This is a genomic window from Mycobacterium sp. NGS50, assembly GCF_059812545.1.
Genome location: NZ_JCALCW010000034.1, coordinates 1 through 55998, shown reverse-complemented (window position 1 = coordinate 55998; position 55998 = coordinate 1). Strand labels below are relative to the sequence as shown.

Below are 55998 nucleotides of genomic sequence, written 5' to 3'. Positions count from 1 at the left end.
CGACACCTGCCCGCCGGAGGTGGTCACCACGAACTCCCCGGGACCCGCCGATGTCAGGCCGCGCACGAATCCGGGGTAGCCGGGGCTGAACAGCATCCCCTCGGTCTGCAGGGATCCATCCGGGCACAGCGCATAAAGGTAGGTCCCGTCCGCGATGCGCACGACGCCGTCGTGGCCCACCGCGAGGTCCAACGGCCAGTTCAGACCGCCGGCCAGCACCGTGCGGGTGGTGCCGCCACCCAGGATCTCGGTGATCTCACCGGTGAAGTGGGAGACGAACAACCGGTCACCGACGAAGGTGAGATTGTCCAGGCCGGGGTTCAGCTGGCCCAGCACGGTGCGCTCCCCGCTACGCGGATCGATGCGCAGCACCTGACCGCTGGCCACCTGGGTGGACACGATGCAGCCGTCGGCGTCGAACTTCACCGCGTCGGGCACGCCCAGGTCGGCAGCGACGCGCTGCGGCTCACCGCCGTCCGGATCGATGCGCCAGATCTCGTTGGCGCCCATCACCGGGAAGTACAGCAGCCCGTCAGGGCCCACTTCCATCGCGTTGGGCGAGGGAACGTTGTCCAGCAGCAGCCGCGGTTGCCCGCCGGTGGGATCGAGTTCGAAAAGCCGCCCGCCCTCGCGGCATTCCCCGACGAACAGCCGACCGTGATGCACGGTGATGCCGTTGGCGCACGGAAGATCGTCGCGCAGCACCCGGGCGCGGCCGCTGTTCTCGAGCACACTGACGCGGCCGTCCATCACCTCGGTGGCGTACAGGTTGCCATGCGGGTCGAAGGCGACGTCGTCGGGCGCGATGATCTCGCCTCCCTTGGCGCTGACGGTGCCGACCTCGCCGGTCGACACGTCGAGTGCGCTGATCTGGCTCCCGGTCACCTGGGCGATATAGATGCGGCCGTCCGGGCCGGTGCGCAGGCCGTTCGCGCCGAACAGCCGGCTCGGCGGTGTGCAACGTCGCAGGCTCCAACCTTCGGCCAGGTCGACGGTCCGCCCGGCGGCATACCGACCTGCCGGATGCGTCGCCGATCCGAGGGTCACCGCTGGCACGGTAGCAACCTTGACTGGTCCAGACAATATCGACAAATCGTCACCAACTACCCCTTGACGTTGCGTTCAGCTCTGGAGAATCATATTCTCATTCCACTGCACATGACTAGCTAGTCCGGACAATTAATTTGACTGAACAAGATCCCCTGAGCCTCACCGGCCGCGTCGTCGTGGTATCCGGTGCTGGTGGCGGCGGCATCGGCACCACGGTCACCCGCATGGTCGCCCAGGCCGGTGCCACCGTCATCGGGGTGGGCCGCACTCGGGAGAACCTCGACCAGCACGTCGCCCCGTTGGCCGACCGGGGCCTGGCGGTGGTCCCTGTGCTCGCCGACTCCGCCACCGACGCCGGTATCGCCACCGTCCTCGACGCCGCCCGAAGCGCCGACGGCACGCTGTACGGACTGGTCAATGTCGCCGGTGGCGCCGCGCCGTCGACGTGGATGCCCGCCACCCGGGTGACTCGCGTGGACTGGCGGACGCTGTTCACCGACAACCTGGAGACGATGTTCTTCATGAGCCAGGCGGTGGCGGCCGAGCTGCGGGCCCTCGACCGGCCCGGCTCGATCGTGTCGATCTCCTCGATCAGCGGCATGAACACCGCCCCGTTTCATATCGCCTACGGCACCGCCAAGGCGGCGGTGGTCGCCGCGACCCGCACCATGGCGGTCGAACTGGCGCCCTTCGGTATTCGGGTCAACGCAATCGCACCCGGCGTCACCGAGACAGCCGCGTCGCGCACCTATGTCGACGACGATCCCGACCGTGACCGACAGGCGATCGCGATGGGTCGGCGCGGGCGCCCGGAGGAGCAGGCCGGCGCGATTCTGTTCTTGCTGTCCGAGCTGTCCAGCTACGTCACCGGCCAGACCCTGTTGGTCGACGGCGGACTCAACTTGAAGTGGAGCCACCTGGGCGCGGACAACACGTCGCTGTTCCTCAAGGACGAGTCCTTCCGCGCGGCCATCACGAAGGAGGAACGGTGACTTTCCACCCGCGAGCAGACGTGAAAGTACCCGACACGCCGACGGAAAGGGGACGTTAGTGTCTGCTCGCGAGGAGGGCGAGGAACTCGACGCGCCGACGACCATCGGCGTCGAGGCCTACATCAGTCCCGACTATGCCCGCGCCGAGCGAGACATGCTGTGGCGCAAGGTGTGGCAGCAGGTCGGCCGGGTCGAAGAGCTTCCCGAGGTGGGCAGCTACCTCACCTACGACATCCTCGACGACTCGATCATCGTGGTGCGGACTGGAACGGACTCATGCTCGACCTCTTTCCGAGCACACCACAACGTGTGCATGCACCGCGGCCGGCGGCTGGTCGACACCCCGGCCGGGGCCAAGAACGCCTGCGACCGCACCCGCAAGGCGTTCGTCTGCGGCTTCCACGGCTGGACCTACGACCTGTCCGGGGCCTGCACCCACATCCGGGAGCAGCAGGACTGGCAGGGCGCGCTGACCGCGCAGAACACCCACCTGGCGCCGGTCCGCGTCGACACCTGGGGCGGCTGGATCTTCATCAACATGGACCCGGACTGCGAGTCGCTGCAGGACTTTCTGCATCCGGCGGCCAAGATCCTCGACCCGTTCGGACTGCACAACATGCGCTACAAGTGGCGCAAATGGCTGAATTTCGACTGCAATTGGAAGGTCGCGATGGAGGCCTTCAACGAGACCTACCACGTCTACACCACCCATCCGGAATTCAACAGGTTCGGTGAGTTCAAGGGCTGGGCCAAAGCCCAGGGCCGACACTCCAACATCGGCTACGACGCCCCCGACGACCTGGCGGAGACCAAATCCAAGATCCGGTTGGGCACCGGCGACCCCCGGATCTCCACCGCGGAGATGCAGGTCTACACGATGGAAGAGACCAACGCCACCACCACCCAGACGCTGGTGAACGCGGCACTGCGGCTGGTCGACGAGCTGCCCGAAGGCACCCCCGCGGACAAGGTGCTCGAGCACTGGCTGTCCTCGGCGCGCCGCGACGACGAGGCCCGGGGCGTGATCTGGCCGACCATCCCGTCCGACATCCTCGGCCAGAGCGGTACCGCCTGGCAGATCTTCCCGAACTTCCAGATCGGCCAGGGCCTGACCAGCGCGCTGTGCTACAGCGCCCGCCCGGACCCCGGCTACAACCCGGACAGGTGCATCTTCGAGGTGTCGGTCTTCGAGCTGTATCCGAACGGCGCTGAGCCGCAAACCGAATGGGAGTACACCCCGGCCGGAGACCCGAGGTGGCGGTCCGTCCTGCCGCAGGACTTCTCCAACATGGCGGCGGTCCAGCAGGGCATGAAGTCTTTGGCGTTCCCCGGCACCAAACCCAACCCGTACCGCGAACGCAGCACCGTCAACCTGCATCACCAATTGTCGAAATACATGGGTACCGGCGACCCGCAAGAACTTCCACGTGAGGAGAACCGATGAAAGTCAACCTCGGCACCGGAGCACAGAACTCGCAGGACTGGGATCGTGTGCTGGCCGGCGACTTCAGCACCCCGCCGGCGACCCCGGACGCCGACTGCGTGCAGGCGGCGCTGGCGCTCGGCGACCTGGCCGAGCCGCTGGGGTTCGACGGAATCTGGTTCCCGGAGCACTGCGGTACGCCGTACGGCATGACGCCCAACCCGATTCAGGCGCTGACATACTTCGCCGGACGTACCGAGCGGGTCAGTTTGGGCACGTTCGTGGTGGTCGCGCCGTGGTGGCATCCGGTGCGCCTGGCGCATCAGATCGCCTATCTCGACATCGTGTCCAACGGCCGCTACGACACCATCGGGATCGGCCGCGGGGTGTCCAAGGGTGAGTTCGAAGCCGTCGGCGTACCCCGCGAAGAGAGCCGGCAACGGTTCAACGAGACCCTCGACATCCTGGAGTTGGCGTTCTCCGGCGAACGGTTCTCCTACGATGGCGAGATCTTCTCGGTTCCGGAGATGTCGCTGCGGCCGGCACCGATCAGCGGCGACCTGTTCAGCCGGATCTACAGTTCGTCGTCGACGGCCGAATCGCTGGAGATTCTGTCCCGGCGCGGGATGGTGCCGCTGTTCGTCGGCAACAAGCCGATCTGGGACGCCGGGGCCGAAGTGCAGAAGGTCAACACGTTCCGCGCCGAAGAAGGCATGGGTCCGTGCCAGCCCAAGAACGTCATGTTCATGTACTGCGTGGGCAAGGAGCAAGACGCCGCCAAATCCGAGGAATGGATCTGGACCGCCAACCGCGACGTCACAGTGCACTACGGTTTCGCCGACGCGTCGAACTTCAAGGGCGTCAAGGGCTATGAGGCCTACGCGGCGCGGGAGGCCAGCGCGACCGCGGTGCTCGCCTCGGCGGTGTCCGGAGACGACGCCGCCAAGCCGGCGGCGCAGAAGACCCCCGGCTATCACGCATCGAATCTGCTGATCGGCACACCCGAGGAGATCCTCAAGCGGATCACGGCGGCCCAAGAGGCGTGCTCGTTCTCCGAGATGACCATCGTGCCGCAGTTCGGCAGCATGCCGTATGAGGAGGCGATGGCCAGCACCCGGCTGTTCGCCGAGGAGGTGCTGCCCGAGGTGCACAAGATGGAAGCGCCGCTGCACCCGGCGGCACTGCCGGAGAAGTCGCTGACGTGACGTGCGAACAACCGACACAGACCCCCGATGACGTCGACATCGACGCGCTGCGGGCCAAGTACGCCCGGGAGCGTGAGAAGCGACTGCGCGCCGACGGCTCCACTCAGTACGTCGAGTTGTGCGACGACTTCGCGGGATACTACGAAACCGACCCCTACACGCCGGTGTCGGCGCGCGACCCGATCTGTGAGGACATCGACGTCGCCGTCCTGGGCGGCGGCTTCGGTGGCTTGCTCGCGGCCGCCGAGCTGAAGAAGGCCGGAGTCGACGACGTCCGGATCATCGAGCTGGGCGGTGATTTCGGCGGGGTGTGGTATTGGAACCGCTACCCCGGCATCCAGTGCGACAACGAATCGTACTGCTACATCCCACTGCTCGAAGAACTCGACTTCATGCCGAGCAAGAAGTTCGCCGACGGCACCGAGATCTACCAGCACTGTCAGCGCATCGGCAAGCACTTCGGGCTGTATGACGGCGCGATCTTCTCCACCCAGGTGCGCGCGATGCGCTGGGACGAGGCGATCCACCGCTGGCGAATCAGCACCAACCGCGACGACGACATCCGCGCCCGATTCGTGGTGTTGGCGTCCGGCCCCTTCCACCGCCCGAAACTGCCGGGGATTCCCGGTATCCAGGACTTCGGTGGGCATTGCTTCCATTCGTCGCGCTGGGACTACGACTACACCGGCGGGGACGCCACCGGCGGGCTGGACAAACTGGCGGACAAGCGGGTGGCGGTCATCGGCACCGGTGCCACCGCCATCCAGATCGTGCCGTTTCTGGGCCGGTACGCACAGCACCTCTACGTGTTTCAGCGCACACCGTCATCGGTGGACGTGCGCGCGAACACGGCCACCGATCCCGCCTGGGTGCGCTCGCTGCAGCCGGGTTGGCAGAAGGAACGTCAGCGCAACTTCCACGCCTGGACCTTCGAGGGGATGGCCCTGGGGCAGCCGGATCTGGTGTGCGACTTCTGGACCGAGTTGGGCCGCAACACCGCGGCGCGGGTGCTAGCCCTCGAGGATCCCGCCGCGCTGACGCCCGAGCAGTTCATGACGATCCGGGAGGAAGAGGATTACAAGGTCATGGAGCGGCTGCGCCGCCGGGTGGACGAGATCGTCGAAGACCCGGACACCGCGGAGGCGCTCAAGCCGTACTACCGGTTCCTGTGCAAGAGACCGCTTTCCAACGACGATTATCTCCCGACGTTCAACCGGCCCAACGTCACGCTGGTCGACGTGGCGGCCACCAAAGGCGTCGAGCGGATCACTCGGGCCGGGATCGTCGCCGGCGGCGTCGAGTACGAGGTCGACTGCATCATCTACGCCAGCGGCTTTGAGATCACCACCGAGATCAGCCGGCGCTATTCCATCGACGCCATCGAGGGCCGCGACGGGGTATCGCTGTACGACCATTGGCGTGACGGCTACCAGACCCTGCACGGCATGACCAGCCGCGGGTTCCCCAACCAGTTCTTCACCGGCTTCACCCAGGTCGGGATCTCGGCCAACATCGCGGCGAACTACGAACTGCAGGGCCAACACATCGCCTACATCATCGCCGAGGCGCTGGCTCGCGGCGCAACCACCGTGGAACCCCGTCAACAAGCGCAGGACGCGTGGTGCCGGATCGTCCGGGAAACCGCGATCGACAACTCGGCGTTCGATCGGGCCTGCACCCCAGGCTATTACAACAACGAAGGCGGCGGCGCGGGCGAAGGTCTGCGGTCGCACCTGGGCGAGCCGTACGCGCCCGGATTCTACGCGTTCGACGAACTGCTGCAGCAATGGCGCGACAAGGGCGACCTCGATGGCCTCGACCTCAACTGAGCCCACGCTGGATTTCACCGACCGGGTCGCCGTCGTCACCGGCGCCGGTCGCGGGCTGGGCCGCGCCTACGCGGCCTTGTTGGCGTCGCGAGGCGCGAAGGTGGTGGTCAATGACTCCGGCGGAGATCTGACCGGTGACGGTGCTGACGGCGGGCCCGCCGACCGGGTGGCTGGTGAGATCATCGCTGCCGGAGGCGATGCGGTGGCCTGCACGGCGTCGGTGGCCACCGCGGCCGGCGGCCGGGAGATCGTCGATACTGCACTGCGGAGCTACGGCCGGATCGACATCCTGATCCACAACGCCGGCACGGTGCGGCGCAGTTCACTGACCGAGATGAGCTACGAGGATTTCGATGCGGTCGTCGACGTCCATCTGCGCGGTGCGTTTCACGTTGTGCGTCCCGCTTTCCCGCTCATGTGCGAGGCCGGGTACGGGCGCATCGTGTTGACCTCCTCGATCGGGGGGCTGTATGGAAACCATGGTGTCGCCAACTACGCGGTCGCCAAGTCCGGGGTGATCGGCCTGTCCAATGTGGCCGCGCTGGAAGGGGCCGCCAACGGCGTGGCTTGCAATGTCATCATTCCGGCCGCCGAGACCAGGATGGCCGAAGGCATCGACACCTCCGCCTATCCGCCGTGGGGCCCCGACCTCGTCGCCCCCGTGGTGGGTTGGCTTGCCCACGAATCCTGCTCGATAAACGGCGAGTTGCTGATCGCCATCGCGGGGCGGGTGGCGCGGGCCGTCATCGCCGAAACCCCCGGTGTGTACCGCCCGTCCTGGTCGATCGAGCAGGTCGGTGAAGAGATCGCCGCGATCAGGGACGCCGGTGCGCCGTTGGTATTTCCGGTCGTCCCCGACGGTCACGTCGACCACATCCGGTACAGCTTCGCCATGGCCCAACAGGGAGCTCGACATGGCTAGCCGCGACAACCGGACCGGGCCGCTGGCCGGCGTGCGGGTGGTCGACCTGACCGCGATGGTGATGGGCCCCTATTGCACCCAGATCATGGCCGACATGGGCGCCGACGTGATCAAGGTTGAGTCACCCGAGGGCGACACCACGCGCTACATCTCCGTCGGGCCGGCTCCCGGGATGAGCGGCGTGTTCGTCAACGTGAACCGCGGCAAACGCAGCGTCGTGCTGGACCTGCATACCCAGCCCGGCAGGGATGCGCTGCGCGCCTTGATCACAACCGCCGATGTCTTCATCCATTCGATGCGGGCCAAGGCGATCGCCAAGTTGGGTTTCGGCTACGACCAGGTTGCGGCGCTCAACCCGTCGATCGTCTACACCAACTGCTACGGGTACGGCCGCGGCGGCCCGAATCGCGACCTGCCCGCCTACGACGACACCATCCAGGCCGAATGCGGCCTGCCGGCCGTGCAGCAACAGCTCACCGGCGAAGCCAGCTATGTCGGCACCATCATGGCCGACAAGGTCGCCGGGCTGACCGTCCTCTACGCCACCATGATGGCGCTGTTCCACCGCGAGCGGACCGGGCAGGGCCAGGAGGTCGAGGCCGGCATGTTCGAGACGATGGCGTCGTTCATGCTCGTCGAACACGCCAACGGCGCCATCTTCGATCCGCCGCTGGGCCGGGCCGGCTATCCGCGGGCGTTGGCACCCAACCGCCGCCCGTATCAGACCAGCGACGGTCAGATCGCCGCGCTGATCTACAACGACAAGCACTGGAATGCCTTCATCGACGCGGTGCAACCGCCGTGGGCCAGCGATCTCTACGCCACCGTGGAACGCCGGTCCCGCCAGATCGACGCCGTCTACGCCCTGGTCGCCGAGACCCTGCGGGAGCGGACCACCGACGAGTGGTTGGCACTGTTCCAGGAACTGGAGATCCCCGCGGCGCCGCTGCACACCCCCGACGAGTTGTTCGACAACCCCCACCTCAACGCGGTCGGCTTCTTCCAGAGCGTGGACACACCGCACGGGCCGGTCCGGTTTCCCGGTGTGCCCACCTGGTTTTCCCGCACACCGGGCCGGGTGGCCGGCCCCGCGCCGGAGTTGGGCGCCGATACCGCCGCGGTGCTGACCGAGCTGGGGCTTTCCGATACCGAGGAGGCGTCGGCGCGTGATTCGGGATAGCGGCTATCCACAACATTTTTCCCGCTCCGTTTGACGGGGCAGTGCCCTGCTGCCACCATGGAGGGGCAAGCACCTCGTTAAGTGAGACGTCTGCACGGACACAGGCCACTGACCCCGAACGTCGAAAGACGCCCCGGGTCAGGACAGCTCCTCCCGGCTTAAGGGTTGAGCCCAAGTGGCTTCCGACCTGCTTTCCGCGAGCAGGTTCGGACACGCCGTGCAGTGCCAAAGCTCCGACGAGTGGGGTGCCCGTTCCGCGGTATCACCGCCGAACATCGACTCCCCGAGCTGCGCAGCGAATGCGGCGCCTTACCTGGTGGAACCAGGGGTGCCCCGGCGAGGAGGAGGTGAGGACCAGATGAGTCGCAGCGATTGTCCGCATCCGTGTACGGACCCCAGCACCTCAGTTTCACCTCGACCCGGTCCGGGTACTCCTTCTCTCACCTGAGCACGAGTCTTCAGACCGGATCGGTATCCGGACAGGAGAACATCATGGCCTTCATTCGTATCCAATACATTTCGAACATCCGCGCCGCCGGGCGGCGGGCCGCCCACCTGCTGCGGCCCCGGCGCGTGCTGACTCCGCAGGAGCGGGCGAACCTGTACGTGTCGCGCACGCCGGTGGCCGTTGTCACCGCGTCGCTGGGCGGACACTCCCGCTGATGTGCGTTGACTCTGCGTCCAGGACGCAAAACCTCGAGTAACCGCCGCCCTGGACGCAGAGTCAACGCAACGGATTTCAGGCCTGAACGATGATCGGGTCCCCGATGTGCACCAGGTCGAAGTACCACGCGGCGTTCGACGGGCTCAGGTTGATGCACCCGTGGCTGACATTGGAATAGCCTTGCGAATCCACCGACCACGGGGCCGAATGCACGTACACCCCACTCCAGGTGACTCGAACCGCGTACTCGCCGTCGAGCAGATAGCCCTCCGGGTCGTTGAGCGGGATTCCGATGGTGCGGGAGTCGAACTTGATCGTCCGCTCTTTGGACAACGCGGTGAACGAGCCAATCGGCGTGGGCCGCTTCGGCTTACCCATCGATGCCGGCATGACCCGCAGTACCTCTTCGTTCTGGCTGACCGTCAGGGTGTGCGACGAGATGCTGGCCACCGCCACGACCGCGTCCCCGGTCTGGAACCGGGTCGACATGCCGCGGGCTTTCACCGACACCGTGCTGTGTGCCGGAAAGAACCGGTCCGGAATCCACTGCACCTCATCGCTGCTGACCCAGTTGAACCGGCCGGTGATGGGTTCCGGCGACGAAACACGGATGGTTCGTTCGGCGGCGGCGCGATCGGTGACCGGCGCGGTGAACCGCACGATCACCGGATGTCCCACCCCCACCACCTGATCGGGGCCGGGCGTCACGGTCGCCACCGTGACGCTAGCGCTGGCGGGGGGAAGTGCGGCATTGCCCATCGCGGTGCCGGGTCCGGTCAGCATGATCGCCGGAATCGCCGTCGCGACGCCGAGATAGCGGACGGCCCCGCGAAGGGCGCGCATCAAAGGTTGCTTCATCAAGAAAATATTCTAATGGGAAATCCGTGCGACGCACTGTCAGCAACGGCGGGGCGTCGACTCAGCCGATGGGTGCGGCTGCGCTGAAATCGCCCCAGGCCGCCCGTGCACCCGACTCCCCGATGCGGTAGACCTGCACAGACACCGCGACCGATGCGGCGATCACCACGACCGCGACCAGTACCTGTATCACCGTCGGAACCGGGTGACCGCGTTCCTGGCGAACATGCAGCGCGAGCAAGAGCACGGCGATCACGACCAATGCCGCTGCGCCGTAGGCGGCGCCGCCGCCAAGATCCAGGTGCGTGCTCAGCGTCGGCGACAGCGGGGAATCCGAAGACGCCGTGACGCGGTCGGCCAGCCACCCGCCGGAGCTGACGGTCAGCGGCGTCACCACGGCGCAGACCACCGACAGGGTCAGCACCAGCCAGACCAGGCGTCGCCGGGCGGCCGGCCACAGGGCCGAAACGGTCGCCAGCAACGCGGTAAGCGGGGCGAGCACGATGACGAAGTGGTTCAGCAGAATGTGCGCGGGCAGCCCGTGGACTGTCGACATCACTCACCTTTCTCCAACGACCAGCGCCGACCGGTGGGGGAATTCGCTCGCAAACTAGACCGCGGCCCGGACCCGCGCGGCGGCAGCCTCCGGCATCGGGTCATACCGCGCGAAGGCCCGGGTGAACGAGCCGGCGCCATGCGACAGCGAACGCAGATCGATCGCATAGCGGCTCAGTTCGACCTGCGGTACCTCGGCCTTCACCAGGGTTCGGTCCTCACCGATCTTGTCGGTGCCCAGTACCCGCGCCCGGCGGCTGGACAAGTCGCCCATGATCGCACCGACCAGATCGTCGGGCACCAGCACCGTCACCTCGTCGATCGGTTCCAGCAGTGACACTTTCGCCGCTGCCGCCGCCTCCCGCAAGGCCAGCGACCCGGCCATCTGGAAGGCGAAGTCCGACGAGTCGACGCTGTGGGCCTTGCCGTCGAGCAGGGTGACCCGGATATCGACGACCGGATAGCCGGTGGCCACGCCCTTCTCCATCTGGGCCCGCACGCCTTTCTCCACACTGGGGATGAACTGGCGCGGAACGGCGCCTCCGACCACCTTGTCGAGGAACTCGAAACCGGAACCCTCGGGCAGCGGCGCCACCTCTACATCGCACACCGCGTACTGGCCGTGCCCGCCCGACTGCTTGACATGGCGGCCGTGCCCTTTTGCGTTGCTGCTGAAGGTCTCCCGCAGCGGGATGCGCAACTCCACGGTGTCCACCGCGACGCCGTACCGGTTGGCCAGTCCCTCGAGCACCACGTTCGCGTGGGCTTCGCCCATGCACCACAGCACGGTCTGATGGGTCTCCGGGTTCTGTTCGATGCGCAGCGTCGGGTCTTCAGCACCCAGTCGTGCCAGCCCGACGGACAGCTTGTCGTCGTCGGTTTTGGCGCGGGGTTGCACGGCGATCGGGAGCAGGGGGTCGGGCATCGTCCACGGCTTGAGCACCAGTGGCTCTGCCTTGTCCGACAGCGTGTCCCCGGTTTCGGCGCGGCTGAGCCGCCCGATCGCGCAAATGTCGCCGGCCACCACGGTCTGTGCCGGACGCTGCTGTTTCCCCAGCGGGAACGACAGCGTCCCGATGCGCTCGTCCTCGTCGTGGTCGGTGTGGCTGCTGTCGTCACCGAAGATCGCCGAAAAATGCCCCGACACGTGGACCGTTGCGTCGGGGCGGATGGTGCCGGAGAAAACCCGGACCAGGCTGATCCGGCCGACGTAGGGATCCGACGTCGTTTTGACCACCTCCGCCAGCAGCGGTTGGTCGCACGCGCAGCGCAGACTTTCATGCGACGCACCCTGCGGGGTGAAGACCTCGGGCAGCGGATGCTCCAGCGGGGAGGGGAATCCGCTGGTGGCGACCTCCAGCAGTTCCAGCATGCCGGCACCGGTGGCGCCGCACACCGGGATCACCGGGAAGAAGGAGCCGCGGGCGACCGCCTTCTCCAGGTCGTCGATCAGCACCGCGCGGTCGATCTCTTCGCCACCGAGGTAGCGCTCCATCAGCGACTCGTCCTCGGACTCCTCGATGATGCCCTCGATGAGCGCCCCGCGCTGTTCCTGGATCTGCTCGGCGTGCGCCGGGTCCGGCGACAGCAGGCCGACCAGTTCATCGCCGATCGGGACGTACAGCGGTAACACCTTGCCCCCGAAGGCCGTTTGCGCCGCCGCCAGCGCGTTCGGGTAGTTCGCGCGGGAGTGGTCCAGTTTGGTGATGACCACTGCTCGGGGCATACCGACCTGATCGCATTCCTGCCACAGCGACTTGGTCGGTTCGTCGATCCCCTCGTTGGCGGCGATGACGAACAGGGCGCAGTCCGCGGCACGCAACCCGGCCCGCAGTTCGCCGACGAAATCGGCGTACCCGGGTGTGTCGATCAGATTGACCTTGATGCCGTCATAGGGCAGCGAGGCCAACGCCAACCCCACCGAACGCTGCTGCCGGATCTCGGCGTCGTCATAGTCACAGACCGTGGTGCCGTCGGCCACCGACCCGGGCCGCGACAACACTCCGGCCGCGACGAGCAACGCATCGATCAGCGTTGTCTTCCCCGCGCCGGACGGGCCCACCACGACGACGTTTCGGATCGCGGCCGGGCCGTCTGCGGTTGGGGCTGCTCCGTTTCCCGGCGTGGTCGTCTTGTCTGCCATCTGCGCCGCTCCTGGTTTCCGGCAACCGTCTGATAGCCACCCTTCCCTCAGCGGCGGCCCAGCACAAGGAGTTCAGCCAAAACGACGGGCCAGTATCGCCGCGGTCTGTTCGTCGGCGGGCAGAAACGCCTCCAGTCGCAACTCGGCGAGCGTGATGTCGATCGCGGTCGCGAACGTCGAGATCGTGGCGATCAGCCGCACGTCACCGTCGGCGGTGCGCAATTGCAGCGGTGTGGCGAATCCCAGCGGTTGACCGGCCGCACCCGCGGGTCTCCCGTAGCCCTCGAGCTCCTCGATGAGCGCCTCGATCCGCGGATGCGGTGCCCGCTGGTGCAACCCGGAGAGGATGTGGCGTCGCCAATCGGCGATGTTGACGATCCGGGCGGCCAGCCCATCGGGGTGCAGCGCCACCCGCAGCACGTTCACCGGCGGCTCCAGCAGCCACGGCGCCACCCCCTCGGACAACAGCGGGAAGGCGCTGTTGAACGCGACCAGCTGCCCGAAGCCGTCCATCACCATGGCCGGATACGGTCGATGACCGTCGAGGACGTGCTGCAGCGCTGTCCGCACCGGTTCCAGGCCCGGGGCGTGCAGGTCCGATTCGGGGTAGGCGGCGACGAATCCGGCCGCGCCGAACAGTTCATTGCGCTGCCGCAGGGTGAGCTGCAGTGACTCGGCCAGGCGGCCGACGATCTCGCGGCCCGGCATCGATCGGCCCTGTTCGAGGAAGCTCAGGTGCCGCTGGGTGGTTTCGGCGTCGATAGCGAGGTCGATCTGGCTGAGCCGGCGCCGGGTCCGCCATGCCCGCAGCAGCGGCCCGAAGTCACCGGACGCAGTAACCGACATGGCGCCAGTCAACCGTGTCACCGCGCTGACCGCTATTCCCCGCCGGGAATTGCCGCACCACAGCTTCGGCCGCACGCTCAGGCCATGACGAGCGAACTTCGCATCGGTGTGATCCCACCGCTGGCCGCCGAGGGTGACGGCACCGACTTTCGCCGGCTCATCGACGTCGCTCCGGTGATCGAAGGGCTGGGCTTCGACTCGATCTGGGCCAACGACACACTGACACGGCCCCGCATCGAGGCGCTGACTTTTCTGACCGCGGCCGCCACGGTCACCGAACGGATCACGCTGGGCACCGCCGCGCTGCAGCCGGCGTTGCGCCGCCCGGTGCAGACCGCGCAGGTACTGGCTTCGATCGATCGCCTGTCGCACGGGCGGTTGACCGTCGCGGTCGGTGCGGGCTTCCCCGGTCTCGGTGAGGTCGAGTACCGGGCCTCCGAAGTCCCCTGGCCGCGGCGCAACGCCAGGCTCGACGACACCGTCGCCCTGTGGCGCCAGATCTGGCACGGCTCGGAATCCCGCGCCTTTCACGGCAAGGTTCTGCACGTCGACGACATCCCTTTGGGTACAACAGCGTTCACGCCGCAAGGCCCACCGGTGTGGCTGGCCGCCGACTCAGCGCGGGCCCGGGTCCGCGCCGGCGCACACTACGACGGCTGGCTGCCCTACCCACCGACTCCGGACGGTTTCGCGTCGGGCCTGGCCGAGGTGCGCCGGGCCGCGCAAGACGCCGAACGCCCACCCGCTTCCGTCACACCGGCATTGTTTGTCACCGTGCTGGTGACCGAGGACGCCGATGGCGGCCGTGGCGCACTCGATCACTTCACCGCCACGACATACGGTTTCCCACTGGCAGTGGTCGAACGGATTCAGGCGTTCGCCGCCGGGCCGCCGGACGTCGTGGCCAAAGCCCTGCGGGACTATGTCGACGCCGGCGCCCGGCATCTGGTCTGCCGCATCGCGGTGCTGACGCCCGAACCGTTCGTCGCGCAGCTCGAGAAGCTCCGCAGCGCGACCGAGGCGCTGGCATGACCGCCCGACCCGGGCCCGCCCGACATCGAACCGTCCGCGGCGTGCTGGACGAGTACCGCCGGTTCTCGGATCTGCTGGGCAGCATCGATGCCCGTGGGTGGACCCGGGCCACCCGCTGCACCGGTTGGCAGGTGCGAGATGTCGCCGGCCACGTCGTCGGCCAGGCGCTCGACATCCTCGCCGGTACGGCGGGCAGCCGAACCCCCGACGAACAGGCGGCCGCGATGCGCGGTCAGCCGCCGGCGGCCCTCGCCACGGCCCTTCTCCGTGCCGCCGACGCTCTCGAGGCACCATTGGCCGGCATCGATGACGCCGCGTGGACCGGGCCGGGCCCGGTCGCGGGCCTCACCCTGGGGCAAGCCGTGCAGGTCCTGCAATTCGACGCCTACGTGCACGCCGCCGACATCCGCGCGGCCATCGGTGAAGCGGAAGCCGGGCCGGGCCTGGCCGCCGCCCTGGATTACGTGCTGGGCGTGCTGCCGCTCAAACCGGATGCCGCCGCTGATCCCCGCATCGCCGCCCACCTGACCCGCCCGGCCGTCGGCTTCACCGGGGCGACGGGCATCGACGCCCACGATTTCGTCCTGGCCGCCACCGGCCGCCTCGATCCCTCGCGGCTGAATCTGCCGAACGCGGTCAACCTGTTCGGTTAGCCGCCGCGCGCCGCGCGGGCAAGTTCAACGGAAGCAGCCCGCAGTTCCCCGATCGAGTCGATCGGCTGCCGGTAGCCCACCCGGGTGTAGGCGATGCCGCGTTCGGTGATCACCTTGAGGTCCAGCCCGTAGCGGTCCGCGCCGGTACAGGTCGCCTCGGTGGTGTCCGGGTATCCGCCCAGCACCTGCGCCATCGCCAACAACGAGTCGGCGTGGTCGGCGTTGAGGTGAGCGATCGCGGCGGCGGCCTGCGGTGCGACCGGATCGGGCTGCGCCGTGCCGTAGTCCGCGCCGCTCGCCGAATCCATCCGGCCGTAGCCGCCCACCCAGCGCACACGCTGGACCTGCAGCACCCACAGCGAGAAGTCGCTGTAGTCGATGTAGTACCGGCCGGCCGGCACCTGCGCCAGGTAGGCGTCACGGGCGGCGGCGTAGTCGTCGCCGGTGGGCTGGTGGACCACACCGGCCAGCGTGACCCGCCCGCTGGCCAGCGGATCAGCGTGCGCACCGGGTTCCACCACGGCCAGGCTCGCCCGCGGGTCGCGGGCCAGGTTGCGGCCGTGTTCGGCCATGTGGGACACGCACAGCACCGGAGCACCGCCCAGCAGCCCGTAGGTGACCAGCGACGCCCACGGGTCACCGTCGGCGGTCAGGGTCGCCAAGGTGGCGGCATTGGTCGCGGCGGTGATCGTCCGGGCTTCTTCGGCCGCTGAGGGCCGGGTGTCGTTCGCGACGGGGGTCAACGCCGGGGGGACCGAGGGCGCGTCGCCCGGGTCGCCGTGATCACGGGAGGCCATGGCGGCACGATACCGGCACCGCTGGTCGGGGGCTTCGCCCGCTCATCCGTGCCAGCGGGTCCAACGCCGCACGGCGACGGTGATCACCGGACCGTCCAGCCCGACCGCCTGGTACTGCGGATATTTCTCCCGGAGCAGCTGGCGTCCGGCGCGGGCGGCGGTGTCGGTGCCGGGGTGAATCGCCGCGAGGCCGTCGGCGCGCACCCACCACAACCGGGACCAGTCATCGGCGTATTCGTCGACCAGGATGCTGACCTGCGGATTGTGCGCGATATTGGTCAGCCGCTGCAGCTGGCGGGTGGTCTTGGGTTTGCCGTCGACGGCGGTGTAGATCAGGTCGTCGGCCACCGCGAACACCACCGGCACCAGGTGCGGTCGACCGTCGGGCGTCACAGTGCCCAGCCGGGCTACACGGGCCTGGGTAAACCGCTGCCGAAAGTCGAGCACCTGCGCAAGCCCCACCGGTTGGGGCACCGCCGACTAGGCGCGGCGCCAGATCAGTAGTTGTTGCAGCTGCCGGCGATCTGCGTCACCACGCCGAAGTACTGATCGGCGCCGGGAAAGGTCTGAGCCTGCTGGGCCATCTGCTGCCGCTTGGCCGGCGGCGCGGCCAGGAAGCGCTGCAGCCAGCCCTGTGCCATCGGCGATGCGTTGAACCTCGCGGCGGCGTCGGGCGACTCCGCGTTCATGGCGGCGATGACCTGCGGGTAGCTACAGGTGGTGTTGATGGCCGGACCGAAGTCGGGGTCCGCCGATGCGACTCCCGCCCCAGCGGTCAGCAACATCGCCAGACCGCCGGCCGCAGCGGCCAGGCGGGGTGCGACACGGCGGCGAGACGGCGAGAAGTGGCCTTGGTTAGACATGCTCAAAACGGTACACGATCTTGGGTGCTTGCCGCCGGGTCAGCGAATGCCCTTGGTTTAAGCTGCACAAAATCGCGCGCGAACCTATTCAGGAGGTGACGGGATGGGCGTGACGCATCGCCAGCCCCGGCGGTATTGGCTGATGGCGGCGGCGGGACTGGCGCTGGCCACAGCTCCGGCGCAGGCCGCGCCCGCACCATTCCCACAGGTCCCCCAGGCGCCTGCGCCGGATCCGTCGGCGATGGTCGCCCAGGTGGCACCGGCCGTGGTCAACATCAACACCCAGATGGGCTATCAGAGCGCGGTCGGGGCCGGCACCGGCATCCTCATCGACCCCGGTGGCGTGGTGCTCACCAACAACCACGTGATCACCGGGGCCACCGGCATCAGCGCCGTGGCCATCGGCAACGGGCAAACCTACGACGTCGATGTCCTCGGATACGACCGCAGCCACGATGTCGCGGTGGTGCAACTGCGCGGGGCGGGCGGCCTGCCCTCGGCCAGCATCGGCAACTCGTCGTCGGTCGCGGTCGGTGACCCGGTGGTCGCGATGGGCAACGCCGGCGGCGAGGGCGGCACACCGAGCGCGGTGACCGGCAACGTCGTCGCCCTCAACCAGACGGTGGCGGCCTCCGACGAGCTGACCGGCAGCACCGAGACCCTGGACGGGATGATCCAGGCCAACGCGCCGATCCGGCAAGGTGACTCGGGCGGGCCGATGGTCAACGGCTCGGGCCAGGTGATCGGGATGAACACCGCCGCCTCCGAGAACTACAAGATTCCGGAGCAGGGCGGTCAGGGCTTCGCCATTCCGATCAACCAGGCGATGGCGATTGCCCGCCAGATCCGCGCCGGCGCCGCGTCGAGCACGGTTCACATCGGTGACACCGCATTCCTCGGAGTCGGCGTGTCCGACGGGAACGGCGGCGCCAAGGTGGTGCGGGTGCTGGAGAACACTCCCGCCGCCGAAGCCGGGCTGCAGGTGGACGACGTGCTGACCGCGGTAGACAACGTGTCGGTGACCTCGGCCACCGCGCTGACCGGCGTGCTCGATCAGCGCCACCCGGGTGACGTGGTCACGCTGACCTGGCGCAGTGCGTCCGGTGGCGTGCGCAACCAGCCGGTGACGTTGGCTCCCGGCCCGGTCGGCTGAAACGGTTAACGCCGCGGCGTTCCAGATTGGCGCAATCACGGTTAGTGCACGGAAGTGTTCCTTTGCGCACCGTTGTGAACTTCGCGCCCTCTCGACGGACCGAGAGACTTTATTCACACGCTATCAACAAGCATCCTTGGGAGAGTTTTCCCAGTTCTGGGACTAGCGTGGGGCCCAGCTGAGTGGATACTTAACGTTCGTCATGCCCCGATACCTGTGTGGTCGCAGCCGGCGGCGACTTCGGTGACGGCACGCCCGGCGCGCCCGGCACCGGCGGCAACGGCGGCCCGCCCCGAGCCTTGGCTTCCCGGCCAGCAACGGCACCGACGGCGGCGACGGCACCGATGGCGGCCCGAACGGCGTTGCCGGTTCCCCTGGAACCCCCGGCACGAACGGGTAATACGCGCGCCGCGCCGATATGCGGTAGGTGTGGAAGGGTGGAGGACCACACCGATCCCACCGAGGGCAGCTTCGTCGAGGGCGGCGTCGTCGAGCATCCCAGCGCCGATGATTTCGGGGATGCGCGGACCCTGCCGGCCGATCCGACCTGGTTCAAACGCGCGGTGTTCTACGAAGTGCTGGTCCGCGCCTTCTACGACTCCAACGCCGATGGCATCGGCGACCTGCGCGGGCTGATCGAGCGCCTGGACTACCTGCAGTGGCTCGGCGTGGACTGCCTGTGGCTGCCGCCGTTCTACGACTCACCACTGCGCGACGGCGGCTACGACATCCGCGATTTCTACAAGGTGCTGCCGGAGTTCGGCACCGTCGACGACTTCGTCGCGCTGCTGGACGCCGCACACTCCCGCGGCATCCGCATCATCACCGACCTGGTGATGAACCACACCTCCGATACCCACCCGTGGTTTCAGGAGTCCCGCCGCGACCCCGACGGCCCGCACGGCGACTACTACGTGTGGAGCGACACCAGCGAGCGCTACGGCGACGCCCGGATCATCTTCGTCGACACCGAAGAGTCCAACTGGACGTTCGACCCGGTCCGCCGCCAGTTCTACTGGCACCGGTTCTTCTCCCATCAACCGGATCTGAACTACGACAACCCCGCTGTGCAGGACGCCATGATCGACGTCCTGCGGTTCTGGCTGGACCTCGGTATCGACGGTTTCCGGTTGGACGCGGTGCCGTACTTGTTCGAGCGTGACGGCACCAACTGCGAGAACCTGCCCGAGACGCACGCCTTCCTCAAGCGGGTCCGCAAGGTGGTCGACGACGAGTTCCCGGGCCGGGTGCTGCTGGCCGAGGCCAACCAGTGGCCCTCCGACGTCGTCGAATACTTCGGCGATCCCGACACCGGCGGCGACGAATGCCACATGGCGTTCCACTTTCCCCTGATGCCACGCATTTTCATGGCGGTGCGCCGCGAATCCCGCTTCCCGATCTCGGAAATCCTCGCGCAGACACCGCCGATCCCGCAGCTGGCCCAATGGGGCATCTTCCTGCGCAACCACGACGAGCTGACGCTGGAGATGGTCACCGACGAGGAACGCGACTACATGTACGCCGAGTACGCCAAGGACCCCCAGATGAAAGCCAATGTGGGGATCCGCCGCCGGCTGGCGCCGCTGCTGGACAAGGACCGCAATCAGATCGAGTTGTTCACCGCGTTGCTGCTGTCATTGCCCGGCTCACCGATCCTGTATTACGGCGACGAGATCGGCATGGGCGACATCATCTGGCTGGGCGATCGCGATGCGGTGCGCACCCCGATGCAGTGGACACCGGACCGCAACGGCGGCTTCTCCGCCGCCAATCCGGGACGGATGTACTTGCCGCCCATTCAGGATCCGGTGTACGGCTACCAGGCGGTCAACGTCGAGGCCCAGCGGGACACGTCGACGTCGCTGCTGAACTGGACTCGCACCATGCTCGCGGTGCGCCGCCGCCACGACGCCTTCGCGACTGGCGCCTTTCGTGAGCTGGGCGGTTCGAATCCGTCGATCCTGGCCTACGTGCGGGAGATGGCGGACGGTGCTGGAAGTACCGTGCTGTGCGTCAACAACCTGTCCCGTTTCCCCCAGCCCATCGAGTTGAACCTGCAGCATTGGAGCGGCTACACACCGGTGGAACTCACCGGACGGGTGGAGTTTCCGCCGATCGGCCAGCTGCCGTACCTGCTGACGCTGCCCGGGCACGGTTTCTACTGGTTCCAGCTCTGCGATTCCGAGGAGCCGCGATGACTGCCCCCGCCCGACTGCCCTGGTCCGAGTGGCTGGTCCAACAACGCTGGTATGCCGGCCGAAACCGCGAACTAGATTCCGTTGCAGTAGCTTTGAATGTTTCCCTGGGCGACGGTCTGGATCTGGTTCTGCTGGACGCCGGCTATACCGACGGGTTCACGGAGCGATATCAGGTGATCGTGAACTGGGACACCGACCCGGTCTCGGAGTACAGCGCGACCGCGACGATCGGCAGCGACGGCGACCACACCGGCTATGACGCGCTGTATGACCCGAACGCACGGCGGACGTTGATGACGCTGATCGACGAATCCGCCACGCGCGGCGTGGTGACGTTCGCCCGAGAACCCGACGTCGATCTGCGGCCGGATGCCGCCTCCTGGGTGGTGGACGCCGAACAGTCCAACACCAGCGTGATCTTCGATCAGGAGGCCATCCTCAAGATCTTCCGCCGGGTGCAGCCCGGGGTGAGCCCCGACATCGAACTCAACCAGGTGTTGGGCCGCGCGAACAACCCGCATGTGGCCCGCCTGCTCGGCGTGTACCAGGCGGTGCTGCCCGACGGCGCCGCGTGGCCGCTGGGCATGGCGAGCGCCTACGCCGACAACGCCGCGGAGGGTTGGGCGATGGCCACCGCCAGCGTGCGCGACCTGTTCGCCGAAGCCGATCTGTACGCCCACGAGGTCGGCGGCGACTTCGCCGCCGAGTCCCACCGGCTCGGTGAGGCCGTCGCCTCCGTGCACGCCGCCCTAATCGCCAGCCTCGGCACCCGCCGAACCAGCTTCGGCGTCGACGCCATGCTGGCGCGACTGGACTCGACCGCGGCCGTCGTACCCGATCTGCAGCCGCACCGAGGCGAGATCGAGCAGCGCTTCCGCGCGCTGGCCGGCGAGACGATCACCGCTCAACGCGTGCACGGCGATCTGCACCTGGGGCAGGCGCTGCGCACCCCGGAAACCTGGCTGCTGATCGACTTCGAGGGCGAGCCGGGTCAGCCGCTGCAGGAACGGCGCGCGCCGGATTCGCCGTTGCGCGACGTTGCCGGAATGCTGCGCTCCTACGACTACGCCGCCTATGGACAGCTGGTCGACCGCCCCCACGACAAACAGCTCGCCGCCCGCGCCCGCGAGTGGGTCAACCGCAACCGCGCCGCCTTCTGCGACGGCTACGCCGCGGTTTCGGGTTTTGATCCCCGTGATTCTGAGACCCTGCTGGCGGCCTACGAATTGGACAAGGCAGTCTACGAAGCCGGATACGAGTCCCGGCACCGGCCCGGATGGCTGCCCATCCCGTTGCGGTCGATCACCCGCTTGGTCCACGGCGCGTGACGGCGGCCACTCGGCGAACCGCTCATCCTGCGAGTTCGGCGAAGTTCTGGAAAAATTGGGCTGCATGATCCGCTCGATACGCGAAACGTTCGACAGCGAGACGAAGCTTTCCTGGGTTCTGGGCGGGGTTGCCGGCCTGCTGGGTGCAACAGCGTTCACGCACTCCATCGGCTATTTCGTCACCTTCATGACCGGCAACGCCCAGCGCGCGGTCCTGGGCTTGTTCATCGGCGACCCGATCTTGGCCGTGTCCGCCGCCGGGCTGATGTTGATGTTCCTCGCCGGTGTGCTGACCGCATCGTGGGCCCGCCGACGCTTCTGGCCCACGCGGCCCTACGGTGCCATCGCACTGACCACGGTGGCGCTGGTGGCCGCGACGGTGCTGGACTGGACGGTGTGCGGTGGACCGACGCGTCCCCTGCCCTACCCGCCGATCGCACTGGTGACGTTCGGCGTGGGCTCGTTGAACACGACGTTCGTCAAGAACGGCGAAGTGTCGATTCCGCTCAGCTACGTGACGGGCACGCTGGTGAAGCTGGGCCAGGGCATCGAGCGCCACGTGAGCGGCGGCAAGCTCACCGATTGGTTCGGATACTTCCTGATGATGGTGGCCTTCATGTGCGGCGCCCTGCTCGGCGGGATCGTCAGCGCCTATACCGGAGGTACCCAGATGCTGGGGATCGCCTCGTTGGGTTGCGCCGCGGCCACCGCCTACAGCTATTCATACGCCGGTCGCCGCGAACTCTGGACGTAGCGCGATGTAGCGGGTCTAGCGCGAGCAGCTATCAAGGGGCTTCGCACCGTGGTGGAGGATGAAAATCTCACCGAGTGTGCGGTTTGGTACCCAACACGCGGCTCAATGCGTACCAAACCGCACGCTCGCCGGGCGTTGGGCCCGTTTTTTCGATAGAGACGCAAAGGTGCCCGACACACCGTTGAATCTGGGACTTTCACTGGGGGCACCTCCCGCTTGCGGGGGACTGCTCGCGGGGGCGTTAGGCCGCCAGCCAAAGTCTCGGCGCACCACGCAACACAAAAGCCCCCGATTCGTCATTGAACCGGGGGCTTTTGCGATCCTCGTGGCAGGGGGTCAGGCCGCGGGCGGGGTACCCAGCAGCACCCGTTGGATGTCGGGCTTCATCGCCACCAGCTGCTGGTTCCAGTACGGCCAGTCGTGCGTCCCGTCGGCCGGGAAGTTGAACACGCCGTTGGTGCCCCCGGCCGCGGCGTAGTTGCTCTGGAACGTCTGGTTGGTGCGCAGGGTGAAGCTCTCCAGGAACTTCGCCGGCAAGCTGTTGCCGCCCATCTCATTCGGGGTGCCGTTGCCGCAGTACACCCAGATGCGGGTGTTGTTGGCCACCAGCCGCGGAATCTGCACCATGGCGTCGTTGCGCTTCCACGCCGGGTCGCTGGAAGGGCCCCACATGTTGTTGGCGTTGTAACCACCCGAGTCGTTCATCGCCATCCCGATCAACGTCGGCCACCAACCCTCGGACGGGTTGAGGAAGCCGGAAAGCGATGCGGCATAGGGGAACTGCTGCGGATGATAAGCGGCCAGCACCAGTGCGGAACCGCCCGACATCGACAGACCGACCACGGCGTTACCTTCCGGTGAGACGCTCCGGTTGGCCTGCAGCCAGCTGGGCATCTCCTGGGTCAGGAAGGTCTCCCACTTGTAGGTGTAGTTCTGGCCGTTGCCCTGCGACGGCTGGTACCAGTCGGTGTAGAAGCTGGACTGCCCACCGACCGGCATGATCACCGACAGGCCGGACTGGTAGTACTCCTCGAACGCCGGGGTGTTGATGTCCCACCCGTTGTAGTCGTCCTGGGCGCGCAGACCGTCGAGCAGATACACCGCACGCGAGCCGCCGGGCTGGAACTGAACTTTGATGTCGCGGCCCATCGACGGCGACGGCACCTGCAGGTACTCGACCGGCAGGCCCGGCCGGGAGAACGCGGAAGCGGTCGCCGAGCCGCCGACCACGCCGACCAGACCGGGCAGCAGCGCTGCACCGATCGCGGCCATCGTCAGCCGCCGTGGCAAACCTGCCGCGCGCAACTTGTCAACGAACTTCATGGTGCTAGCCACCCCAACTTTCATCTGTCATCTGCCGATTCACACGGTTGATTAGCCGTTCTCGGGCAGTCAAACACGTTGCGCCAGAATCGCGGCCTGGCGTCGCCGGGGGGTCGTATCGCGGTTGGCTAACGATTACGCGACGCCGTCGTTACCGCGAGCGTTCTCCGTGGGTATGGTCCTGACAGACCGTTGACCACAGGAGGGCACCGTGACCGAATCGGCTCAACCACTGGCCGGGGTGCGTGTCGTCGAGATCGGCAGTTTCGTGGCGGTGCCATTGGCCGGTATGACGCTGGCGCAATTGGGTGCCGAAGTTATCCGGGTCGACCCGGTGGCCGGCGGCGCCGACTACCACCGGTGGCCGGTCACCGAGGACGGCAACAGCATCTACTGGACCGGATTGAACAAGGGTGTGCGCTCGGTGGCCGTCGACGTCCGCTCGTCCGAAGGCCAGCGACTGGTCCAGCGACTGATCACCGACGCCGGCGTCCTGATCACGAATGTCGCCGGTCGGCAATGGCATTCCTACGAGACGCTGGTGCAGGAGCGGCCCGACCTGATTCACGTCGAGGTGACCGGCCGCGCCGACGGTTCGACCGGCGTCGACTACACCGTGAACGCGGCCGTCGGATTTCCGCTGGTGACCGGGCCCGTCGAACACGGCGGACCGATCAACCACGTTCTTCCGGCCTGGGACATCGCCTGCGGGCTGTACGCCGCCATGGGCGTCACCGCCGCGCTGCGCCACCGCGACGCCACCGGTGCCGGAACCCGGATCGGCTTGGCCCTGGAGAACGTTGCCCTGGCCGCGGCCGGGTACCTGGGCTTGCTCACCGAACCGATGATCAACGGCACCCAGCGTGAGCGTGTCGGCAACGCCGTCTACGGCCAATACGGGCAGGCCTTCACCAGCAGCGACGGCGTGGCGTTCATGCTGGTGGCGCTGACCGGCCGGCACTTCCGCGACCTCACCGAAGTGACCGGGACCGCTAAAGCCGTTGCCGCGCTGGCGGACGCGCTCGAAGTCGACTTCACCGACGAGGGCCAGCGCTACCGGCACCGGGACACCCTCACCGGGCTGTTCAGCGTGTGGTTCGCCGAACACACAGCCGCCGAAATCGCTGCGGCCCTGGCGGACACCTCGCTGCTGTGGGACCGCTACCGCAGCTTCGCCGAAGTCGCCGGCAGCGAACGGGTTACCAACAACCCGCTGTTCACCAGGCTGCAGCAGCCACGCGTCGGCGAGTACCTGGCGGCGGGACTGCCGTTGTCGCTCGATCGGCAGCACCCACCCGCGGTGGCGGCGCCGGCACTGGGCGACGACACCGCGGCCGTGCTGCGGGACCGGCTCGGGATGACTCCACCGCAACTGGCCGCGCTCATCGACACCGGAACCGTCGCCGTCCGATGAGCCGCCTGCTGGAACTTCTTGACCTACAACAGGTCCGCCCGCGGGTCTGGGCCGGCCCTGCTGCCGGGCCAACCGGTAAGCGTGCCTTCGGTGGGCATTTGGCCGGTCAGGCGCTGTCGGCGGCGGGGCGCACCGTCACCGACATGGCGCCGACGAACATGCAGGTGCTGTTCCTGCGCGGCGGTGACGCCGACGCGCCCGTCGAATACACCGTCGAGCACGAGTACGACGGACGTACCGCGGCGAGTCGACGGGTACTGGCCCACCAGGACGAGCGGCTGCTGACCACTACCACCGTCATGTTCTCCGCACCGCTGGAGGGACCCGAACACGGCCGCGTGACCCAGCCCGGCGTCCATCCCGAGGAACTCGACCGCACCGGGCCCGCCGGCCCGGCGCCGTCGATGCCGCTCGACGAAATCGACATCCGGATCGTCGACACCGGTTCCGGTGAAGCGTTCACCCGTCGATTCTGGTGGCGCACAACGGTGTCGTTACCGGACGACCCGTTCCTGCACACGTGCGTCGCGGCCTACGTGACCGACGTCTACATGATCGATCCCGCACTTCAGGTGCACGGGCATTCGATGCGCGGCCGCACCCATCGCAGCGGCACCACCGCGTCGTCGATCTGGTTTCACCAACCGATACGCGCTGACCGGTGGAACCTGTTGGAATCGTCGTCGCCGGCCGCGGCGCGGGGGCGCGGTCTGGTCACCGGCGCGCTGGTCGACGCCGACGGCGCCATCCTGGCCACCCTGGTGCAGGAGGGCCTGATCGCCAACCGGTAACGGGGCGGTTGTTGTAATAGATCTACCTCGACGCGTCAAAGGAGCTGCACATGCGCACATTCTCATCGGTCGACGAACTGGCCGCGCTGACCGGGCAGGCCATCGGCTACAGCGACTGGGTGACCGTCACCCAGGAGGCGGTGAACCTGTTCGCCGACGCGACCGGGGATCACCAGTGGATCCACGTCGATCCCGAGAAGGCCGCCACCGGTCCGTTCGGCACCACGATCGCGCATGGCTTCATGACGCTGTCGCTGCTGCCGCAGTTCTTCAAGACCATGTACCGCGTGGACGGCGTGAAGATGGCCGTCAATTACGGTCTCAACAAGGTTCGTTTTCCCTCGCCGGTGCCGGTCGGTTCCACGGTCCGCGCGCACGGCTCCGTGGTGAATGTCGACGACCTCGGTGACGGCGCCTACCAGATCACCCTGTCGACGACGGTAGAAGTCGAGGGCGCCGCCAAACCGGCGTGCGTCGCCGAAAGCGTCGTCCGCTACATGACCTGATCGCCGGAAACCTAGGGCGCCTATGTGTCGCTGCGCATTTTCTGGTTGTTCGCGGGGTATTTTGCACTCGCAGGTCTCCAATGCGGCAGGTCGGATGGGCGATGAATGGCTTAGTCAAGGGCTTGGCGTTGCTGGCCGGCGTCACCGTGACGCTGATGCTGCCCCTGCCGGTGGCCCACGCGGCGGGCGTCACCTATACCGTCGAACCGTTCGACTACGACATGGTCCGTGGGACTTCGATGTCGGTGACGCCAAAGCAGCTGGGCGGCTTACTGTGTCCGTGCGTCAAGATTCCCTATCCCGCTGACGGTTTCCACAACGATCAGGGCGTGACGGCGATCGCGGCGACGGCACTGCGCGCCGGCGACACCGTGCTCGGATTCAGCCTGGGATCCCAGGTGATCTCGCTTTATCTGTCGAAGTACACGCCGCCGCCCGGGGTGCGGTTCGTGTTGTTGGGCGACACGTTCGCGCGCAACGATCAACTGAACTTCTTCAAGCAGGGTGTCCCGGCGAATATCGCGAACCAGGTGATCCTGGTCGCCCGCGAATACGACGGGTGGAGCGACTTTCCCACCAACTACCTGTCCCCCAACTATCAGCTGGCGCTGCAGAACGCACAGGCGGGTGGCGCCTACATCCACGACTACGTCACCGCTCGTCTGGACGATCCGGTCAACGTGGTGACCAATCGTGGCAACATCACCGCGATCCTGATCCCGACCCAGCAACTGCCGCTCAACCAGTGGCGACGGTTGTGGGGCCAGACCGCCCAGGCCGATCAGCTTGACGCCCAACAACGCCCGCTGATCGACAGCGCCTACACCCGTCCGGGGCCCACGTCTCAGCAGGTCGCCGCGTCGACGGCCGAGCAGCGCGCCAGCTTCTGGTGATCTACCGGTGCAGGGCGGCCACCAGATCGGCAAGGTCCGCGGCTGCGGGCCGGTAGCCGGGAAAGTAGCAGCACACCTCGGACGCGTGCGCGCCGTAGCGATGTCGGATCTGCGCGGCGCACTCCTCCGGAGTGCCGGCGACACCAAGGGTGCGCACCATCTGCTCGGTGATCAGCCCTCGCATGTCGGCGTAGCCGCCCTGCTTGGACAACGCGTTGAGCCGGGGCTGCAGCTCCGCCCATCCCTCCACAGCCAGCACCGGCTGATAATTGGGCGTCGAGCCGTAGAACGCGATCAGTGTGGCCACCCCGTCGACGGCCTTCGCCAGATCGGCCTCGCTGCGCCCGACCGCCACCATCGCCTGCGCCAGGATCTGAAACTCACCGGGCCGCCGGTCGGCGCGCCGTAGTCCCTCGGCGACCGCGGGCATGGTGCGTTCGGCGAAATGGCGAGTGCTGTTGAACGGCATGACAAGCAGCCCGTCGGCCACCTCCGCCGCGGTTCGGGTCATCACCGGCCCGAGCGCTCCCATCAGCACCGGCGGGCGACCGTACGGGTTGGGTCCGGGGTTGAAGTTCGGCGGCATCAACGTGTGCGTGTAGTACTCACCGCGAAACTTCAGCGGCGCCTCACCCTCCCAGGCGGCGAAGATCGCTTTGACCGCGGCCACCGACTCCGCCATCCGCTTTGCCGGCTGACCCCATTGGCTGCTGTAGCGCTTCTCGATGTGGGCGCGGATCTGCGATCCCAATCCCAGCCGGAATCTGCCCTGGCTGTAAACCTGTAGGTCGTACGCCGCGTGTGCCATATGCACCGGACTGCGCGGACCGGCGATCGCCACGTTCGTCATCAGATCCAGGTCGGATTCCCCGGCGGCGACCACCAACGGGAAGAACACATCGTGTTGACCCTCGAAGGTGAAGATGCCGTCGGCACCGATGCCGGCCAGCGCCCGCACACTGTCACGGACCTTCGCCGGCGCACCCTCGACCTGCAGATGTACCTTCACTTCCTTACCCGCACAGCGATTCCGAGAGTGACCACAGCCGTGCGGCACTGTCCGGATCGCCGGCGTAGGGCGCGACATCGGCGCGGATGCGGCAATCGGCGAGGTACACCGACCCGAGGTCGGCGAGTTCAGGCGCCACCGCGGCCCAGACCTGGGTGGCCGCACCGCGATCCACGGTCACGAACTCCCGGGTGACGTCAACCGGCTTCGTTCCCGGTTTACGCTGTGCCGCAGTACGGTTCGAGAGGCTGGTGAAATCGTCGCGGGTCATGTGACGGGCCAGCGCGGTGGCGACCACGCCGGGGTGCACGGCGTAGGCGCGTACCCCCTGATCACGCAGTCGTCGGTCCAGTTCCACGACGTGCAGGATATTTGCGGTCTTCGAGGCGCCGTAGGACAGGAACTTGTCGTACTCGCGCCGCTGCCAGTTGGGATCCTCGAAGTCGATGTCGCTGATGCGGTGTCCTTCCGACGACAGGGCCACCACCCGGGCGCCGCCGGCGGCGACGAGTTGCGGGATCAGCAGCCGGGTCAGCTCGAAGTGGCCGAGATGGTTTGTGCCGAACTGCATTTCGAAGCCATCGGCAGTGGTCCCCAACGGCGTGAACATCACGCCGGCGTTGTTCATCAACACGTCGATGCGGGGGGCCAGGTCGGCGATGGCCGCGGCCGCCGCGCGAATGCTGCTCAGCGAACACAGGTCCAGCTCGACCAGGGCGATGCGGGCATCGGGCTGTGTGTCACAGATCGATGCCTGCGTTTCGGCCAGCGCGTCGCGGTTGCGTGCGGCCAGCACCAGTTGCGCTCCGGTGGCCGCCAGCGCGCGGGCAGATTCGCGGCCGAGCCCCGAGGACGCACCCGTGATGATGCACGTCTTGCCGGTGAGGTCCACGCCGTCGACGACGTCCAGGGCGGTTGTTTGATCCACGGCTCAACCCTGGCTTAGTACAGCCAATGATTCAACAACGGTGCCGCGCGCCGCGCGCCGCCCGGTGGCAATCCGGAACGTCTCGACGGATCCGCCAGGGATGGTGCCCAGGCCCGCGGCGATCAGCGCTTGGGCCTTGAACGCGCGCGCCGCGGCGCCAGGCCGGTGACTCAGCGTGCGCGGCCCGCTGACCGGCACGTGGTCCCACACCAGCACTTCTGCGTGGGCGACCCGGATCAGGGTCTGCACCCGTGGATCCGGGTAGAGGTCCGCGGTGGTGACCACCATTCCCGGCAGATCGTCGGGTTCCCCGGCCGCCGCGTTCGGGTCGGCCACCTCGGCACCGAGGATCTGCAGCGGCCGCGGATCGCTGTCCCGCATCAGGATTGCCTGCACCTTCCAGCCGGCCGTTCCGTGGTCGAACAGCCAGCCGCCGGCGTGCGCGACCGCGTCCGCGCTGGTCGGCGCGATGACCTGCAGCCGGTAGTTCATCGCAGCACCCGCACCGGGACGTGCGACCAGCCCGCCACATTCTGCATGGTGACCCGCTTGCAGCCCGCCCAGCGGACCTCGTAGCGCGGCATCGCCTCGAGCATCTTCTCCAGTGCGATCGCGCACTCCATTCGGGCCAGCGCCGCGCCCAGGCAGCTGTGGATCCCGTAGCCGAAGCTGAGGTTCTGGGCCTGCGCGCGGTCACGATCGATGTCGAAGGTGTCCGGGTCGGTCCAGGCGTCGGGGTCGCGGTTGGCCGAACCGCCGACGAGAAACACCGGTTTGCCGGCCGGGATCGTCACGCCGTGCAGGTGCACGGCTTTCGTCGAGCGTCGCACGTTGTACTGGGACGGCGCCTCGTAGCGCAGCAGCTCCTCGATCGCAGCGGGGACCTTGCTGCGATCATCCAGCAACTTCTGCCATTGATCGGGATGCTGGGCGAACACCGTTGCCGCATTCCCGATCAGTTTGGTCACCGTCTCGGCGCCGGCCCCGCCCAGCAGGGTGGCGAAGCCCGCGATCTCCGAGCCGCGCAGCCGCGTCTTCTCCCCGTCGTCACGTTCGACTTCGGCGGCGATCAGATGGGTGATCATGTCGTCGCGCGGCTGTGCACGGCGCTGCTGGATCAACTCGTAGTACATCGCCCAGGCCTGCGCCATCGCCCGGACGCCGGCTTCGGACATCTCGATCTGTCCGGGCTCACGATGCAGGAGTTCGTCGATCCACAGTCGAACCTTCTGGCGGTACTCGGCGGGCACCCCGAGCATCCGGGTGATGACCTCGACCGGGAACAGCGCGGAAAAGTCCTGCACGACATCGAATTCATCGTCCCTGGCCAGGAAGCGTTCGATCTGCTCGGCCACCATCGGCTGCATCGCCGTGATCGCGCGCGGGGTGAACACCTTGTTCACCAGGCTGCGCATGTGCCGGTGCTCGGGGGGATCCAGCGAGATGATCATCTTGGCCGGCACCGGCTGACCGGTGCGCACCATCGCCAGGTCCACCCCATACGCCGATGAGTACGTCTCGAAGTCCTTGAACGCGGCGGCGACGTCCTCATGCCGGGTCAGCGCGTAGAAGTCGTACTCGGGGTTGTAGTACACCGGGGCGTCCTCGCGCATCCGGCGATACGTCTCATAGGGGCCGTTGAAGAAGTCCTCGGAGAACGGATCGAAAACCAGCTGCGACGTTCGCACCACACCTCCTGCAGCGGTAGACAGAACCGGACGACAAACAGTAAACCTTACAGTAATCTGTTTCGGCAACGGCTGGTTAGACTGGCGCAGCGTGGCACGCAGTGACGACGACAGCTGGGATCTGGCCACCAGCGTGGGGGCTACCGCGACGTTGGTCGCCGCCGCCCGCGCCATCGCCAGCAATGCCGAGAACCCGCTGATCAGCGACCCGTTCGCTGAGCCGTTGGTCCGGGCGGTCGGTGTCGATTTCTTTCACCGGGTGGGTGGCCGGCGATATCGATGTCGCCGACCTCGACGAAAGCGGATCGGGCTGGAAGCTGGCCTATATGTCCGACGCCATGGCGGTGCGCACCCGTTTCTTCGACGCGTTCTTGACCGACGCGATCGCGGCCGGCATCCGCCAGGCGGTGATCTTGGCCTCGGGGCTGGATGCGCGGGCCTACCGGCTGACCTGGCCGGCCGATATGACCCTGTTCGAGATCGACCAGCCTCAGGTCATCGACTTCAAGACCCGCACGATGACCGAACTGGGGGCCGCGCCGGCGACCGAGCTGCGAACGGTGCCCATCGATTTACGCAACGACTGGCCGACGGCGTTGCGCGGTGCGGGCCTGGATCCGTCCCGACCCACCGCATGGGTCGCCGAGGGCCTGCTCGGATATCTGACCCCGGACGCCCAGGATCGGCTGCTCGACCACGTCACCGCGCTCAGCGCCGCGGGCAGCCGGTTGGCCGTCGAAGCCGTCCCGGAGATGGCGCCGGCCGACGTCGACCGGGCCCGCGACACCATGCGCGCGGCGACATCCCGGTGGCGTGACCACGGTATCGAGGTGGAGTTCAGCGATTTGGGCTACGACGGCGAACGGCACAACATCGCCGACTACCTGCGGCTGCGTGGCTGGCGATCGGTGATGACGACCACCCGTCAGTTGTTCGCCGAGCACGACATTCCCGCCATTGCGCACCCCGAGGACTCGGTATCGGTCGCCGACACCGTCTACTACACATCCACCCTGGGTTGAGAGCAGGAGCCATGACAGACAACTCGATCGGTGTTCAACGCCGCGGCCTCAACGACGCGGTCACCCGGTTCTGGGGCTTCGCCGCGCCGGCCTACAACTTTCACGTCTTGCAGCGCTGGGTCTACCGGCCCGCTCAGGACGAGGTGATCGCGCAGCTGCAAAGCCACGCCGCCGCCAAGGTCGCCGACATCGCCTGCGGCACCGGTATCCTGGCGGACCGGATCGAGCGCGAACTGCACCCCGAGGCGGTGTACGGCGTGGACATGTCCGACGGCATGCTCGAGCAGGCACGGGCGCGCTCCACGCGGGTGCAGTGGCGCAAGGGGCCTGCCGAGCAGTTGCCGTTCGAGGACGGCGCACTGGACGCCGTGGTCACGACGTCGGCGTTTCACTTCTTCGATCAGCCCGCGGCGCTGCGCGAGTTCCATCGGGTGATCGCCCCGGGCGGGATGGTGGCCGTCACGACCATGAGCCCCCGTCAGACCCTTCCGCTGCACGGGTTCTCGGCCAATCTGTTCAACCCCGCGCACAACCCGTCACCGAAGGAGATGCGGGCGCTGTTCGAGGGCGCCGGCCTGACGGTGTGCGAGCAGCACCGAGTGCGTCGGCCGGCCTGGACGAAGGTCGTGTCGGATCTGTTGACCGTCGGCCTCAAGCTCTAACGGTCAACCGAGCCAGCCGCGGACACCGTCCCAGCCACCGCAGATGTTCCCGACACAACCCTGACCGAAGCCGTTGCCGCCCGGGCTCCAGCCACCACAGCCCTGCCAGCCGACGTCGCTGCCGCAGCCGTTGCCGCCGCCGCTGCCGTCCTGGCCGCCGCTGCCGGTCGGGTCGGCGAGCACCACCTGGTCGGGTGGCGCACCCGCCGGCGCATCGGCCAGGATCACCGCCGCCGGGGCAACAGCGATGGCTGTCGCGGCGCCCGCTACGAATACCGTTCCAACGAGTCTCCGTACGCTTAGCATGGCTTGATACTGCCGACTGTTCGCGCGATTGCCAACCGTAATGTGAGCACCGATACCGTTTTGTGAACCTGCGCGTCACGTCACCACGGCAGCTAATTGCGTTGTTACAGCAGCTCGTCCGCCGATTGGTCCCAGTGATCGAGGTTCACCGCGGTAGCCAGCGGACGCCGACGCACCGGTCCGTGCCGGCCCTTGGGCCAGCCGATCACGATGTGGCCGGCCAGCATCCAGTCGTCCGGAACGCCCACTGCCTCACGGAGCAGCGCCTCACCGCCGTACGAGCACCAACTGGTCATGCACGCGCCCAGGCCTTGGGCCCGCGCGGCCAACAGGAAGTTCTGCATCGCGGGGAAGATCGACCCGCCGAGCAACAGCTCGGAAGCCGTCGGATAGTGCTGCTGGACGAACAGCACCGACGTGAAGTCGCCGGCCCGGTCATGCAATTCATAGGTGGCACGGTTGGTGCGGGCGCGACGGCTGTCGTCCTCGGGCGCGGGCCGGCTCATTCCGTAGACCGGCTCGATCACCGCGAGCGCTTCGGCCGCGGCGTGGGCGACCACAGCGCGTTGGGCCGCGGAACGCAGCACGATGAACCGCCAGCCCTGTGCATTGGCTCCCGACGGCGCCCAGGTGGCGGCCCGCAGGCAGCGGGCCAGGGTGGCGTCATCGACCGGTGCGCCGGTGAATCGCCGGATGGTGCGGGCGGTCGCCAGCACCTCCCAGATATTCGCGCTCGGTTCGGCCATGCGGTCAGCGTTGCACACGCCGCGGCAACGCCCCGCGCGGCAGGTTCAGCGGCAGGCAATTGTAGGTCGCGATGCCCGGGGCGGCGGCCACCACCGAGGGGATCGCGTTGATCGGCGGCATCGCCGTCATGATGTGCCCCAACACCATGAAGTCCGCGATCGTCTCGCCGACGAAATCCGGCGGTGGCAGGAATCCGATGTTCATGTTCACCGTCGGCCGTCCCGCAATGGTGATCGCCCAGCCGTCGCCGTCGAGCTTCCAATCCGGGTCCAGGGCCTGACCCTTGCGCCAACGCACGTTCAGGTCCACGACGGTGGCACCGTCGGCGATGCCCTGCCAGCTCACGAACACCCCGGCGACACATCCGGCATTGATCACCCACGACCCCAGGTCCAGATCCTCGGTGGTCTGCGCATACTCTGCCTCGCAACGTATCTCGTCGAGTTCGACGCCGATGGCGTCGGCGATCAGCCGCACCGCCTCGGCGAAGATCGCGGTCCCCTTCTCCGCCATCGGCTGTAGACCGGGATCATCGATCGCGGTGCCGAATCCCACCGGCCGCTCGGTGGCCGGCGAGTCGTAGAAGGTGGTGTCCGCCGATTCGGCGATGGTGACCTTGTCGATCCGGTCGCATGCGGTGGCCGCGACGATGGCCAGCAGTTCGGCGAAGCCGGGGCTGACGCCGGAGCCGAAGATGGTGGATTCACCACGCCGGCAGGCCTCTTCGATGCGGTCTCGGTCGGCGCCGAGATTGTGGCCGGTGATGAACGACGCCGACGCCACCACGTTGATGCCGGCGGCCAGGATGCGGACCAACTCGTCGGCGTCGACCCACATCGGGTTGTACACGACGCAGTCCGGCTTCAACGCCAGCAGCGCGTCGACGTCGTTGGTCGCGGCGACCCCGATCGGATCGATGCCGCACAGTTCACCGACATCGCGACCGACCTTGTCCGGCGACCAGGCGTAGCAGCCGACCAGCTCGTAGTCGCGATGGGCGGCCAACGCACGCACGGAACTGGTCCCGACATTGCCGGTCGTCCACTGCACTACTCGGTAAGGCGCCATGGGTCGTGTCTACACGGTTCGCGCACGGATTTTTCCGTATCGGGAAAAATAGGCCCTCAGCGCCCCGCGCCCATCCGCGCCCCGCGCCCATCCGCGCCGAGATTGCAGCCACGTACGGCTGCGCTCGATGTTTTGCTACCACGATTCAATCTCGCGGCTGGGCGGCAAGCCGCTGTTCCAGACCGGCGAGAATCACCGCCAGGTTGTAGTCGAGTTGGTCGTCAACCGCACCGGCGTGCTGGCGGGCAGCGACGACCTGGCGCAGCACCGGGAAGTCCGCTTCGCCGGCACATGACAATGCGCTGACGACCTCGGGCACGTCGGGGTGCACGGGCACGGCCGCCAGCCCGGCGGCGAATGCGGTCTCGGTGATGAAGGTCAACACCCGGCCGGCCTCGTCGGGGTCGAATCCGGCGCCGACCAATGTCTGCAGGACGCTTTCCACCCGGGACAGCGCCCCCAGACCGCGGGCGCCGGGAAGCCGCACCGACAGCGCCAGCGCACCGAGTTTGATCGTCGCGTCGCGCTGCGCGGTGGCGTAGCAGCGCAAGACCTCACGCCAGTCGCCGGCGTCGGCCAGGTCGATACGGGCCAGCTCGGTTTCGAAGACGTCCAGCGCCACCAACTCCAGCAGGCCGTCACGGTCACCGACGTGGTAGTTGAGTGCCTTGGGATCGACTCCGAGCGCGTCGGCCACCGCCTGCATGGTCAACGCCCCGGGCGCGACGGTCCGTGCCGCGGCGGCGATCAGCTCCCGGCTGAGCTGGCGCGGGCGACCGCGACGACGCACCGGTTGTGCACCGCCCGGCAGGTCGGCAGCGACGCGGCTCACCCGTCGCCCGCATCGGCTTGCGCGCGCCGCTCGGCTTGCCGCTTGAGCCCGTCGGCCTCCATGTCGACGTACTCGCGCATGCGGCGGCCGGCGAGCAACCTGCCCAGCCAGGCCAGCGGGCCGGTCATCGCGAAGGTCAGCTCGGCGCGGACACCGCCGTCGATGGGCGTGAGCTCGTGGTAACCGGTGAAGTGGGCGCCGGGCGCCGACGCGGTCCAGGTGAAGGACCGTTCGCTGGCCAACTCGGTGACGGTCCAGACCGTCGGGCGGCCCGCCGGTTGCCGGACGGTGGCGGTGCTGCCGACGCGCAGCGGTCCGGAATCCAGCCGGGTGATCTCGCGCATCGATGCCGTCCAGTCCGGCCAGTTCTCCACATCGATCAGTACCTCCCACACGTCGCTGGGGCGGGCGGCGATCGTGTCGGTGCGGTTGTAGTGCATGGGTGTGCTCCTTCCGCGTACCCCGACCTGACTGGGACGTTACCGAAGATCAGCGGCGCGCAGCAGCCCACCGAGCCGGTGCAGCGCATCAAGGTATTCATGCTCGGCGGGCGTGCCGTATCCCAGCACGATCCCCTCGGCTCGTCGCTGCCCGTGCCAGAACGGCGCCAGCCCGGTCAGGGCGATTTGACGTTGCCGCGCGGCGGCCAACACATCGGTCTCGGCGATCCCGTGCGGCAGCATCACGACCGCATGCAGCCCGGCGGCGATGCCCTGCAACACCATCATGGGCGCGTCACGACCGAGCGAGTCCACCAGCGCGTCTCGGCGCTGCCGATAGCGTCGCCGCATCCGCCGGATGTGACGGTCCAACGCTCCGGATTCGATCAGCTCGGCGAACGCCAACTGGGCCAGGATGTCGGTGCCCCGGTCGGCGCGGCGCTTGGCCTCCACCACGGCGTCGACCAGCGCGGCCGGCAACGCAAGCCACCCCAGCCGTAGCCCGGGGGCCAGGCTCTTGCTGGCGCTGCCGGCATAGACGACGTGCTCCGGTGCCAGGCCCTGCAGCGCGCCCACCGGGTGGCGGTCGTACCGGAACTCCCCGTCGTAGTCGTCTTCGATCAGGTAGCTGTCCCGCGCGGCGGCCAGCCGGACGAAATTGGAGCGCCGGTCGGCGGCCAGCGTGGCACCCAGCGGCGCCTGGTGGGCCGGAGTCAGCAACACCGCGGCAACCGAACCGGCCAGCCCGCCCGGATTCGCGCCGTCGTGATCGACGTCGAGGGGAATGACCTGGAGCCCACTGGCGGCCACCGTGGCGCGATGGTCGGGCAGGCACGGGTCCTCCACGGCGATGGCGTGCGCTCCCGCGGCAGCCAGCGCGTCGCAGACCAGCCGCAGCCCCTGGGTGAATCCGCTGCAGATGACGATGCGCTCCGGGGTGGCAAGCACGCCACGCACGCGTCCCAGATAACCGGCGAGTTCCGCACGCAACCGCAGCGATCCCCGCGGGTCGAGCGGACCCAGCTCCGAGTGCGGGGTGACGTTCAGCGCTCGCCGCAGCGCGCGCAGCCAGTCGGTGCGCGGAAACATGCTGAGATCCGGGCGCCCGAGCCGGAAGTCGGCCACCACCCGCGGCGCAGTGGACACGGCTGTCGCCGTTGGTAGACCCCCCGGGCTCTGCGCGACCTCGGTGGCGGCTCCCTGCCGGCTGCGCAGGTACCCCTCGGCGACCAGTTGCGCGTAGGCCTCGACCACCGTGCCGCGCGCGACGCCGAGCTGTCCGGCCAGCGCCCGCGAGGACGGCAACCGCATGCCCGGCGTCAGGCGCTCATCCCGAATAGCCTGTCGCAGCGCATTTTCCAGCGCACCGCGGCGGCCGTGCGCCGGGGGGAGTTCGAGATGCAGGTCCACGCCACCCGCCTCACTGGTCCACAAATCTGGCATAGAACTGGACCTTACTCGCGGACCGGTCGGGTTCTAACGTTGAACATGTGAACACTCCTGCCCCGCTGACCCAGCGGCGCCTGAACCGGACGGCGAGTTTGACCGCGCAGATCAACGCCGCCCAACGCGCCGCGGAGTCCATGCGGTCCCCGCGGACCCGCCTGCTCGACGATCCCTGGTCACGGCACCTGGTTCGCCATCCCGCGCTGCGCGTGCTGCTGGCCAATCGGTGGCTGGCCGCCGCTGCGGTGCGGGTCTTCGACCGGCAATGGGGCGGGCTGCACGCCCATATCGTGCTGCGGGCCCGCTTCACCGATGACGCGTGTGCGGCGGCGATGCGGGCCGGAATCGACCAGTTGGTGCTGCTGGGCGCTGGGTTCGACACGACCAGCCTGCGCAAGGCGCACGCCTCGGTGCGGATATTCGAGGTCGATGCACCGGCCACTCAGGCCGAGAAGCGGCCCCTGGCCGAACGGCTGCTGCCGTCACCGCGCGCCGGGCATATCGTCTGGGTGCCATGCGATCTCGAGCAGGACCCGCTGGGTGATCGGCTCCTGGCCAGCGGCTTTGACCCTGACCGGCGCAGCCTCGTGGTCTGGTTGGGGGTCAGCATGTACCTCACCCGCCCCGCGATCGGTGCGACCCTGGACGGCCTGGCGACGTTGTGCGCGCCGGGCAGTCAGCTGGTCGCCGACTACATCGATACCGCGGTCGTCGCCGGCGACACCGGATGGGCGGGCGCACGGCGCATCGCGCGAGTCGTCGCCCGACGCGGCGAACCATACCGCAGCGGTTTCACCGCAACCGGCTTCGAAGATCTGCTCGCCCACCACGGATTCACCGTCCGCGACCGCGCCGGGGTCGCGGCCCTGCTGCAGCGCTACGACCCCGCACATGCCAGCGGTCTGGCGGGCGACGACTGGCTCGGCATCGTGCGCGCCGAACGGGTCCCGGCATGACGACCGAATTCGACGCACCTGCCGCCGTATTCGTCGAACAGTTCCGAATCCTGTGGGCCGACCCGAGCGTCGAACGCCTGGACGCGCTGACCCATCCCGATGTCTGCTACGTTCAGCCGCTGCTTCCCGACGTGCGAGGCCGCGAGGCCGCCGGCAGCTACTGGCGGCGAATCTTCACCCTGATACCGGATCTGCGGATCGACGTGGTGAACTCCGCGGTGTCCGCGGACAACGTGGTGTACATCGAGTTTCGGATCGTCGGCACCCTCGGCGGCAAGCCGGTGTCGTGGCCGGCCGTGGACCGCTATGAGCTCGATGAGATCGGACGGGTTCGCCGGCGCGTGTTGTACTGCGATTCAGCCCAGTTGGTTGCCGCGGTGCTTCGGCCGCGCGGGCTGGCAGCGCTGCTGTGGGCAGGTGTTCGCCTGGGCTCGGCCGCGGTTCGGTCGAGGTGGACGGGCCGGTGACGGTCGGCCGCCGCCCTGCCGATGCCGCCGCGTTCGTCGAGTTCGTGCAGGACGCCACCAACGACTATCTGCCCGACGCGGTCCACCAGATCTACGCTCCCGATGCGCGATTGGTGATGATCACCGATGGCGGACGCGAGGAAGCGGTGGGCCTGCCGGCGATTCACGCGGCGTGGACACGGTCGTGCGCGGCGTTTCAGGCGCGCCGGTTCCGGCTGATCAAACGGTTGGTGGCTATCGGCGAGGACACCATTGTCAACGAGTGGTGGGGAGGCCCGGCCGGCCGGCGCGACGGCCGTGGTATCGAGGTGTGGCGGTTCGACGCCCACGCGAAAGTGCGTGACGTGCACGTCTACAGCTTCCTCAAGGTGCGCTCCACGCGTCATCCCGTTCAGGTGTTGCAGCTGCTGATCGGTTCACCGCGGATGGTGTTGGCGTTCGGGCGCGCGGCGCTGCGCCGATCAGCCGGCGGTTGGCCCCGTCGCCGGATCTAGCCGCGCAATCCGGCGATCCCGTCGTCGAGCGCGGCCTCCAGATACGACAGGTCACCGGTGGCGAGCATGATGCCGACCCCGCCCTGGATGCCTGCCAGCAGCGCGGCCGCCGCGCGGCCGGCATCCACGTCGGCAGCGATCTTTGCCCGCTGCTGCATCGAGCGAATGCCGGCGGCGATCGCGCTGTGCCATTGGGCTATCAGCTCGGCGCTCACCGCCTGGGCGCCGGGGGTCGTGCGGCCGATCTCCGACATCAGCACCGCGATCGGACAGTTCTGCCCCTGGCGCCGGTACCGCTCCACCACCACGTCACGCCAGCGCTGCCATGCCGCCCACGAGGTCAGTTGCCCCAGGTGCGGTTGTTGGTCGTCGATCACCAGCTGGGACTCCAACACGGCGACCGCCAGCAGCAGCTGCTCCTTGCCGCCCGGAAAGTAGTGGAAAAGCTGGCTTTTCGATGCCCGGGTGCGGACCAGAATGTCGTCGAGGGTGGTCAGCGCCACGCCGTTCTCCCGGATTTCGGCGGCCGCGCCGTCGATGATCCGCTGCCGGGTGGCCCGTCCCTTCGCCGTCAGTTTCTGGACTTGCGGGTCCAATTCCAGCGGCGCAGCATGTGGACTCATGAGTCCAAATATTACGCAGTTGTCCGGCCGCACAGCACTGGTCACCGGATCCACCGGGGGTCTGGGCGTCGCCGTTGCCCGAACGCTCGCCGCCAGCGGCGCCTTCGTCGTCGTCAGCGGGCGCAACAAGGCGCGCGGCGACGACGTCGTCGCCGAGATCCGCTCCGCCGGCGGCGACGCCACCTTCGTCGGCGCCGACCTGGGCGCCGGGGAGCAGGAGATCCGGCGGGTGGCCGCGGCGGCCACCGAGGCTGCCGGCGGGCGCCTGGACATCCTGGTGAACAATGCGGCCACCCTGCTGATGCCGACGCCCACCACCGAGATCAGCGAGTTGGCGCTGCGTGATGCGTTCACCGTCAACGTCTTCGCACCGTTTCTGTTGACCGGTGTGGTCGCGCCGGTGATGGCCCACGGCGGCGGCGGCGCCATCGTCAACATCGGGTCCATCACCGGGCTGCGCGGAGCCGCCGGCTCGGCGGTCTACAACACGACCAAGGCCGCCATCCATTCGCTGACCAAATCCTGGGCCGATGAGTACGGCCCGTCCGGCGTGCGGGTCAACGCCGTGGCGCCGGGGCCGATCGCCACCGAACGCCAGCAGGAGTACCGCGAACACCTCGCCCCGGTGCTGAACCGGCTGCCGTCGCGGCGGATGAGCACGCCGGAGGAGGTCGCCGACGCGGTGGCGTTCCTGGCCGGTGACGGCGCCGCCAACATTCACGGCGCCATCCTCAGCGTGGACGGCGGCTGGGCGGCGATCTAGCGGCCCCGCACCGGGGAGCCGGTTTCGCCGCGGCGCCGACCGGGTATCGCCATCGGTGCAGCAGCGATTGTCAGCACCCGCGGAGGACAGCCGTGATCCCTTGGCCGAACCGACGATCCGGCCTGCGGCAGATCACCGAGGGGCTCGGCGAGCTCGATTCCGCCGTGTTCGGCGCGATCGCGCACTCGCCGAGCCGCCTGTTGGACACCACGATGCCGGTGCTGACCCGCGCCGCCGACCACTCCAAGCTGTGGCTGGCATTGGCCGCGGCACTGACCGCGTCCGGGCGTCCGTCCGTGCAGCGGGGCGCGGCCCGCGGAGTCGTGAGCCTGGCGGTGACCAGCCTGCTGACCAATCAGCTGGTCAAACGGATCCGGCACCGCGCGCGGCCCAGCTTCGTGTCGGTGCCGCTGGTGCGCCGGGCGCGACGGCTGCCGACATCCAATTCGCTGCCGTCCGGGCATGCCGCCAGTGCTGCGGCGTTCGCCGTCGGCGTCGGGTTGGAGAGTCCGCTGCTGGGCTTGCCGCTCGCCCTGCTTGCCGGCCTCGTCGGGCTGTCCCGGATCGCGACCGGTGTCCACTATCCCGGTGATGTGCTGGCCGGGCTGGGGATCGGTGCGTCGATCGCGGTGCTCGGCGCACGGCAGGTGCCGCCGATCGCACCCGAGGCGCCGGCGCGGGCCGATCCGCTGCGCGTCGATACCCCCGCCCGTCCCGACGGCGCGGGCGTGCGCCTGGTGGTCAACCCCAGATCAGGCGGCGGCCGGGCCGGCGCGGTCGCCGATCAGGTTCGCGGCGCGCTGCCGGCCATCACCGTCGTCGAAGTGCAACCCGACGACGACATACTCGACGTGCTGCGCGACGCCGCCGATGGCGCCGAGGTGCTCGCGGTCGCCGGTGGGGACGGTTCGGTAGCCGCCGCGGCTGCTGTCGCGGTCGAACGCGACCTCCCGTTGGCGGTTTTCCCGGCCGGCACCTTGAACCACTTCGCCAAGGACATCGGTTGCGATACCCCGCAGCGGACGGTCGCCGCCCTAGCGGACGCCAGCCTGTCGCGGGTGGACGTGGTGCGGCTCGATGCGGACACCACCATCATCAACACGTTCAGCATCGGCGCCTACCCGACGTTCGTGCGCATCCGGGAACGGCTGGAGCACAAGATCGGCAAGCCGCTGGCCGGTGCCTACGCCGTGCTGCACGTCCTGCGTCACGAACGTCCGGTGCGGATCAGCTACGACGACAAGACGCTGCAGACCTCGCTGTTCTTTCTCGCGAACTCCACGTACCTGCCGTCCGGGTTCGCTCCGGCGGCACGTCACCGCATGGACGACGGCCTGCTGGACGTTCGGATCCTGGAAACCGGCCGACGCTGGTCCAAGCTGAGGATTTCGACGGCCTTGGCGTTGGGACGATTGGCGGCCAGCCCGCTGTATCACGAACTGCGCGTACCGGAGTTCCGGTTCACCGCCGTCGACGGACCGGTGGCCACGGCCCGCGACGGCGAGGCCTGCCTCCCCTGCCGCACCGCCGAGTTCCGGGTCCGGTATCGGGCGCTGCAGGTGTATCGCCCGCTGCCGCGCGGAGCCGGGCGGCGGTCGTGACATTCGACCTCGCGCCGACTGCGGCGCAACACGATCTGGCCCGACGCACCCACACATTCGCCGAATCCGTGATCCGCCCGGTCGCCCTGGACTACGACCAGCGGCAGGAGTTTCCATGGCCGGTGTTGGAGCAGGCCGCCCAGGACGGCTTCTACAGCCCGCTGTTCTATCGGGATCTCATCGGCGATCCGACGGGTCTGTCGCTGCCGATGTTCATGGAGGAACTGTTCTGGGGCTGCGCGGGCATCGGTTTGGCGATCGTGATGCCGGCGCTGGCGCTGGCGGCGATCGGTCAGGCCGCGTCTCCGGAGCAGATGCTGCAGTGGGCGCCGGAATGCTTCGGCACACCGGGCGATCTCAAGCTCGCGGCGCTGGCGATTTCCGAACCCGAAGGGGGCAGCGACGTCCGCAATCTGCGGACCATCGCACGTCGCGACGGCGACGACTGGCTGATCGACGGGCACAAGATGTGGATCGGCAACGGCGGCATCGCCCATGTGCATGTCGTCAACGCGGTCGTCGACGAGGAGCTGGGGCATCGCGGCCAGGCGTTGTTCATCGTGCCCGGCGGCACACCCGGGCTGACGCTGGTGCGCAAACTCGACAAACTCGGGTGCCGGGCCTCGCACACGGCCGAACTGCGATTCGATGCCGTGCGGATACCGGGGGCCAATCTGCTGGGCGGGGAGGAACGACTCGAACGCAAACTCGCCAAGGCGCGTGAGGTGGTGGCCGGCGGCAAGCATTCCGGCTCAGCGACGTTGGGTACTTTCGAGCAGACCCGACCGATGGTCGCCGCCCAAGCGATCGGCATCGCGCGCGCCGCACTGGAATACGCAACCACGTACGCCACCCAGCGGGAAGCCTTCGGCGCACCGATCATCGAGAATCAGGGTGTCAGCTTTCCGCTGGCAGAGCTGGCGACGCAGATCGATGCCGCGCGGCTGCTGACCTGGCGCGCCTCCTGGATGGCGGCCAACGGCATCTCCTTCGACCGCGGGGAGGGCTCGATGTCGAAGTTGGCCGCCAGCGAGGTCGCGGTGCGCGCCACCGAACGCGCGATTCAGACGTTGGGCGGCTGGGGATATATCACCGACCATCCGGTGGAGAAGTGGTATCGAGACGCCAAGCTGTACACCATCTTCGAAGGCACCAGCGAGATTCAGCGCATCGTTATCGGACAGGCGCTGGGCGCGTCGGAGGGAATGCCCCCGCTGCACATCGAGATCGATCCGTCTGGCGGACCGCTCAATCGATACTTCGGCCGCGGCACCCCGTTACGCACCCGCGCGGCCAGTGCGGCGTTGTCGATGAAGGACCGGATTCCTGAGCCGCTCATGCAGCTGGCGATGAAAGCGCTTCGCCCACCGCGTCGATGACCCCGCCTGCTGCGGTCTAGCCGCCCCCCACCTCGGCCGCCAGCGGCGGGGGCAGCGGCGTCGTGGCCGTCGGTGTGGTGGGCGCCGGCACGGCTGCCGGAGTTGCCGGCTTACCCGGTTGGTGAAACTCCAGCATCGGCTCCCGGCGAACGACCTCTCCGCCATTGCTGATGACCAGCGATCCCGGCGACACCGAGTAGGTGATTCCATCCCGGTCGGCGATGTAGGTGACCCCGCCGGACTGCGACGCGGGGGCGATCAGCTTGGCGCCGTCGCTGACCCGTACGCCGCGGTACTCGTAGCCGCCGTCGGGGGTTTTGCAGATCGCTACCCGCGAGTTGTCGGTGCGCCCGAAGGCGACCGCCAGGTCGGGTGTGCTGCAGCGCGCGGTGGAGTCGATGAACCCGTGGTCGTCGCTGTCGGTGCCCGCGCCGGCGGCGGGCACTCCGATCACCAGCAGCGCCCCGCACACCACCGCGCCGCCGGCCAGGCGGAGCGGGCGTCGTCGCCCAAACACATCTTCCACGACAGCACGCCTGCCGCTTTCGCACGAGGGATGTCGCCGAGCCACCACGCAATCGTTAGGTGTTCGAGACCCGGGTCCGGTTACCCTGGCCCGGTGAGCAGCCAGCAATTGCCCGGCGGGGTGGTGCATACGTTGCCGGCGGATCTGCGGATCGAACTGATCGCCCACAGCACCGCCCTGGCGGCGTGGCACGACATCACACCGCTGGCGCGCAACGAATTCATCTGCTGGGTGGAGGACGCCAAGCAGCAGAAGACGCGCGAGCGTCGTATTCGCCGGACCCGGGAAGAGCTGGAGGACGGCATGCGCCGGCCGTGCTGCTGGCCGGGGTGCAAACACCGCGAGCGCACCGGCCGATAGGTCCGCTCAGCTGCTCGCGGCGGCCACCCGGGCCCGTTCGCGCACCGACGCGACCACGCCCCCGTCGTTGAGGATGTCGGTGCCGGTGAGGTAGCCGGCCTTGCCGCCGACGCAGAACGCGAACAGTTCGGCCATTTCCTCGGGCCTGCCCCACCGCGGCACCGCGGCGTCGGCGACCAACGCTCCGGCGCCGGCCTGCTCTTCGAGCCGACCCATCTCGGTGTCCACCGAACCCGGGGAGACCGAGACGATCCGCAGACCCCGTCCGTTGAACCGCTCGGCCTGAGATGCGCTGTACCACTTGACGAACGCCTTGCTCAGGGCGTAGGCGTAACCCGATCGGGCTTCTTCGGGAGCGCCGTTGCACATCGCCAGCATCGCGGTCATGAATGCGTCGGCGTCGTCGCACGCCATCGGGAACTGCCCGGTCGGAATGATCTCGTCGGGCAGCAGATGCGCGGCCATCGAGGCCACGTTGACGATTGCTGCGCCGTTCCCGCTGCTCGCGTAGAACGCCTCGTTGACGTTGACGGTGCCGATCGCGTTGGTGCGCATGACATATTCGGCGTCACCCATGCTGGGGCTGACCCCCGCCGCGTGGATCACCGAGACCACCGGCCCGAGCCCGGTCGCGGTGTCGAACAGCCGGGTGACGGCGTCGCGATCGGTGACATCGCAGTTGACCAGGGTGGGGCTGATGCCGAGGTCATCGAGCGTGACCTGCGCGGCGTCGAGCCGGTCCTGGCGGACATCGCACAGCACGACGGTGTGCTCCCGCCCGAGGATCGCGGCCGTGGCCAGACCCATGCCGCCCGCGCCGCCCGTGATCACCGATACTGAGGCCATAACTGGACGGTATACGGTTGCGCCGGGATACCGATCGACTGGGTGAGACGAGGGCTGACATGACCGATTTGTCCGGCAAGGTTGCGCTGGTGACGGGCGCCTCGTCCGGCCTGGGCGCGGCGGTCGCGCAGCTGTTCGCGCAACGCGGGGCATCGGTTTTCGGCATCGCGCGTGACCAGGAGCGCCTGGCGACGGTGTTCGCCCACGTGCACGGCGGCCGGTTCGCCGGCACCGACATCACCACCCCGCCAGCCTGCGCGGCGGCGGTGCAGCAGTGCGTCGACCAGTTCGGCCGCCTCGATGTCCTGGTCAACGTGGCCGGGGCCCATCAGATGCGTCACACCGCCGATGTCACCGACGAGGACTGGGCCTACGACCTGGGCGTCAACCTCAACGGGCCGTTCTACCTGTGCCGGGCCGCGCTGCCGCACCTGTTGGCGGCTGCCGGCAACATCGTCAACGTCGCCTCGATCGCCGGAGTCGAGGGCCAGGCGTACTCGGCGAGCTACTGCGCGGCCAAGCACGGGCTGATCGGCCTGACTCGGTCATTGGCCGTCGAATTCACCGCGGAGAAGCTGCGGATCAACGCCGTGTGTCCGGGCGGGATGCTGACCCCGCAGGTGACCAACTTCCAGCTACCCGAGGGCGCCGACGTCAACCTCATCATGCGGGTGGCGTCCCCGCGCGGGATGAGTGACCCCGGTGACGTCGCCGAGGTGATCGCGTTTCTGGCCAGTGACGCCGCGGCCGCGGTGCACGGGGCGGTGTACATGACCGATAACGGCAAGACGGCGGGGTAGGCGGGGCCGAGCCGACCCCGAAGACACGAAATGCCCCGGCGAACCGGGGCATTCGTGTGTTCTTCGGTTACAGCCAGGGGAACAGGTCGCCCAAGTCCAGGCCCAGGAACGCCGTGGGGTCTGCCACATCCGGCGTCAGCCCGAGGTCCAGGGCGCTGAACAGCCCGGAGTTCGTCAGCGCGTCCAGCGACGAGGCCTCCGCCCAGTCCGACATGTCGGTCGGGGTGAACCACGACGCGGCCCAGGAGATGTCGAAGGTGCCGAACGGCGTCTTGAGCATGTCAACGATCGCGCCGTCGTCTCCGGCCGGGTCGTAGTACAGGTTGGTCAGGCCCGGCAGCAGCTGGCTCTGGTCGTAGATGGCGCCGTCGTCACCGACGAACTGGTCGTCGATCCCGCCCCACCAGTTCTGGGTCAGGTAGCTGTCCCCGGTGAGAGCGGCGACCAGATCGCCGTCATCGGTGGTGTAGGCGAAGTCGGACGGCACGCTCCAGGCCAGCGAACCCGAGGTCGGGTCGACGAGTTGCTCGGCGGCGGCGGTGTCATAGACCGGCGACCAGGACCCGGCAGCGGCGTCCGTCGGCAGGCCGAGGTTGAGCGCGCTGTACAGCCCGGCGTTGCCCAGGATTTCATCCGGCGAGGCCGCAGCGACCGCCGAAAGGTCCGCCGGCTTGAACGAGTCCGCCATCGCGGACAGGTCAATGTTGCCGAACGGCGTCTTGAGGATGTCAACGGTCTTCGCGCCCTCAGCGGCGGGGTCGTAGTAGAGGTTGGTGAAGCCGGGCAGCAGCTGGTTCTGGTTGTAGACGTCACCGGCTTCGGTGACGAACTGGTTGTCGTATCCGCCCCACCAGTTCTGGCCGACGTAGTCGGTGCCGCTCAGCGCCGTTCCGTCGGTATTGGTGAAGATCGCGGTCTGCTTCCAGATCTCCGACAACCCGGCCGTGTCCTGCAGCATCGTGCTGTCACCGTAGGTCGGGGTCCACGCGGGGTCCGCGGCGGCCGGGGCGTCTCCGGTGTCCGCGCTGGCTGTTGCTGTGGCCAGGTACGCCGCCGCTACCGCCGCGCCGGCCGCGACGCCTATCGCTACGCGCTTCATGTCGATCTCCTCCCGATGTTCTCGATAGCCACCCAGAAGTAGCTGTGATGAACCTTAACAGAATAAATTGACGTATCGGCAAGGTTTTAGAGTTTTTTGCTTCCGGCGCTCGATTGGTGCGCGCTCCCCGACCTGATGCCCCCAGGCAACACAACAGGTGAACCGGTTTTCCCTGCCGCGGTCGCGTCCGCTTGCCGGCACCGAAGCCGCTGTCCGGGGTCCACCGGTGCGCCGACCCCGCGGGGTGCGAAGGTTAGCTAAGGATTAGAAAGCTAGTCCGGAGAACATGACCCGGTTGGGATCGTATTTCTGCCGGACGGCACCGAGCCGGGAGGTGTTCGGGCCGAAGTACCACGACGGCTGCTGGTTCACCTCGAGGTAGTTCACGTAGCCGCCCACCGAGTACGGCCGCACGGCCTGGTGAGCGGTGTTGAGCCAGTTGGCCGCCTCGGCGGGCGACCCCGACGTCTCGACATACCACTGCACCAGCGCGGATTGCTGCCGCCACGGAAATGCTGATGCACCCGGCGCCACGCCGGCCAGCGCACCGTCGAGGGCGTGCATGATCGCCAGCATCCGGCCGGCACCACGCGGAAAGGCATTGACCGCCGCGGCGATGCCCTGCGCCGCACCGGCGTTGATGATCGGAAACACGTCCGATCCCCCGACGTACCCCAGCGGCGACGGCGTGAGGTTGCCGACGGCCAGATACTTCACCAGATCCAAGTAGTTGAACGTGTGGTTCTCGGCGCCGCTCGGTTGCACCCCGACGGCGGAAATGATGGCGTTCGACACGCTGCCACCTGCCCCCGCGGGGCAGGTCGCCAGAATGCGGCACTGGGTTCCCATCGCGTCAGTGGTGCTGTCCGCCAGCGCCCAGTTGCTGCGGTCCGCGGTGCGCAGCCAGTTCTGCCAGCCGAGCAGCACCTGCGCGAACGCCTGCGCCGGGAAGTTGAGGTTCACCACGTCGACGTCGCTGGTCGGGAAGGTGGCGAAGGTGAGCGAGGTTGTCACCCCGCAGTTTCCGCCGCCGCCGCCGCGCAGCGCCCAGAACAGGTCGGGCTGGCTGCTGGGCGAGGCGGTCACCGCTTGGCCTCCGGGCAGCACCACGGTGGCCGCGGTCAGCGCGTCGCTCATCAGGCCCGCGTGCCGGGAGTGGGCGCCGAGTCCGCCGCCCAGGGCATGGCCGGCGGCCCCGACCGTCGGGCAGGTGCCGGTCGGGATTCCCCGCCCGGCCGCGGCCAGCACCTGATGCAGGTCATAGAGGTCGGTTGCCGGCGTGACGGTCACCTGCCCGGTGGCGTTGTCGTAGTTGATGCCGCCGGGCAGTTGGCGCAGGTCGAGCACCATGGTGCCGTTGGCGGTGGAAGCGCCCACGTAGGAGTGCCCGCCGCTGCGCGGTGCGACCTTGATGTTGTGCGCGGCCGCGAATGCCATCGCCTTCTGCAGGTCAGCCGCTGACGTCGGGACGACGATCGCGGCCGGCGTCGATCCGTTGTAGTTGGTGTTGAAAACCTGCTTGGCCGCGCCGAATTGCGGGCTGTCGGGCTGGATCACCTGACCACCGATGCTGGACGACAGCGCCTGCCACCCGGTGGCAGGCGGATCTGCGCCGGCGCGCACCGACCCGAACAGTGCGCCGCCGGCTAAAGCTCCGGCGGCGCCCCGCAGGAAAGTCTGGCGGGAGATCTCACGAGCCAACGTGGAGTCTCCGCAATCGCGTCATAGCCGGCATTTTCGGCGCCCGGAGAGTGGCTGTCGCGCGACGTGGTGCGGGGATGCCGAAGCGTGCCCGAACCGTTACCGGGCTGTGGGTCCGCAGCAACGGTTCGGGTGCAACGCATTTGGGTCACGCTTGTTTGACGGCCTCGATGCTGAGCGTGATGGTGACCTTGTCCCCGACAACCGCTCCCCCGGTCTCCATGGGAAGGTCGAGGTCGATGCCGAAGTCCTTGCGGTTCACGACGACCGTCGCCTCGTAGCCGGAGACCTCACCGTAGCCCTGTCCGGGGCTCACGCCGTTGAACTCGAGGTTCAGGGTGACGGGCCGGCTGACGCCCTTGATGGTCAAGGTTCCGTCCAGGAGGTAGTCCTCGCCGGCGGGCCGCACCGCGGTCGATGCGAACGTCGCGACCGGATGGTTCGCCGCGTCGAAGAAGTCAGCGGACTTGACGTGGTCGTCGCGCTGCTGGTTGCCGGTGTTCAACGACGTCACGTCGATCTCCGCGGACACCGCCGGGGTGCCGTCCGGAGCAACGGTGATCTGACCGCTGAAGCTCTCGAACTGACCGCGCACCTTACTGACCATCAGGTGACGGACCGAGAAGCCGATCGATGAGTGGGCGGTGTCGATCGCCCAGGTGCCGATGCCAAGCGGGGTGGTTGCCGTGGTCATGTTGGGTGTCCTCCTGTTGTCGGGTTCTCTATTCGGACCTCAGTCCGGTTAAGTACATGCACCAGCGTAGCGCACTGACATGAAATTTCAACATAAAATTTCACGTGTCATTCTTTCCGCTGGTCGTCGATTGTTTCCCTACCGAATCGAGCCTGCCCGGCGGTTACGCTCGGTCTCGTGATTGACGGGTCCGATGCCGACTGGCTCAGTGAGTCCGAGCTGACAGCGTGGCTACCGTTCAGCGCGGTGGTGATGGCCCTGGCGACGGCCCTTGAAACGCAGCTGCGGAGCGACGCCAAGCTGTCGCTGTTCGGCTATTTCGTCCTTGCCGGCCTCAGTGAGGCGCCCGAGCGCACCCTGGCGATGAGCCGCCTGGCGTTGCTGGCCAACGGATCGCTGTCTCGGGCCTCACACGCCGTTTCCGCCCTGGAGAAGCGGGGGTGGGTGACGCGCCAGCCGGACCCCGCCAACGGCCGAATCACCTTGGTCACGCTCACCGACGCCGGCTACGCGAAGGTGCAGGCGGCGGCGCCAGGACACGTTTCGGCCGTGCGCCGTCTGGTGATCGACCCGTTGACGCCCCAGCAGTTGCGCCAACTGGGCCAGGCATCCGATGTCATCCTCGATCAGCTCAACACCACCGGTGAACGCCCGGTGTGGGAGGACCGGGTTCGGCGCGGACGACCCCAGGGATGACGGCCGCTAGACGGCCAGTTTCGGGGCTGATTCCTGCCGCTGCCGCAGCGGGCGCTGGCGCACGATCGTCGGCCACCAGAACCACGGCCCGTAGATCCGCACCAGCGACGGCACGATGAACGATCGCACGATCAACGTGTCCAGCAGCAGGCCGATACACACCGTGGACCCGACCTGGCCGATCGTCCGCAGATCGCTGGCGAGCATCGCCAGCATGGTGAACGCGAACACCAACCCCGCCGACGTCACCACGCCACCGGTGCTGCCCAGGGCTCGGATCAGGCCGGTGTTGAGTCCGGCGTGCAGTTCCTCCTTGAGCCGCGCGATCAGCAGCAGGTTGTAGTCCGATCCGACCGCCACCAGGATGATGAAGGTCAGCGGCAGGATCAGCCAGTGCAGATGCAGGCCGATCAGATGCTGCCAGATCAGCACCGACAACCCGAATGCGCCGGCGTAGGAGAAGGCCACCGTGCCGGGAATCACCAAGGCGGCCACCAGGCTTCGGGTGATGACCAGCATGATCAAGAAGATCAGCACGAACGCGGCGATCGCGGCGATCAGCAGGTCGGACTTCGAGTATTCGTGGATGTCCTTGTTGTTGGACCCCGAACCGCCGATGTAGATCTTCGCGCCGGCCAGCGAGGTCTCCTTGAGCGCGATCTTGATCGCATCGGGGAACAGCTTGACGTGATCGATGCCCTCGGGCCCCATGGCGTTGCCTTCGTGGGTGACGATGAACCGGGCCGCCTTGCCGTCCGGGGACATCATCAGCTCCATTCCGGTCTTGATGTCTTCGTTGTCGAAGGCCGGCCGGGGGATGTAGAAGAAGTCATCGCTGCGGGACGCGTCGAAGTCGTTGCCGACATTGATCATGTCGTCGAAGGTCTGGTCGGTCTGGGTGGATTGCAGATCCGATGACCCGTAACTGTTGACCAACTTCGACTGCAGGGCCTCGGTGTCGTCGGCTGTGGCTTTCAGTTGCGCGATGATTTTCGGGAATGTCTTGTCCACCTCCGCGAGGGAGATCCTGGCGAACTTGATGTCTTCGGCCAAATGGTCGATGTGGTCGATCGTGTCGAACACCGACCGAAACGCGAAACAGATTGGGATGTCGAAGCAGTGCGGCTCCCAGTAGAAGTAGCTCTTGATCGGACGGAAGAAGTCGTCAAGGTTGGAGACTTCCTCATTCATCTCGTTACTGACCCGTTCCAGGTCCTCAACGGTGAGCACCGTCTGGTGCAGTTCGTCGGACACCTTCTGGAAAAAGCCGATCTCCTTGCGTAAAACCTCGACAGAGTGCGCCTGAATGTCGGCTTGCTGGTCGGTATCGGAGTTCTGCTGCCTGTTGAACGGGAGTTGTTGACCGTTGCCGCTGCCCTGTGTGGTGAAGAGGTAGGGCAACGAGGCATGCTCGAGCGCGCGGCCCATCGGTCGGGTGATGCTCTGCACCATCGCAACACCCGGCAGCCGAATGAGCGCTTTGGCCACCCGGTCCAGCGAGATGAAGTCCGCGGAGTTGCGCATGTCGTGGTCCGACTCGACCATCAGCATCTCGGAGAACAGCTTGCTCTTCGCGAAGTGCCGGTCGGCTGCCGCGAAGCCCAGCTTGGCGGGGGCGTCGGCCGGCTGATAGTTGCGGTCGTCGAAGCTCACCTGATAGGTCGGCACGAACACCGCACCCAGCGTCACCAGGGCGGCGCTCGCCGTCAGAATCGGTTTGGGCCAACGCACCACGCTGGTGGCGATCCGCCGGTACAACCGCGCCTTGACCTTCTGCTTGGGGTCGAACAGACCGAACAAGCTGCCGATGCTCAAGATCGCCGGCCCCAGCGTCAACGCTCCCACCACGGTCAGCACCATGCTGATGGCGACGGCCGGACCCATCGTGTTGAAGTAGTTCAGCCGCGCGAAACTCAAACAGAAGGCCGCCCCGGCGATCGTCAGCCCCGAACCGAGGATCACATGCGACACACCGCGATAGGCGGTGTAGAACGCGTCCTCGCGACTTTCACCGTCCAGTCGGGCCTCGTGATAGCGCCCCATCAGGAAGATGCCGTAATCGGTTCCGGCACCCAGGGTCAGCGAGACCACCATGTTCACCGCGAACGACGACAGCTGGATGTAGCCGAAATGGCCGAGGGTGGCGATGACCCCCTTGGCGGCCAGCATCAGGATCAGCACCCCGAACAGCGGCACCAGCATGGTGATGAACGAGCGATACACCACCAGCAACATGAACACGATCAGGAAGATCGTCACGATCGTGATGTTGTTCAGGCTCTTGTTCGCCGTGGCGACGGTGTCGGCGGCCAGGGGCGCGGCACCGCTGACATAGACCTTGAGTCCCGGCGGCGGGTTGGAGTCTGCGACGGCCTGCCGAACCGCCGCGACCGAGTCGTTCGCCTGAATCTGTCCGATATCGCCGGCCAAGCGCAACAGCACGTAGGCGGCCTTGCCGTCGAGGCTCTGGGCGCCGGCTGCGGTGATCGCCTTACCCCAGGTGTCCATGACGTACTGGACATGCTCGGTGTCGGCTTTGAGTTTGCGCACCAGGTCGTCGTAGTACGCATGGTCCTGGCCATCCAGCGGCCGGTTGGCCTCCAACACCAGCATGGTCATGCTGGTCGAGTCCGACTCCTGGAATTTCTCACCGATGGCCAGCATCGCGGCCTGGGACGGCGCATAGGTCGGGACCATCGGCCCGGCAAGCTCTTCGGCGACCCGCTCCACCTGCGGCACAAAGGTATTGGTTGCGATGGCCAACAGACCCCAGCAGATCAGGATCGGGACCGCCAGGACGCGGATTGCGCGCGCGAAAAAGGGCCGGTTGGCCTGGTGCGCGCTCATGCGGACTTCACCCGGCAGGTGACGTCGGCATCGGGATGGGCGTTGGTTTGCTCATCGCGGACCACGTCGTCGACCAGGATCCGACAGCCGACCTGGTCACCGCCCACGTGTACCGAGATGCTGCCAGATACCACGGAAAGCACCGTCGTCTCGTCGTGCGCCCAGGGCAGCGACTCCACCTCGACCGTGTGCGGATGCCCGTCGATATCGATGTAGGACAGCAGCCCGCCGTCCCCGACGTCGCCGAACACCTGGTAGGTGAGCTTCTTGGTATTGAATTCCGGCGGTGCCTGGGGCGGGTTGACGGTCAGAACCGGTCCGGGAGCCGACATTTCGTGAACTTTCCACATGCACAGTGCACCCAGGCTCAGCGCGACGACGGCGACCATCGGCAGCCAGACGCGGGCCAGGACCGACCTGCCGGACGGGCGGGTACTCATGCATCAACCTGGTTGAGACGCAGGGGGCCTGCGGTGGCCCGGCGGCGTTGGGCGAACACGTCGCTCCTTTACGGTAAGTCGGACGGTGTCAGACGGACGCGGCTTTCGGGAGGCGCCCCTTCAGCTTGACGATCCGCAGGATCTGGGTAGTCACGTTGAAGGACCCCAACATTGGGATCACCCCGAGAAATGTGCGCTCGGACGGGGTGGCGCCGTGGAGTTGCTCGAGGCTGCCCAGGACGTAGAAGCAGCCCAGTGAGAAGATCGCGGCGGGAATGCAGAATGCCAGCGGTGACCGCAGTTCGGTGATGATCCGGGTGGCGAACTCCAGTTCTTCGTTGGACATCGGCTCGCGCTTGCGCACTTTGGCCAGCACCGCCCGTCGGGCCCCGATGCCTTCGCTGATCGGCATGGGCGCGCGGTGGCGCAGCCGGCGGGTGTAGAAGAACACACCGGCGCCGAACGTCAGCAGTGCCACGAAGGCGACCGCGGCGAGCAGACCGAACAGGCGCCAGTTGGTGCCGAACATGTCCCAGCTCATGCCCGGGTTCCTGGTGCTGAGCGATGCGGGCTTTCCATCTATCCCCCTTCGCCCTGGTCGACCGGCCGATCGTTGATGCTATCGGGTCTGATAATGAGACGTCAACATCTCATATTTGGGCGCTGCTGTCGGTATCATCGCCGTATGGCCGTTGAATCCCAGGAGCTCACGGGTGTGCAATCGCGCACCCGTGCTGCGATCCTCGACGCGACGGCATCGGTCCTCGCCCGCGACCGCACCGCCACCCTGCCGCAGATCGCCGCGGCAGCCCAGGTTGCGCGCTCCACCCTGCACCGCTATTTCGTCGACCGTGACCGGCTGATCTACGAAACCACCTTGGATTCGATTCGTGTGATCGATGACATCAAGGCGGCGGCGGCGCTCGACGAGGGGCCGGCGATCGAAGCGATGCGGCGCCTGATCAGCGCCCTGGTGCCCGCGGGGGATCGGATCGTTTTCCTGTTCGCCGATCCGGCTGTACTGCGCGATATTCCGGACAGTGAGCTGCCTAACCGCGCGCCGATCCGGGCGCTGATCGCCCGCGGCCAGAAGGAGGGCGCCTTCTCTGGCGAGCTCAGCGCGGACTGGATCGAGATCGCGCTTTTCGGCCTGCTCATCCGGGGCTGCCGGGAAGCGGCCTACGGTGTGGTGCCGCGCCACAGCATCGTCACGTCGATCGTTCGGATCTTCGAGCGCGGCGTCACGCCGGAGTGACGCGTGCCCTAATCTGTCCGCGTGGATATCAACGGAGCTAGCGCGATCGTCACCGGTGGCGCGTCAGGAATCGGTGCGGCAACTGCGCGTCAGTTGGCCGACAAGGGTGCCCGGGTCGTCGTTGCCGACCTGCAGGCGGACAAGGGTGAGGCGCTCGCCCACGAGATCGGCGGGGTGTTCGTCACCGTCGACGTGACCAATACCGACCAGATCATCGACGCCGTCAAGACCGCGGCGGACCTCGGCCCGCTGCGCGCGCTGGTGAACTCGGCCGGCGTCGGCTGGGCTCAGCGCACCATCGGCAAGGACGGCGAGTTCGAGTCGGCGCACAACCTGGACCTGTACAAGAAGGTGCTGAACATCAACCTGGTCGGCACCTTCGACTGCATCCGCATCGCGGCCACCCAGATGAGCAAGAACGAGCTGACCGACACCGGTGAGCGCGGCGCCATCGTCAACATGACCAGCGTCGCGGCGTTCGACGGGCAGATCGGCCAGGCCGCCTACTCGTCGTCCAAGGGTGGCGTCGTCGGGCTGACGCTGCCGGTGGCCCGTGACCTGTCCGCGGTGGGCATCCGGGTCAACACGGTCGCCCCGGGTCTGATCGACACCCCGATCTACGGCGAGGGTGAGGCGTCTGAGGCGTTCAAGGCCAAGCTCGGTGAGTCCGTGCTGTTCCCGCACCGGCTCGGCAAGCCTGAGGAGCTCGCGTCGATGGTGGTCGAGTTGCTCACCAACTCCTACATGAACGCCGAGGTCGTGCGGGTGGACGGCGGCATCCGGATGCCTCCGAAGTAGTTCTTTTTCCAGTCAGGAGGCCCTCGCCGGGTAGCGGGGGCCTCCTGCTGTACTGCCCCCGCACATTGCGGCGTCGGCGTAGCCGGGCGAGCCGTGAGGGTCAACCCTTCGTGACCGGGTTTGTGGATGAATG

Annotated in this window: 58 protein-coding genes, 1 pseudogene and 1 riboswitch (1 of these 60 only partly in view); of the genes and pseudogenes, 31 read left to right on the top strand and 28 right to left on the bottom strand. The window is 67.5% G+C overall.

Features of this window, described 5'->3' with window-relative positions; translation table 11 throughout:
• Positions 1–1047, bottom strand: the 5' portion of a protein-coding gene (locus AC5Y36_RS20975; RefSeq protein WP_500042892.1) for an SMP-30/gluconolactonase/LRE family protein. The gene continues 570 nt to the left of window position 1, outside the view; 1047 of the gene's 1617 nt are visible here — the first part of the coding sequence; it begins with the start codon at positions 1045–1047; the stop codon falls past the left edge of the window.
• Positions 1048–1184: 137 nt separating this feature from the next.
• Between AC5Y36_RS20975 and AC5Y36_RS20970 the strand changes: the two genes are divergently transcribed.
• The 7 genes from AC5Y36_RS20970 to AC5Y36_RS20940 all read left to right on the top strand — a co-directional run bounded on the left by AC5Y36_RS20970 (position 1185) and on the right by AC5Y36_RS20940 (position 9264).
• Complete coding sequence (locus AC5Y36_RS20970) at positions 1185–2042, top strand: SDR family NAD(P)-dependent oxidoreductase (RefSeq protein ID WP_500042884.1); 858 nt, start codon at positions 1185–1187, stop codon at positions 2040–2042.
• Between the two features lie 58 nt (positions 2043–2100).
• Positions 2101–3486, top strand: coding sequence for an aromatic ring-hydroxylating oxygenase subunit alpha (locus AC5Y36_RS20965; protein ID WP_500042883.1), 1386 nt, complete (start codon positions 2101–2103; stop codon positions 3484–3486).
• Entirely contained in the window at positions 3483–4670 is a 1188-nt protein-coding gene (locus tag AC5Y36_RS20960; RefSeq protein ID WP_500042882.1) for an LLM class flavin-dependent oxidoreductase, read from the top strand. The genes AC5Y36_RS20965 and AC5Y36_RS20960 overlap by 4 nt, the downstream gene beginning before the upstream one ends.
• Positions 4667–6499, top strand: coding sequence for a flavin-containing monooxygenase (locus AC5Y36_RS20955; protein WP_500042881.1), 1833 nt, complete (start codon positions 4667–4669; stop codon positions 6497–6499). Before AC5Y36_RS20960 ends, AC5Y36_RS20955 begins: the two co-directional genes overlap by 4 nt.
• The gene (locus AC5Y36_RS20950) at positions 6480–7421 is read left to right on the top strand and encodes an SDR family NAD(P)-dependent oxidoreductase (protein ID WP_500042880.1); all 942 of its coding nucleotides are present in this window, start codon (positions 6480–6482) and stop codon (positions 7419–7421) included. The genes AC5Y36_RS20955 and AC5Y36_RS20950 overlap by 20 nt, the downstream gene beginning before the upstream one ends.
• Entirely contained in the window at positions 7414–8601 is a 1188-nt protein-coding gene (locus AC5Y36_RS20945; protein WP_500042879.1) for a CaiB/BaiF CoA transferase family protein, read from the top strand. The genes AC5Y36_RS20950 and AC5Y36_RS20945 overlap by 8 nt, the downstream gene beginning before the upstream one ends.
• 66 nt (positions 8602–8667) lie before the next feature.
• Positions 8668–8853: riboswitch (M-box (ykoK) riboswitch) on the top strand.
• Between the two features lie 240 nt (positions 8854–9093).
• Entirely contained in the window at positions 9094–9264 is a 171-nt protein-coding gene (locus tag AC5Y36_RS20940; RefSeq protein WP_500042893.1) for a hypothetical protein, read from the top strand.
• 76 nt (positions 9265–9340) lie between these two features.
• Here AC5Y36_RS20940 and AC5Y36_RS20935 read toward each other — a convergent pair whose 3' ends face one another.
• The 4 genes from AC5Y36_RS20935 to AC5Y36_RS20920 form a co-directional block, all read right to left on the bottom strand.
• Positions 9341–10123: a L,D-transpeptidase gene (locus AC5Y36_RS20935; protein ID WP_500042878.1), complete on the bottom strand. Its 783-nt coding sequence runs from the start codon at positions 10121–10123 to the stop codon at positions 9341–9343.
• Between the two features lie 61 nt (positions 10124–10184).
• Positions 10185–10679, bottom strand: coding sequence for a DUF2231 domain-containing protein (locus tag AC5Y36_RS20930; protein WP_500042877.1), 495 nt, complete (start codon positions 10677–10679; stop codon positions 10185–10187).
• A 54-nt stretch (positions 10680–10733) separates the two neighbouring features.
• Complete coding sequence (locus tag AC5Y36_RS20925) at positions 10734–12821, bottom strand: elongation factor G-like protein EF-G2 (protein ID WP_500042876.1); 2088 nt, start codon at positions 12819–12821, stop codon at positions 10734–10736.
• 72 nt (positions 12822–12893) lie between these two features.
• Complete coding sequence (locus AC5Y36_RS20920; RefSeq protein WP_500042875.1) at positions 12894–13667, bottom strand: helix-turn-helix domain-containing protein; 774 nt, start codon at positions 13665–13667, stop codon at positions 12894–12896.
• Between the two features lie 84 nt (positions 13668–13751).
• On the opposite strand from AC5Y36_RS20920, the gene AC5Y36_RS20915 reads away from it, so the two are divergent.
• Positions 13752–14699: an LLM class flavin-dependent oxidoreductase gene (locus AC5Y36_RS20915; protein ID WP_500042874.1), complete on the top strand. Its 948-nt coding sequence runs from the start codon at positions 13752–13754 to the stop codon at positions 14697–14699.
• Positions 14696–15352: a maleylpyruvate isomerase family mycothiol-dependent enzyme gene (locus tag AC5Y36_RS20910; RefSeq protein ID WP_500042873.1), complete on the top strand. Its 657-nt coding sequence runs from the start codon at positions 14696–14698 to the stop codon at positions 15350–15352. Before AC5Y36_RS20915 ends, AC5Y36_RS20910 begins: the two co-directional genes overlap by 4 nt.
• Here the strand turns inward: AC5Y36_RS20910 and AC5Y36_RS20905 are convergent.
• Genes AC5Y36_RS20905 through AC5Y36_RS20895 form a run of 3 tightly spaced genes read right to left on the bottom strand, consistent with a single transcriptional unit; the run spans position 15349 to position 17012 of the window.
• On the bottom strand, positions 15349–16149 hold the full coding sequence (locus AC5Y36_RS20905) for a HugZ family pyridoxamine 5'-phosphate oxidase (RefSeq protein WP_500042872.1): 801 nt from the start codon (positions 16147–16149) through the stop codon (positions 15349–15351). The genes AC5Y36_RS20910 and AC5Y36_RS20905 overlap by 4 nt on opposite strands.
• A 42-nt stretch (positions 16150–16191) precedes the next feature.
• On the bottom strand, positions 16192–16611 hold the full coding sequence (locus AC5Y36_RS20900) for a TIGR03668 family PPOX class F420-dependent oxidoreductase (RefSeq protein ID WP_500042871.1): 420 nt from the start codon (positions 16609–16611) through the stop codon (positions 16192–16194).
• Positions 16612–16646: 35 nt separating this feature from the next.
• Positions 16647–17012 (bottom strand): hemophore-related protein, encoded by a 366-nt coding sequence (locus AC5Y36_RS20895; RefSeq protein ID WP_500042870.1) that lies wholly within the window; start codon positions 17010–17012, stop codon positions 16647–16649.
• Between the two features lie 103 nt (positions 17013–17115).
• Here AC5Y36_RS20895 and AC5Y36_RS20890 point away from each other — a divergent pair, with 103 nt between their 5' ends.
• The 4 genes from AC5Y36_RS20890 (at position 17116) to AC5Y36_RS20875 (ending at position 22445) form a co-directional block, all read left to right on the top strand.
• On the top strand, positions 17116–18165 hold the full coding sequence (locus tag AC5Y36_RS20890; RefSeq protein ID WP_500042869.1) for a S1C family serine protease: 1050 nt from the start codon (positions 17116–17118) through the stop codon (positions 18163–18165).
• 437 nt (positions 18166–18602) lie between these two features.
• On the top strand, positions 18603–20363 hold the full coding sequence (gene treS, locus AC5Y36_RS20885; protein ID WP_500042868.1) for a maltose alpha-D-glucosyltransferase: 1761 nt from the start codon (positions 18603–18605) through the stop codon (positions 20361–20363).
• On the top strand, positions 20360–21691 hold the full coding sequence (locus tag AC5Y36_RS20880) for a maltokinase N-terminal cap-like domain-containing protein (RefSeq protein ID WP_500042867.1): 1332 nt from the start codon (positions 20360–20362) through the stop codon (positions 21689–21691). Before treS ends, AC5Y36_RS20880 begins: the two co-directional genes overlap by 4 nt.
• A 64-nt stretch (positions 21692–21755) precedes the next feature.
• The gene (locus tag AC5Y36_RS20875) at positions 21756–22445 is read left to right on the top strand and encodes a YoaK family protein (protein ID WP_500042866.1); all 690 of its coding nucleotides are present in this window, start codon (positions 21756–21758) and stop codon (positions 22443–22445) included.
• A 336-nt stretch (positions 22446–22781) separates the two neighbouring features.
• Here AC5Y36_RS20875 and ag85C read toward each other — a convergent pair whose 3' ends face one another.
• Positions 22782–23768, bottom strand: coding sequence for a diacylglycerol acyltransferase/mycolyltransferase Ag85C (gene ag85C / locus AC5Y36_RS20870; RefSeq protein WP_500042865.1), 987 nt, complete (start codon positions 23766–23768; stop codon positions 22782–22784).
• A 211-nt stretch (positions 23769–23979) separates the two neighbouring features.
• On the opposite strand from ag85C, the gene AC5Y36_RS20865 reads away from it, so the two are divergent.
• The 4 genes from AC5Y36_RS20865 (at position 23980) to AC5Y36_RS20850 (ending at position 27372) form a co-directional block, all read left to right on the top strand.
• Positions 23980–25182, top strand: coding sequence for a CoA transferase (locus AC5Y36_RS20865; protein WP_500042864.1), 1203 nt, complete (start codon positions 23980–23982; stop codon positions 25180–25182).
• Positions 25179–25973: an acyl-CoA thioesterase gene (locus tag AC5Y36_RS20860; protein WP_500042863.1), complete on the top strand. Its 795-nt coding sequence runs from the start codon at positions 25179–25181 to the stop codon at positions 25971–25973. Before AC5Y36_RS20865 ends, AC5Y36_RS20860 begins: the two co-directional genes overlap by 4 nt.
• A 50-nt stretch (positions 25974–26023) precedes the next feature.
• Positions 26024–26479 (top strand): MaoC family dehydratase, encoded by a 456-nt coding sequence (locus tag AC5Y36_RS20855; protein ID WP_500042862.1) that lies wholly within the window; start codon positions 26024–26026, stop codon positions 26477–26479.
• A 101-nt stretch (positions 26480–26580) separates the two neighbouring features.
• Complete coding sequence (locus AC5Y36_RS20850) at positions 26581–27372, top strand: PE-PPE domain-containing protein (RefSeq protein ID WP_500042861.1); 792 nt, start codon at positions 26581–26583, stop codon at positions 27370–27372.
• Between the two features lies 1 nt (position 27373).
• Here AC5Y36_RS20850 and AC5Y36_RS20845 read toward each other — a convergent pair whose 3' ends face one another.
• Genes AC5Y36_RS20845 through AC5Y36_RS20830 form a run of 4 tightly spaced genes read right to left on the bottom strand, consistent with a single transcriptional unit; the run spans position 27374 to position 30997 of the window.
• A complete protein-coding gene (locus AC5Y36_RS20845) occupies positions 27374–28381 on the bottom strand; it encodes a TIGR03617 family F420-dependent LLM class oxidoreductase (RefSeq protein WP_500042860.1) in 1008 nt (335 codons plus the stop codon).
• A gap of 4 nt (positions 28382–28385) precedes the next feature.
• Positions 28386–29309, bottom strand: a complete 924-nt coding sequence (locus AC5Y36_RS20840) for an SDR family NAD(P)-dependent oxidoreductase (protein ID WP_500042859.1) — start codon at positions 29307–29309, stop codon at positions 28386–28388.
• A 3-nt stretch (positions 29310–29312) separates the two neighbouring features.
• Positions 29313–29801, bottom strand: coding sequence for a hypothetical protein (locus AC5Y36_RS20835; RefSeq protein ID WP_500042858.1), 489 nt, complete (start codon positions 29799–29801; stop codon positions 29313–29315).
• Positions 29798–30997, bottom strand: a complete 1200-nt coding sequence (locus tag AC5Y36_RS20830) for a cytochrome P450 (protein WP_500042857.1) — start codon at positions 30995–30997, stop codon at positions 29798–29800. Before AC5Y36_RS20830 ends, AC5Y36_RS20835 begins: the two co-directional genes overlap by 4 nt.
• 91 nt (positions 30998–31088) lie before the next feature.
• Here AC5Y36_RS20830 and AC5Y36_RS20825 point away from each other — a divergent pair.
• The 3 genes and pseudogenes from AC5Y36_RS20825 to AC5Y36_RS20815 form a co-directional block, all read left to right on the top strand.
• Positions 31089–31271 (top strand): annotated as a pseudogene (locus AC5Y36_RS20825) (class I SAM-dependent methyltransferase); the annotation flags it as partial.
• Positions 31272–31323: 52 nt separating this feature from the next.
• Complete coding sequence (locus tag AC5Y36_RS20820; protein ID WP_500042891.1) at positions 31324–32019, top strand: SAM-dependent methyltransferase; 696 nt, start codon at positions 31324–31326, stop codon at positions 32017–32019.
• Positions 32020–32030: 11 nt separating this feature from the next.
• Positions 32031–32681, top strand: a complete 651-nt coding sequence (locus AC5Y36_RS20815; RefSeq protein ID WP_500042856.1) for a class I SAM-dependent methyltransferase — start codon at positions 32031–32033, stop codon at positions 32679–32681.
• A 3-nt stretch (positions 32682–32684) separates the two neighbouring features.
• On the opposite strand, the gene AC5Y36_RS20810 is transcribed toward AC5Y36_RS20815, so the two are convergent.
• The 6 genes from AC5Y36_RS20810 to pdxR all read right to left on the bottom strand — a co-directional run bounded on the left by AC5Y36_RS20810 (position 32685) and on the right by pdxR (position 37484).
• Positions 32685–32987 carry a hypothetical protein gene (locus AC5Y36_RS20810; protein WP_500042855.1) on the bottom strand — a complete coding sequence of 101 codons (303 nt, stop codon included), beginning with the start codon at positions 32985–32987 and terminating at the stop codon, positions 32685–32687.
• Positions 32988–33091: 104 nt separating this feature from the next.
• Positions 33092–33733 (bottom strand): nitroreductase family protein, encoded by a 642-nt coding sequence (locus AC5Y36_RS20805; protein WP_500042854.1) that lies wholly within the window; start codon positions 33731–33733, stop codon positions 33092–33094.
• A 4-nt stretch (positions 33734–33737) separates the two neighbouring features.
• Entirely contained in the window at positions 33738–34802 is a 1065-nt protein-coding gene (locus tag AC5Y36_RS20800) for an NAD(P)H-dependent amine dehydrogenase family protein (protein ID WP_500042853.1), read from the bottom strand.
• A gap of 145 nt (positions 34803–34947) precedes the next feature.
• Positions 34948–35634 (bottom strand): TetR/AcrR family transcriptional regulator, encoded by a 687-nt coding sequence (locus AC5Y36_RS20795; RefSeq protein WP_500042852.1) that lies wholly within the window; start codon positions 35632–35634, stop codon positions 34948–34950.
• Positions 35631–36074, bottom strand: coding sequence for an SRPBCC family protein (locus tag AC5Y36_RS20790; RefSeq protein WP_500042851.1), 444 nt, complete (start codon positions 36072–36074; stop codon positions 35631–35633). Before AC5Y36_RS20790 ends, AC5Y36_RS20795 begins: the two co-directional genes overlap by 4 nt.
• A gap of 39 nt (positions 36075–36113) precedes the next feature.
• Positions 36114–37484 carry a MocR-like pyridoxine biosynthesis transcription factor PdxR gene (pdxR, locus tag AC5Y36_RS20785; RefSeq protein WP_500042890.1) on the bottom strand — a complete coding sequence of 457 codons (1371 nt, stop codon included), beginning with the start codon at positions 37482–37484 and terminating at the stop codon, positions 36114–36116.
• Positions 37485–37582: 98 nt separating this feature from the next.
• On the opposite strand from pdxR, the gene AC5Y36_RS20780 reads away from it, so the two are divergent.
• Genes AC5Y36_RS20780 through AC5Y36_RS20770 form a run of 3 tightly spaced genes read left to right on the top strand, consistent with a single transcriptional unit; the run spans position 37583 to position 39437 of the window.
• The gene (locus AC5Y36_RS20780; protein ID WP_500042889.1) at positions 37583–38476 is read left to right on the top strand and encodes a class I SAM-dependent methyltransferase; all 894 of its coding nucleotides are present in this window, start codon (positions 37583–37585) and stop codon (positions 38474–38476) included.
• The gene (locus tag AC5Y36_RS20775) at positions 38473–38943 is read left to right on the top strand and encodes a nuclear transport factor 2 family protein (protein ID WP_500042850.1); all 471 of its coding nucleotides are present in this window, start codon (positions 38473–38475) and stop codon (positions 38941–38943) included. The genes AC5Y36_RS20780 and AC5Y36_RS20775 overlap by 4 nt, the downstream gene beginning before the upstream one ends.
• Positions 38940–39437: a nuclear transport factor 2 family protein gene (locus AC5Y36_RS20770; RefSeq protein ID WP_500042849.1), complete on the top strand. Its 498-nt coding sequence runs from the start codon at positions 38940–38942 to the stop codon at positions 39435–39437. The genes AC5Y36_RS20775 and AC5Y36_RS20770 overlap by 4 nt, the downstream gene beginning before the upstream one ends.
• On the opposite strand, the gene AC5Y36_RS20765 is transcribed toward AC5Y36_RS20770, so the two are convergent.
• Entirely contained in the window at positions 39434–40060 is a 627-nt protein-coding gene (locus AC5Y36_RS20765) for a TetR/AcrR family transcriptional regulator (RefSeq protein ID WP_500042848.1), read from the bottom strand. The genes AC5Y36_RS20770 and AC5Y36_RS20765 overlap by 4 nt on opposite strands.
• Here AC5Y36_RS20765 and AC5Y36_RS20760 point away from each other — a divergent pair.
• The 3 genes from AC5Y36_RS20760 (at position 40059) to AC5Y36_RS20750 (ending at position 43803) form a co-directional block, all read left to right on the top strand.
• A complete protein-coding gene (locus AC5Y36_RS20760) occupies positions 40059–40823 on the top strand; it encodes an SDR family NAD(P)-dependent oxidoreductase (protein ID WP_500042847.1) in 765 nt (254 codons plus the stop codon). The genes AC5Y36_RS20765 and AC5Y36_RS20760 overlap by 2 nt on opposite strands.
• Before the next feature lie 92 nt (positions 40824–40915).
• Entirely contained in the window at positions 40916–42424 is a 1509-nt protein-coding gene (locus tag AC5Y36_RS20755; protein ID WP_500042846.1) for a bifunctional phosphatase PAP2/diacylglycerol kinase family protein, read from the top strand.
• Entirely contained in the window at positions 42421–43803 is a 1383-nt protein-coding gene (locus AC5Y36_RS20750) for an acyl-CoA dehydrogenase family protein (protein WP_500042845.1), read from the top strand. The genes AC5Y36_RS20755 and AC5Y36_RS20750 overlap by 4 nt, the downstream gene beginning before the upstream one ends.
• A 16-nt stretch (positions 43804–43819) precedes the next feature.
• Here the strand turns inward: AC5Y36_RS20750 and AC5Y36_RS20745 are convergent, their stop codons facing one another.
• Positions 43820–44329 carry a hypothetical protein gene (locus AC5Y36_RS20745; RefSeq protein WP_500042844.1) on the bottom strand — a complete coding sequence of 170 codons (510 nt, stop codon included), beginning with the start codon at positions 44327–44329 and terminating at the stop codon, positions 43820–43822.
• Positions 44330–44422: 93 nt separating this feature from the next.
• Here AC5Y36_RS20745 and AC5Y36_RS20740 point away from each other — a divergent pair, with 93 nt between their 5' ends.
• Entirely contained in the window at positions 44423–44689 is a 267-nt protein-coding gene (locus tag AC5Y36_RS20740) for a YdeI/OmpD-associated family protein (RefSeq protein ID WP_500042843.1), read from the top strand.
• A gap of 6 nt (positions 44690–44695) precedes the next feature.
• Here the strand turns inward: AC5Y36_RS20740 and AC5Y36_RS20735 are convergent, their stop codons facing one another.
• Positions 44696–45535 (bottom strand): SDR family oxidoreductase, encoded by an 840-nt coding sequence (locus AC5Y36_RS20735; RefSeq protein WP_500042842.1) that lies wholly within the window; start codon positions 45533–45535, stop codon positions 44696–44698.
• Between the two features lie 59 nt (positions 45536–45594).
• On the opposite strand from AC5Y36_RS20735, the gene AC5Y36_RS20730 reads away from it, so the two are divergent.
• Positions 45595–46335 (top strand): SDR family NAD(P)-dependent oxidoreductase, encoded by a 741-nt coding sequence (locus tag AC5Y36_RS20730; RefSeq protein ID WP_500042841.1) that lies wholly within the window; start codon positions 45595–45597, stop codon positions 46333–46335.
• Positions 46336–46402: 67 nt separating this feature from the next.
• On the opposite strand, the gene AC5Y36_RS20725 is transcribed toward AC5Y36_RS20730, so the two are convergent.
• From AC5Y36_RS20725 to AC5Y36_RS20715, 3 genes are all read right to left on the bottom strand, one after another.
• Positions 46403–47434 (bottom strand): hypothetical protein, encoded by a 1032-nt coding sequence (locus AC5Y36_RS20725; protein WP_500042840.1) that lies wholly within the window; start codon positions 47432–47434, stop codon positions 46403–46405.
• A 264-nt stretch (positions 47435–47698) separates the two neighbouring features.
• Positions 47699–49135: an FAD-dependent oxidoreductase gene (locus tag AC5Y36_RS20720; RefSeq protein ID WP_500042839.1), complete on the bottom strand. Its 1437-nt coding sequence runs from the start codon at positions 49133–49135 to the stop codon at positions 47699–47701.
• A 148-nt stretch (positions 49136–49283) separates the two neighbouring features.
• Complete coding sequence (locus tag AC5Y36_RS20715; RefSeq protein ID WP_500042838.1) at positions 49284–49829, bottom strand: YceI family protein; 546 nt, start codon at positions 49827–49829, stop codon at positions 49284–49286.
• Between the two features lie 177 nt (positions 49830–50006).
• Here AC5Y36_RS20715 and AC5Y36_RS20710 point away from each other — a divergent pair, with 177 nt between their 5' ends.
• Positions 50007–50525, top strand: a complete 519-nt coding sequence (locus tag AC5Y36_RS20710; protein WP_500042837.1) for a MarR family winged helix-turn-helix transcriptional regulator — start codon at positions 50007–50009, stop codon at positions 50523–50525.
• A gap of 6 nt (positions 50526–50531) precedes the next feature.
• On the opposite strand, the gene AC5Y36_RS20705 is transcribed toward AC5Y36_RS20710, so the two are convergent.
• The 3 genes from AC5Y36_RS20705 to AC5Y36_RS20695 form a co-directional block, all read right to left on the bottom strand.
• The gene (locus AC5Y36_RS20705; protein ID WP_500042836.1) at positions 50532–53372 is read right to left on the bottom strand and encodes an MMPL/RND family transporter; all 2841 of its coding nucleotides are present in this window, start codon (positions 53370–53372) and stop codon (positions 50532–50534) included.
• On the bottom strand, positions 53369–53812 hold the full coding sequence (locus AC5Y36_RS20700) for an MmpS family transport accessory protein (protein ID WP_500042835.1): 444 nt from the start codon (positions 53810–53812) through the stop codon (positions 53369–53371). The genes AC5Y36_RS20705 and AC5Y36_RS20700 overlap by 4 nt, the downstream gene beginning before the upstream one ends.
• A gap of 88 nt (positions 53813–53900) precedes the next feature.
• On the bottom strand, positions 53901–54353 hold the full coding sequence (locus AC5Y36_RS20695) for a hypothetical protein (protein ID WP_500042834.1): 453 nt from the start codon (positions 54351–54353) through the stop codon (positions 53901–53903).
• A 144-nt stretch (positions 54354–54497) separates the two neighbouring features.
• Between AC5Y36_RS20695 and AC5Y36_RS20690 the strand changes: the two genes are divergently transcribed.
• Together AC5Y36_RS20690 and AC5Y36_RS20685 are read left to right on the top strand one after the other, a co-directional pair.
• Positions 54498–55067, top strand: coding sequence for a TetR/AcrR family transcriptional regulator (locus AC5Y36_RS20690; RefSeq protein WP_500042833.1), 570 nt, complete (start codon positions 54498–54500; stop codon positions 55065–55067).
• Positions 55068–55088: 21 nt separating this feature from the next.
• Positions 55089–55865 carry an SDR family NAD(P)-dependent oxidoreductase gene (locus tag AC5Y36_RS20685; protein ID WP_500042832.1) on the top strand — a complete coding sequence of 259 codons (777 nt, stop codon included), beginning with the start codon at positions 55089–55091 and terminating at the stop codon, positions 55863–55865.
• The last annotated feature ends 133 nt before the right edge of the window (positions 55866–55998 follow it).

Bases quoted from the DNA above. Each gene is read 5' to 3' on its own strand.
- AC5Y36_RS20905 (WP_500042872.1), bottom strand. From the start codon at position 16,149: ATGGCCTCCCGTGATCACGGCGACCCGGGCGACGCGCCCTCGGTCCCC.
- AC5Y36_RS20700 (WP_500042835.1), bottom strand. From the start codon at position 53,812: ATGAGTACCCGCCCGTCCGGCAGGTCGGTCCTGGCCCGCGTCTGGCTG.
- AC5Y36_RS20890 (WP_500042869.1), top strand. From the start codon at position 17,116: ATGGGCGTGACGCATCGCCAGCCCCGGCGGTATTGGCTGATGGCGGCG.
- AC5Y36_RS20775 (WP_500042850.1), top strand. From the start codon at position 38,473: ATGACGACCGAATTCGACGCACCTGCCGCCGTATTCGTCGAACAGTTC.
- AC5Y36_RS20940 (WP_500042893.1), top strand. From the start codon at position 9,094: ATGGCCTTCATTCGTATCCAATACATTTCGAACATCCGCGCCGCCGGG.
- AC5Y36_RS20910 (WP_500042873.1), top strand. From the start codon at position 14,696: ATGACCGCCCGACCCGGGCCCGCCCGACATCGAACCGTCCGCGGCGTG.
- AC5Y36_RS20725 (WP_500042840.1), bottom strand. From the start codon at position 47,434: ATGAAGCGCGTAGCGATAGGCGTCGCGGCCGGCGCGGCGGTAGCGGCG.
- AC5Y36_RS20935 (WP_500042878.1), bottom strand. From the start codon at position 10,123: ATGAAGCAACCTTTGATGCGCGCCCTTCGCGGGGCCGTCCGCTATCTC.
- ag85C (WP_500042865.1), bottom strand. From the start codon at position 23,768: ATGAAGTTCGTTGACAAGTTGCGCGCGGCAGGTTTGCCACGGCGGCTG.
- AC5Y36_RS20705 (WP_500042836.1), bottom strand. From the start codon at position 53,372: ATGAGCGCGCACCAGGCCAACCGGCCCTTTTTCGCGCGCGCAATCCGC.
- AC5Y36_RS20760 (WP_500042847.1), top strand. From the start codon at position 40,059: ATGAGTCCAAATATTACGCAGTTGTCCGGCCGCACAGCACTGGTCACC.
- AC5Y36_RS20810 (WP_500042855.1), bottom strand. From the start codon at position 32,987: ATGCTAAGCGTACGGAGACTCGTTGGAACGGTATTCGTAGCGGGCGCC.
- AC5Y36_RS20930 (WP_500042877.1), bottom strand. From the start codon at position 10,679: ATGTCGACAGTCCACGGGCTGCCCGCGCACATTCTGCTGAACCACTTC.
- AC5Y36_RS20800 (WP_500042853.1), bottom strand. From the start codon at position 34,802: ATGGCGCCTTACCGAGTAGTGCAGTGGACGACCGGCAATGTCGGGACC.
- AC5Y36_RS20895 (WP_500042870.1), bottom strand. From the start codon at position 17,012: ATGTCTAACCAAGGCCACTTCTCGCCGTCTCGCCGCCGTGTCGCACCC.
- AC5Y36_RS20945 (WP_500042879.1), top strand. From the start codon at position 7,414: ATGGCTAGCCGCGACAACCGGACCGGGCCGCTGGCCGGCGTGCGGGTG.
- AC5Y36_RS20735 (WP_500042842.1), bottom strand. From the start codon at position 45,535: ATGGCCTCAGTATCGGTGATCACGGGCGGCGCGGGCGGCATGGGTCTG.
- AC5Y36_RS20815 (WP_500042856.1), top strand. From the start codon at position 32,031: ATGACAGACAACTCGATCGGTGTTCAACGCCGCGGCCTCAACGACGCG.
- AC5Y36_RS20730 (WP_500042841.1), top strand. From the start codon at position 45,595: ATGACCGATTTGTCCGGCAAGGTTGCGCTGGTGACGGGCGCCTCGTCC.
- AC5Y36_RS20790 (WP_500042851.1), bottom strand. From the start codon at position 36,074: ATGCACTACAACCGCACCGACACGATCGCCGCCCGCCCCAGCGACGTG.
- AC5Y36_RS20715 (WP_500042838.1), bottom strand. From the start codon at position 49,829: ATGACCACGGCAACCACCCCGCTTGGCATCGGCACCTGGGCGATCGAC.
- AC5Y36_RS20860 (WP_500042863.1), top strand. From the start codon at position 25,179: ATGAGCCGCCTGCTGGAACTTCTTGACCTACAACAGGTCCGCCCGCGG.
- AC5Y36_RS20880 (WP_500042867.1), top strand. From the start codon at position 20,360: ATGACTGCCCCCGCCCGACTGCCCTGGTCCGAGTGGCTGGTCCAACAA.
- AC5Y36_RS20765 (WP_500042848.1), bottom strand. From the start codon at position 40,060: ATGAGTCCACATGCTGCGCCGCTGGAATTGGACCCGCAAGTCCAGAAA.
- AC5Y36_RS20690 (WP_500042833.1), top strand. From the start codon at position 54,498: ATGGCCGTTGAATCCCAGGAGCTCACGGGTGTGCAATCGCGCACCCGT.
- AC5Y36_RS20695 (WP_500042834.1), bottom strand. From the start codon at position 54,353: ATGAGCTGGGACATGTTCGGCACCAACTGGCGCCTGTTCGGTCTGCTC.
- AC5Y36_RS20875 (WP_500042866.1), top strand. From the start codon at position 21,756: ATGATCCGCTCGATACGCGAAACGTTCGACAGCGAGACGAAGCTTTCC.
- AC5Y36_RS20920 (WP_500042875.1), bottom strand. From the start codon at position 13,667: ATGTCGGTTACTGCGTCCGGTGACTTCGGGCCGCTGCTGCGGGCATGG.
- AC5Y36_RS20960 (WP_500042882.1), top strand. From the start codon at position 3,483: ATGAAAGTCAACCTCGGCACCGGAGCACAGAACTCGCAGGACTGGGAT.
- AC5Y36_RS20855 (WP_500042862.1), top strand. From the start codon at position 26,024: ATGCGCACATTCTCATCGGTCGACGAACTGGCCGCGCTGACCGGGCAG.
- AC5Y36_RS20915 (WP_500042874.1), top strand. From the start codon at position 13,752: ATGACGAGCGAACTTCGCATCGGTGTGATCCCACCGCTGGCCGCCGAG.
- AC5Y36_RS20925 (WP_500042876.1), bottom strand. From the start codon at position 12,821: ATGGCAGACAAGACGACCACGCCGGGAAACGGAGCAGCCCCAACCGCA.
- AC5Y36_RS20820 (WP_500042891.1), top strand. From the start codon at position 31,324: ATGTCCGACGCCATGGCGGTGCGCACCCGTTTCTTCGACGCGTTCTTG.
- AC5Y36_RS20950 (WP_500042880.1), top strand. From the start codon at position 6,480: ATGGCCTCGACCTCAACTGAGCCCACGCTGGATTTCACCGACCGGGTC.
- AC5Y36_RS20850 (WP_500042861.1), top strand. From the start codon at position 26,581: ATGAATGGCTTAGTCAAGGGCTTGGCGTTGCTGGCCGGCGTCACCGTG.
- AC5Y36_RS20805 (WP_500042854.1), bottom strand. From the start codon at position 33,733: ATGGCCGAACCGAGCGCGAATATCTGGGAGGTGCTGGCGACCGCCCGC.
- AC5Y36_RS20835 (WP_500042858.1), bottom strand. From the start codon at position 29,801: ATGAACTACCGGCTGCAGGTCATCGCGCCGACCAGCGCGGACGCGGTC.